This window comes from Fictibacillus barbaricus (genome assembly GCF_031457135.1).
GTDB classification, from domain to species: Bacteria; Bacillota; Bacilli; order Bacillales; family Fictibacillaceae; genus Fictibacillus; species Fictibacillus barbaricus_A.
Genome location: NZ_JAVDWA010000001.1, coordinates 173,015 through 230,685, shown reverse-complemented (window position 1 = coordinate 230,685; position 57,671 = coordinate 173,015). Strand labels below are relative to the sequence as shown.

Genomic DNA, 57,671 nt, shown 5'->3' with positions numbered 1-57,671 from the left:
ATAGAGATTTTTGTAGTTCCTTATTTATTGTGGTACGCGTTTATCTTTTTAATGTTTGTATATTTATGTGTATTTGATCGAGCGATTTATTACCGGACATTGTTGAGTTTCTGTGTTGGCATGCTCATTTGCTACGCAGTATACTTCTTTTTTCAAACGACAGTCCCCCGCCCAGAAGTAAATGGAGATGGATTTATTACAAGCTTGGTTAAATATGTTTATGGTGCAGATCAGCCCTTTAATTGTTTTCCAAGTATCCATGTCCTCACCAGTTATTTAATGATCCTAGCGATTCGCCACAGTAAAACATGGACAATCAAAAGAGATGTAATTGTTTCAACGATTGCTTTCAGTATTATCTTGTCCACTTTATTTCTCAAACAGCATGTTGTATTAGATGCTGTTGCGGGTATATTACTCGGAAGTCTGTTGTTCAAGCTTTTTTATTACTTGGAAGCAGAAATGGTTTTTGCTTTTTTTAAACGCTTGTTTAAATCAAAAGCCAAACTGCCGAGCTCCGAAAAAAGTTAATTGTCATAAAGATGGCTCAAAAGTGAAATTAATCACTTCTGAGTCGTTTTTTTATGCTGTTTATTTATCCTCCCTCCATCTCACTTAGCAAGGTATATCTCTAAAAATGATGAAAAAAATGAACAGTGGGAAGGGGTGATACAAATCAAAAAGAGAGAGATTAATCCAGAAGATTGGAATCGTACAAATAAATCGATTCATCAGCTTTGTAAGCATCACATGTATTACCATGTTATCGCAATTACGGATGATGGTCAGCAAGTCGAAGGAATGATCACGGATCTGGATCATAAGAATGTTTACATACTCGTCCCTCAGTAAATGATGCCCACTGATGAAGAAATGCATGGAGGACAGCAGTTTGTCCCACAAGATCAAAGGCAGTAGTATGGCGGTCCGCGTTATCGCAAGTACTACCGTCAAATATACCCTCTTGCCACACTTACCGCATTATCACTTTACCCATATTATCCTCCTCACCCTTACTATCCTTATCCTTATTAAATGACACGCCTGATTAATTATTTTTTTAATTTGACGATTTTAATTTTATAGAAACGGGAAGAGTAACATTGTCGTCAAATTTAAGGAGGTAGATTATTTTGGCTAATGTTTTAGTTGTATACTACAGTTCTTACGGACACATTCACGAGATGGCTCTGGCTGCTGCTGAAGGAGTTAAGCAAGTAGACGGTACAGAAGTAAAAGTTGTTAAAGTTCCTGAATTTGAAATAACGAAAAAATATATGTCCCAGCAGGATGCTTATGTTAAAGCCCAGGAAGCACAAGAAGACATTCCTGAAGCTACACAGGATGATTTAAAATGGGCAGATGGAATTGTATGGGGTATTCCGACAAGGTTTGGCATGATGCCTGCTCAGATGAAACAATTTCTCGACTCTGCTGGCGGCCTATGGGCGAATGGTGATCTTGAAGGTAAAGCAACAGCGGTCATTACGAGCTCGAATACAATCCACGGCGGACAGGAATCAACTGCGATTACATCTTTTGTTCCTTTCATGCACTTTGGAATGATTTATGTTGGCCTTCCTTACGGTGAGAATCCTGAACAAATGACAGCTGAAGGTATTGGCGGTTCACCTTATGCTGCTTCTACAGTTGCAGGACCTGACGGAAGCAAACAGCCTGCCGATGGTGAAAAACAAATGGCTTCCCGACTAGGGGCTCGCGTTGCGAAAGTCGCAAAAGCATTAAAAGGGAACATTTAACCTTTTTTTAAGCGTGGGACAAGCATCCTTTTCTTTTTATAGATAAGGGTGCTTTTTAATTAAAAGGCTGTTTTCGCAAACTTTGTTGCTTTTGAATGCTATTAATATTTCCTCTGCAGCGGCTCGCTTTTCCACGTGGCGTGCGGTGAGCCCGTAGGAGTCTCGCTCTTCCGTTCCAATGAACTGTTCTATGAAGAGCTTCTTACATAAGAGCCAATTAAAAAAACCTGCGGTGAACAAACCTACTAAGATTCCCCCGCGATTATTTCTACTAAATCTAATACTCATCCTATCTTACAGCACAAAAAAAAGCCGCCGAAGCGACTTTTTTTATTTTCCCATTATATATTATGCTTTTACATCATAGCCTTGCTCTTCAACTGCTTCACGCATTTCAGCATCTGAAACTTTTGACGGATCTACTTCAACATTTACTTTGCCAGTTTCTAGATGAACCACAACGTTCTTCACACCATCAAGTTCAGTCAATGCTTTCGTTACAGCACTCTTACAATGCCCACAAGTCATACCTTCTACATGTAATGTTTTATTTTCCATTATTATTCCTCCTAATATTTGTTGTCAAAATTCATTCGTTTTAATCTCAGTGCATTGGATACTACTGAAACGGAGCTGAATGCCATCGCCGCTCCGGCTACCCACGGTTCTAATAATCCTAATGCCGCGATTGGAATGCCTGCCGAGTTATAAAAAAGAGCCCAGAATAAATTTTGTTTGATGTTTCTCATGGTCTTCCGGCTTAACTCGATTGCTTTTGGAATGTGATTTAAATCCCCGCCGACAAGCGTGATATCTGCCGCTTCAATCGCTACGTCTGTTCCTGTTCCGATAGCCATTCCGATATCAGCTGTGGCAAGTGCAGGTGCATCATTAATTCCATCACCAACCATGGCTACTGTCTTTCCTTGTTTCTGAAGTTCTTTTACTTTAAGCGCTTTTTCTTCAGGAAGAACTTCTGCAAAAATTCCTTGTATACCAACTTTCTTTGCAATGGCATTTGCGGTTCTTGCGTTGTCTCCTGTTACCATATATACATCAATACCCATTTTAAACAAATGTTTAATCGCTTGTTTGGAGGATTCTTTTACCGTGTCGGCAACGGCGATGATCATCACAAGATCACCATCAACTGCTGCTAACATTGCGGTTTTCCCTTCTTTTTCAAGGATCTCCATCAATGATTCGTGCTGATCAATCAACACGCCTTTTCCCCTCATCAGCTTTCGATTTCCTGCTAAAATGGTCTTCCCATTTACAATCGCTTCAATTCCATGACCGGGAATGCTTTGAAATGATGAAGGTTCCTTCCATACTATTTCCTTTAGCTTTCCATACTCCACGATTGCTTCCGCTAGGGGATGTTCTGAATTTTTTTCAGCAGAGATTACTTCTGACAGAAACCCTTCTTTTAATTCAATAAGGTCTGTTACCTCTGGTTTCCCTTTCGTAACAGTCCCTGTTTTATCTAAAAGAACGGCATCGATTTTGTGAGCTTTTTCCAGGTACTCACCGCCTTTAAACAGAATTCCCTGCTCAGCGCCCTTACCTGTTCCAACCATAATCGACGTTGGGGTTGCAAGCCCTAATGCACATGGGCAGGCGATGACTAAAACAGCAATTGATACTTCTAAAGCTTGCGGTAAGTTCCCTGGTGAAACAAGGAAATACCACACTGCGAACGCAATGATTGCGATAGCTACTACGATCGGGACAAAAATACCAGAGATAATGTCAGCCATTCTTTGAATTGGCGCTTTTGATCCTTGTGCTTCTTCAACGATTTTGATAATTCCTGCAAGCGCCGTTTCTTTTCCGACTTTTTCTGCTCGCATTTTAAGCGTACCGTTTTTATTAATCGTCGCTCCAATTACGTGATCGCCTTCCATTTTATCGACGGGAATGGATTCGCCTGTAATCATGCTTTCATCGACTGAGGAATGACCGTAGATTACCTTCCCATCCACCGGAATCTTTTCACCCGGTTTTACAAGGATCCTATCACCTCGTACAACTTGATCGAGAGGCACTTTCATTTCTTTACCGTCACGAATGACTGTCGCTTCCTTGGCTTGCAGGTTAAGCAGTTTTGAAATGGCCTCAGTCGTCCGTCCTTTTGCAAGTGTTTCAAAGTATTTACCTACTAAAATTAACGTAATCAGCACAGCACTCGTTTCAAAATATAGCTGCGGCATATAACCGGGGCTGCCAATTGTTTTAAATACCTCAACCACACTGTAAAAATAAGCTGCTGATGTTCCTAATACAACAAGTACATCCATGTTTGCACTTTTGTTTTTAATGGCGCGAAAAGCACCTATATAAAAAGCCCCGCCAATGTAAAATTGAACGACTGTCGCAAGCAGCATCTGAAACCAAGGGTTCATCATAAGACTTGGCAGCGGCAATCCGAAATCCCATGGCATGTGGCCAATCATCGTATAGAGTAAAGGAAGGGACAGCACAATAGAAAGGATCAATTTTCTTTTTTTAGATGCAATCTCTTCTTCTTTTATACTTTTCTTCTTTTCCCGGTCTTGCCTAACAGAGCCTGTGTAACCAAGTTTATCGATTTTTTTTAGGAGGTCACTAACAGTAAGCACTGCTGGGTCGTACTCTACTGTGCCCGTTTCACCAGTCAAATTTACTGATGCTGATTTGACGCCATCCATGCGGGACAGCCCTTTTTCGATGCGTGTTGAGCATGCTGCACAGGTCATACCCCGTATATCGAGATCTACCTTTTCTTTCGTTAAACCATAGCCTAGCTTTTCAATTTTTTGCTCAATTTCGTTAAGCGGAGCAACTTTAGGATCATATTCTACAGAGGCTTTTTCCATGGCTAAGTTAACATTTGCTTTTACTCCATCCATTTTGTTCAGCACTTTTTCGATGCGTACCGAACAAGCTGAACATGTCATTCCTGTTATACCGAGTATCGTTTCCTTTTTGCTCATGGTTCCCACCACCTATCATGATTTAGAAAATTGCTGGACTACTTTCATTAATTCATCAATGGATGCTTCTCCATCGCCGGATTGGATTGCATCTGTTAAACAATGCTTAGTATGCTGTTCCATCAATTGAAAGCCCACTCTTTTTAATCCTGCGTTAACTGCAGAAATTTGAACAAGAATATCGATACAATAACGATCTTCTTCAATCATTTTTTGCAGTCCGCGAATCTGGCCCTCGATCTTTTTTAAGCGGTTGTTTAAATTTTGTTTATCACTTTCACACCGATGTGTTTTTTGATCCATTTTTATCATCCTCCCCAAATGGAAGCTGGTTATAATTATAATATACTATACCCCCCTATAGTATACAAATCATTTGTTTTATGGTGTCTTCTTTTTTACCATTCCATAGATGGCTATTAGTGCGATAACCCCTAAAATAACCTTTCCTTCTCTATTCCACTCGGTAATGTTATAAACCGTAAAAGCCTCGAGCAGCAGGGCCGGGATTTTCCCAAGAGAACTAGCTGCAGCAAATATTCCTATAGAAACAGAGCCGATCGCCGCTGCAAATGTGACAAGACCTGATGGTACAAACGGGAGCAAGCGTAAAGAAAAAATCAAAGTGAAGGCTTCTTTTCCTGAAGCATCCAGCAAATTAACCACCCGTGGGTACCTCATCAGTTTTTGTCTGGATACGTTCTGAAATCCCTTTCTGTAAAAAACAAATGAAACGACAGCTCCAAAAGATTCTCCTGCAAAAGAAACAGCCGTCCCGTTCCAAAAGCCAAAGAACAGGATATTAGCAGCTGTTAAAAAAACAGATGGGACGACACCCAGCACAGCAATTATGATATTTAATAAAAGGGAAATCCCTATTGCCCACTCACTATATTCTTTGAAAAATACAAGAACTGAATCCGTCATTATGTATCGCCTGCTTTACTATAAACTAATCCTGTTTATGGTACTAAAAAAACCATGTTTCTGCATGGCTTTTGAAGTTATTTTCGCCATATATACGCTGTAAACACTTATATATCCACGAAAACAACCATCATTTCAGGTATTTTGATTTAACCACGAATCGCCATGTTTTGACATAATCGTTCCGCTCATTTTTTCTTTCTCACTAAATAGCTTAAAACGAAATAAATGATTCCCATGCACAAAATGAAGATCTCATTTTTAGAACCAAGAGCCCCTAAAGATACAAAAAAAATAATTACAAAACCGATGCCAAGTAACAAACAGAATCCCGTATAAAACATTTTCCATGCTTTATATTTTAGCTTGTGAGATTCAAAGGCTGTAATAAAACCGCATAGAAGAAGTAAACAAAAAACAATCAAAACAGAACTGTCCATTGAAGAACTATTTTGTGTGCCATTCAATGCTTTTGATAAACTCATTCCGATTAAAGATAGGATTCCAAATCCGATTGCTACAATGATTGTTAACACACCTAATGTAACTCCTATCGTTTTGGTATATCCATATTCTTGCATCTGTCAGCCTCTTTTCCATTTTTTTCATTGCTTTAAAATGCAGTATGTTCGTTAACTCTTTTCAACCGCTGAAATTTACCATAAGTCAATGAACGCCAAACCCACTCAAATGGGCCGAAATAATAATTAGAAAGCCACCATTTCGAAAACAAAACTTGAACACCGAAAATAATAAATGCAAAACATACGCCAACTAACGGACCATACTTTCCGTACAATCCAAAGCCATAGCTATAAAAAAGGGTTGATGCGACTATTGATTGTGTTAAATAATTCGTAAACGCCATCCTGCCTGTAAAACGGAATAAGTTAAACAAACGTTTAAACTTTCCATGTCTATAGAGAAGAACAATCGAACAAATATAAAAGATACTCATCATCGGTCCGCCAAATTCGTAACCCCAGGACATTGCTGTATCATAATGCCAATCTTCGCCTTTATAGCCAAACCATAATATAGGAAGCAGCTTGCTTCCTGCCCCTAAGATCAGCGCAGAAAACCAAAGCTTCCACAATGTTCGGTTTGAAAAAGTGCGCTTTTTAGCGGCATATGCTCCCCAAAGAAACATCGGCAGCAGACCTGCTATAAAAAATGGCAGAAAACTGTTTAGATCCTTCCATTCTCGTATACGTTCTGCTGTCATTTCTCCAAATGTACCTTCACTATAAATTTGAATCGATCTTTTAATTTCTGAAAGGTGATGTGCGTTTGACGCTGCCTGCTCACTTAACGCGGTCCCGCTAGCCCAGTAGAAATAAGTAAGGCTGGTCATAAACAATCCGTATAAAACGAGCAGTACGATTCCCGCATTGAGCAAAAACTTAGGCTGTAATTTATAAAATAAAAGCATGAGCAGTCCGACGATCGAATATGTAATCAGGATATCTCCGTACCAAAAAAAGACGACATGAAGAATTCCAAATACCAGCAAAACGAATTGGCGTCTAATCCAAATAGGAACAAAACTCTTATCGTTTTCTGCCGCTCTTTCGGCCATTAAAATCATCCCAAAGCCAAATAAAAACGAAAACATCGTAATGAAATTTCCTTGAACAAAAAAATCGAGCAAAATATTTGTCCAAACATCATAAGGCTGATCAAAAAATTCATAGCTTAAGCTTCTGATCGGATCATCTGGCCCTGAAAAAGATTTCATGTTAACTAGTAAAATACCAAAAATGGCAATTCCTCTTAAAATATCTAACGACTCAATCCGCTTCTTCTCCTCTACTGGCGCCCACTTCATATATGTAACCACTCATATCTTTGCATTTTTTCACTCCTCTTTGATTTATTTTACCTTAAAAAGGCAAAAAAGTTAGAAAACGATTCATTTTTTGCTATCCTATAAAGAACAGAATAAGGGAATCGGGAAGGATGAAGGATATTTTGAAAAAGTACATACTAACTGCAATTTCTGCTGTTTCGATCCTGGCGACCCTTGTGTGGCTGATTGGATTAGGATGGACAATGCAAGATCAATTCACAGCCAATAAAAAGACACTAAAACCTGCTGAAAAAACAGAAGCTTTCACACAGAAAAAAGGGGATAACGACTTATCTATCTTTGCTTTAGGCGACTCCCTAACACGCGGAACAGGCGATGCTGACAGTAAAGGATATGCTGGTTACCTAACAGACATCATAAAGAAAAAGTCAGATAAAGACGTCACTCTTATCAATACGGCTGTTAAAGGGGAAACTACACGCGGACTCCTTAGACAGCTTCAGCAGCGGGAAATCCAGCGCCAAGTGAAAAATGCAGATGTGATTATTATGACCATCGGCGGCAACGATCTTTTTCAGCAAGGGACTACATTAGAATCGTTAAATTTAGATAAGATCAACGCTCAAAAACAAACCTACTTAAACAACATTTCAAAGATTTATAAACAATTACGGAACTTAAACAATCATGCTGTCATTTATCATGTCGGTCTTTACAATCCATTCAGTAATCTAGCAGAAGCGAAAACAACGTCCTCCATTGTACGAGACTGGAACTTTCAAACTGCAGAGACAGCTGCCGCTTTTCAAAAAATCGTCTATGTTCCAACTTTTGACCTTTTTCAACTCCAGGTCGAAAACTTTTTATATTCGGACCAATTTCATCCTAATACAAAAGGTTACAAGCTTATCGCAGAACGCGTAGCCTCACTGATCGACTTTGAACAGGAGGAAAAAAAGTGATGACAAATACCCCCGCTTTAGAAGTAAACCATCTTACAAAGAAAATAAAGGGCAAACAGATTATTAAAGATGTTTCTTTTACCCTTTATCCAGGCGAAGTGTTTGGATTTCTAGGTCCAAATGGCGCTGGTAAAACAACAACAATCCGGATGATTGTCGGTTTGATCTCGCCTACTTCTGGAACGATAAAAATCGGAGGTAGGAATGTCCGGACGGAATTTACAGCTGCGATGAAACACCTTGGCTGTATTGTAGAAAACCCAGAGCTTTATCCTTATTTAACTGGCTGGGAAAACCTAGATCATTTTGCTAGAATGGATTCTTCCATTCCAAAAGATAGACTGGCAGAAGTGATTACACTCGTTGGCCTATCAAATCGAATTCATGATCGTGTCAGTACATATTCACTTGGAATGAGACAACGCCTTGGAATCGCCCAGGCTCTCCTAGGAAAACCAAAAGTACTTATTTTAGATGAACCGACTAACGGCCTTGATCCTGCAGGTATACGCGAGATGAGAGAATTTATTAGACAGCTCGCAGCAGATGAAAATTTAAGTGTACTCGTCTCTTCTCATCTTCTAAGTGAAATACAGCTCATGTGTGACAGGGTCGCTATTATTTCAAAAGGATCTGTCATTCGGACTGATTCAGTAGATAATTTGCTGGCAGAACAAGAAAGAGTGATCTGGAAAGCAGAGCCTGCTCATCTTGCCAAACAGCTTTTACAAGAAGAAACCGTTGTTACAGAAGGACCTGATAATACGCTAATTACACTATATAATGAACCGTTATTGCCGGAATGGAATAAAAAGCTCGTTATGGCTGGTGTGAAAGTAAAAGAGATGAGAACACAGCTGCCTTCTCTTGAAGACTTGTTCTTGGAAGTGACAGGAGGAGAAACTATTGATTAATCTTGTTCGAAATGAAATGCTGAAGCTCCTTCGAAAGAAAAGGCTTTACGTCATCGTGCTCATTATCGCTTTTCTTGTTCCGCTTTTTACATATGCTCAGTTCAAGCAGATTCAGGAACAACGCGAAAAAATGGGGACACAAGATTGGCGGACTGTACTTCAGCAAGAAATCACAGATACACAAAACAGACTTAGTTCCAGCCGTCTGCAGGATGAGTGGCGCAAATATTTAAAGATAAGATTGTCACAGCAGCAGTATTATCTTGAAAATGATATCGATCCGAACACACCTGGTGCCCCGACGTTTATGCGTGTCTTTGTAGAGAATTCGATTGACTTGTTATTGCCTCTACTCGTCATGGTTATTGTCGCAGACCTCGTATCTTCTGAGGCAAGCGGCGGTACGATAAAACTTCTTTTGACGAGGCCTGTTAAAAGGTGGCGCATTTTATTAAGTAAATATGTTGCGATGCTGCTTTCTGTTTCATTTATAGTTCTCTCGGTTGCTTTCTTATCCTATGCGATATCCGGTTTGGTCTTCGGATACGGCGGCTGGAGCATGCCGCTCCTAACAGGGTTTTCCGTTTCTGGAGATGAGCTTGTTACAGATTTCGTGCATATCATTCCGCAATGGCAGTATATTTTAATGGAGTTCGGACTCGTGTGGTATGTTTGTGTGATCGTCGGAACATTGACCTTTATGCTGTCTGTTTTATTAAGAAGTACAGCTGCCGTTATGGGGATCATGCTCGCTGCTCTTATCGCAGGAGCGATTTTAATTAACATGGTCTCATCATGGGAAAGTGCTAAATATTTCTTTATGGTAAACTTGCAGCTCACAAACTACATAAGCGGAATGGCAACTCCGATCCAAGGAATGACATTAGGATTTTCAATGACTGTCTTAGCCGTATGGGGACTTGCAGGATTTATCATTTCATTCGTAACCTTTTCAAAGCGGGATATTTATTAAAACGTTTCTTTTCTAAAAGATAGTTGCTACAGAGATATTTTTAAAAGTTCTTTATTGAATAGTTAATTGGAGCGAAAGGGCGAGACTCCTGCATACCAGCTACCTGAATATTCATCTAGAAAGGTATGCGACGAAGAAGCTAACTTCGGCAGGATTTTCTTGTAAGACGTAGGAGCAGGATTCATCCATCTTCTAAGGGGGCTCACCACACACCATGCGGAAAGCGAGCATCCTGAAACGGAGATCAACAGCTTTCAAAAAACAACAATGATTAATAAAACAACAAAAAAAGAAACAGAGCACCTGGCTTTGTTTCTTTTTTTCATCCGTTTAGAATATTGGTTAATTAATTTTAAAATACTTAATCATATTCGCTAATGAGTGAGAAGCTTCATTCAATTCTTCAGCTGACTTCGATACCGTTCCAAGCGCACGAACTTGTTCCTCTGTAGATGCACTCACTTGTTCACTTGCCGCAGCTGATTGCTCTGCTACTGCTGCAATGCTTTGAATGGATGCAACTACCTCATCTTTGTAGTTATTTATGACATCTACTTCACTTGTAATCTCATGAATGGATTTAACCATATTATTCATCGTATCAGCGATTTCGTTAAACGCTTGCTCAGTATCAGAAACTGTTTTGTTTTGTTGGATGGCAATCTGTTTTGTTTGTTCCATTTCTGTTACTGCTCGTACAGATTCTGCTCCGATTCCAGCGATCGTTTTTCTAACCTTATCTGCCGCCACAGCCGACTGTTCTGCAAGTTTACGGACCTCATCTGCAACAACCGCGAAACCTCTTCCGCTATCTCCCGCTCGAGCCGCTTCAATACTTGCATTTAAGGCAAGCAAATTCGTTTGTTCAGATATATCAGTAATCGACTGGATGACATTTTCAATTTCTTCTACTTTGCTTGCGAGACCTGATATAACTTCTTCAATATTGTGCAGCACATTGTTGCTCTCGTTCGTTTTTTCACGCAAAACGTTCATTTGAGCAAGACCATTTGTATTCGCAGTTTCCGCAAATGTAGATAAGCGGGTCATTTCTTCAGCATGGCTGTTTACTTTTTCGATTTGTGAAGACAGGTCAAGTGTTCTTCTATTTGTTTCGTCCGCATCTTCTGCCTGTGTTGTAGCTCCTGAAGCAATTTCAGCAACCGCTCTGGATACTTCTTCACTCGCCGCGATCGTTTCTTCAGACACGGCACTTAAATTTGATGTAGATTCATTCACCGTCTCAACAGATTGACTGACTGAAGAGATCAGACCTCTCATGTTTTCTACCATCGCATTAAAATGATGAGTGAGTGTGCCCACTTCATCTTTAGATTTTGTATTGACCGAAACTGTCAGATCCCCCTCTGCTACGAGCTGTACTTGTTTTTGCAGATTTCGGATCGGGTTCGCTATACTTCTAGCTAGGAAATAGGTTAATAAAAGAGCAATCACTACCGCAATAGAAGCGAATAATAATACCGTATTTCTAAGTTGCTGGGCATCTTTTAGCAAATCTGCTTTTTTATAAACTAATCCGAGCTTCCAGCCTGTATCCTTAATTGAATTGTAAAAAAGCTCACGGTCCGTATTTTTGTACGTATAATTGATGTTTCCTTTTTCATTATTAAACATCTGTTTAATAAAGGAATGTTTGCTTAAGTTTTTTCCTTGTTCATTTGGATGTACAAGGGCCATTCCTTTTGCATCCAATAGGATTGGATAACCATTATAGCCAACCTTCGTTTGATTGATCATACTTGATAGACCAGCAAGACTTAAGTCCATTCCTACTACACCAAGTACTTCACTGTTCTCAGGATCCAGTACAGGTTTGGCCACTGTAACCACATATTCTCCAGAACTCGCATCCTTATAGGGGTCTGTCCACATCACTTTTTCTGGTGACTGGATAGCTGTTTGATACCACGGGCGTCCTGTCGGATCGAAACCGTCAGGAAGATCGATCTTAGGAGAGGTTTTGAACTGCTTCGTTGCAGCCCCCACATATAAAATTGCCGCATTTTTGTTCAAATCTAAAAAGTGCTGAAAATCTTGATCGATAATCGGCCACGATTCTTTCATTCCTTTTGTTTCATCTGTTTTTAACGTTTTTAAGTAATTGACCAGCCGGCTATCTTTACTATAGCGATCGATTGTACTTCCATAAGACTTTAAATATAACTCTGTTGAAGATTTCACATCGTTCGCAAGTCCTGTTGCTTGTTCCTGAATGTTTTTTTCCATCTGCTTTTTCGTCTGCAGATACGAAAACAATGAAGAAGAAATAAGCGCAACCGCAACAAGAATACTTACCGACAACATGATTTTCGTTTGTATCTTTCTAAACATCTGTTTAACCCCCTGTTCTTACCTGCTTCATTACCTTCTAAATATCGACAAATACTTACATGAGGTTTATCGCATAGGGCTAAACAGGTACAAAAGATACAGTGTTTTTCAAGGCTGCTCGTTAAATAGTACGTAATACCCACTGGTGTATAAGACGTGTCATTTCTTGTCGACCCGGGGATATATAATCAATTGCCGTTGGATTATGGAAAAAAGTCGTTGGATTATACTTGTTTTTCGTTGGATTACGTTTAAAAGTCGTTGGATTAATAACGTGTGCATCAAAAAAAAGACCCAAAAGGATAGTTTCCTTTTGGATCTGCGCAATATTTATACTTCACTTTTAGAGGGTTCAGTTTCTGCTTCTTTTTCTTCACTCATCTTTTTCTTTTTCAACATTCCCAGCCCTAAAACAACCACGATCATTAAAATTTCAAATCCATATTTAATAAAATCATTTTCAAAATATGGCTTCATGAACTTTTCACCGACGATCATTTTAGAAGCAGTCCACGCGAGCACTCCAGCACCGATCGTAATGATGAATGGATATTTTTCCATTAGTTTTAGGAATAATGTACTTCCCCAAACAACAATCGGAACAGAGATCAATAATCCGATGACAACAAGCAGAAAATCTCCGTGTGCGGCACCTGCTACGGCAAGTACATTATCGAGCCCCATCACAGCGTCCGCAATGATAATCGTTCTGATTGCTGCGAAAATATTATCTTTCGCTTCTACATCGTGATCTTTTTCTTCAACCATTAATTTATAAGCAATGTATAAAAGGATGAGTCCGCCTGCTAATAATAGTCCTGGAATTTTTAGCAGCCACACAACGGCAAGTGTTGCTGCAGCTCTGATTACGATAGCTCCAACAGTACCCCAGAGAATCACTTTCTTTTGATTTTGTTTTGGTAAATTTCTAGCTGCCAATCCGATAACGATCGCATTATCTCCCGCCAGTACTAAATCAATGACAACAATTGCCAGTAATGCGGACCAAAAATCTGCTGCAAATAAGTCCATTCTAAATATCCTCCCTGTTAAACATCTGTTTAATAGTATTGCCTTTAGAAATTGAAAATAACTTCAAAGAATAAAGGCTATTGCAAAGCCAATTAAGCCCTGCCAGGCTTATCCCACTTTTCATATATTGATTGAAAGGGGGTGTTTTTTCTCATGTGCTCATGCGGATGTAGCGTTACGTGCTATTCGTGTGTATTATTTGGTGGCGTGCCGATGTTCTGCAAAAAAGTTTTTCCATGCTGCTGCCCTATTCTTCAGCCACCGACTACTGCCTCTCCTTTTGTTTATCTATGCTGCTGCGACTGCGGCTCTAACCCTGTTAGAAGACCTTGATCCTGCTGTAATAGATTTTAGTTTTTTTATATCACAACACACTACTACGGATAAAAGAACGTTTTGTTTCAAAAAAAGCGTTCTTTTTTTTTATTACGGGAATAATGCATGATAAGATAGTCGCCAGTTTGGAGGATTTATACATATGCGCTGGTTATTAAAACAATGGCTTCACCGCTTTTTTGAAGATAAAGTATTTGATCTGTCAGCACAGTTAGCCTATTACTTTCTCGTTTCTATTTTTCCGTTTGTTTTTTTGATCTTTACCATTTTAGGATATTTACCGATTTCTACTTCTTATGTTTTAACTCTTTTCCAGTCTATTGCTCCTGAAGAAGCATATAAATTACTAGAATATAATCTGATTACCGTGCTGGATGAGCAGCGGGGAGATGTCTTATCGGTTTCGTTCATTGTTATGATTTGGCTTGCTTCCATTGGGATTCATGCAATCATTCGTGTTTTTAATCAAGCCTATCAAGTTGAAGAGAGCAGACCCTTTTTAAAAGAGTTGATACTCGGCATCTTTTTAACGTTTGGACTCGTAAGTGCCAGCATAACCGCTCTTTTATTACCCGTATTCGGAAGAACCATCGGAATGTACGTGTTTGAAAAAAGCGGCTTTTCCAATCCGATCTGGCAGATTTGGGAAACAGCCCGGTACGTAATCGGGTTTTCGGTACTGCTTTCCATTTTTTCAGCACTTTATATGTTTGCACCGAATGTAAACTTATCTTTTAGAAATGTTTGGCCAGGAGCTATTTTTTCAACATTCGGATGGCATGTCATTTCCTATTTATTTTCATCTTATGTTTTGATTTTTGATTATAGTCAAATATACGGAAACCTTGGAGCACTTTTAACGTTAATGGTTTGGTTTTATCTTTCTGCAATGATTCTAATTGCAGGAGGACAGCTTAATGCTATTCTCGCCTTAAAGAAGCAGTTAGGAAAATAAAAAGATTTTAGAAAACTTCACTTCTTACAATTGACTTTTTCACGATGTCGTAACATCATTGTGTAGAGGGAGAATTTTCACCTCATATTCCGGTCATAATGGTTAACAATAAACTGCAAATATACCGGATAATTATACGGGGATAGGAGCCGGATCATGACTGTAAAGAACATCGTTTTACTGCTTATATTGCTTGCTGGAATCATCGTTTTTGTCTTTTACAGTATACCTCTCCTTCTTGCATTAATTACGGCAATCATGCTTGAACCGATCGTAAAAATGTTCATCAAACTGATGAAGGGCAGACGCTTGCTTTCTGTTACGGTTACCTTTTTGTTATTTCTAACAGGAACCGGCCTTCTCACTTATTGGCTTGTTACTACACTCGTTATTCAGGTCATCGAATTTATTACGGTTCTCCCATCCTATTCTGTCCATTTGTTTGAAATAGCAGAAAATACATTTTATGAAATGGAAAATTTCTATGCTAGTCTGCCTCCAGAGGTAGTTGGAACACTCGAAGACAGTTTAAGTGGATTAAGAGAATACGCCGTTCAATCTGCAAAAGGACTGACTACTGGTATATTAGGAATAATTACTTCCATACCAGGATTAATGATCTACTTTATCATTTATCTTGTTGCTTTATTTTTATTTTCATTGGATTTACCTAGATTGTACGCTGAATTTCTTAACTTATTTACAACTTCAGCACGTGAGAAAGTGGAACTTGTATTTAACCAATTATCAAAAGCAACTGTCGGCTTTTTCAGAGCACAGATTATCTTAAGTTTTATTACTTACATTCTAGCTTTTGTAGGTCTTATGATTTTAGATGTACAATATGCTGTAATCATAGCGGTCTTAATCGTTGTCGTTGATATTTTACCGATATTGGGAACGGGTTCCGTACTTGTTCCATGGGCTGCTTATTCATTCTTCGTTAACCATAATGATCACTTGGCAATCGGTCTTCTTATTATGTTCGGTGTTATTACAATCATCAGAAGAATTATTGAACCTAAAATCCTAGGCTCGAGCCTTGGCATATCAGCATTAGCTGCTCTCGTTTCCCTTTATATTGGATTCAAACTGCTCGGATTTATGGGATTGATCATCGGACCTGCCATTGTCATTATCTATGAAGCCCTTCGAAGTGCTGGTTTCTTAAAGATAAAAATTGATTTTTAGAGTTTGAAAACAAAAAACGTGTTTCCTTTTATAAGGGAAATGCGTTTTTTTTACATTTAGAGGTTAGAAAACATATGAAGGTTGGGAATTATAGTAGAAAATAGAGAAATTCATACGAATACTTAATATGGTGAATTTTTATTGGAGGAATTTCTGATGGGTACTGCAACAAGCGAACGCGATTATTATTTTGACAACGCAAAATTTATTTTAATTTTTCTGGTCGTGTTCGGACACTTCATTTCTCCTATAAAAGGGCAAAATGAGTGGCTTTATACGATTTATAACTTTATTTATACTTTTCATATGCCAGCTTTTATCTTAATAGCCGGCTTTTTCACAAAAGGTGTATGGCGTGATGGATACTTAACAAAAATTTTTAAAAAGGTCTTTATTCCTTATTTAATCTTCCAAATTGTATATAGTTTTTATTATTATGACCTATACGGAAAAAGCGAAATGAAACTCAATTTCTTTGATCCGCATTGGACACTTTGGTTCCTGTTAAGCATGTTATTTTGGAATGTGCTATTGAAACTATTTGTAAAAATGAAACACCCGTTAATCTTAGCGATTGGAATAGGAGTAGCAGTCGGCTACATTCATGAAATGGGAACCTTCCTTAGTCTGATGAGAACATTTGTCTTCTTCCCTGTTTTCTTACTGGGGCACTTGCTTGAAAAAAGAGACTTCAAAAAAATATTGAAGCCGTCACGAAAAGCGGCATCTGCAGCATTTTTAATCGTGTTGTTCTTCGTGTATCATTTCTTTTTTCCAAATGGTATGAAAGAATGGTTTCTGGCTTCTTCCTCTTATACCGACATTATCGGGTATAAGACGTGGTATGGCGGATTGATCCGGCTTGCGATGTACGGTGTAATGTTCGTTGCTACTTTTAGTGTTTTAGCCCTGATCCCAAGAAGAAGAATGTTTTTCACTGAGTTTGGCGAAAGAACTTTGTACATCTATCTGCTTCACGGCTTTATATTGAAGTATTTGTTTACAACAGATCTTTTTGCCTCAATAAAAGATAACGGCTTGTACTTTATGCTTCTGTTCTTTACCGTTATCATTACATTATTCTTGGCGAGTAAGCCTGTTATTGCAATTGCACAGCCGTTAATTGAACTTCGCTGGTCTAAACTTAAACAATTGTTTAAACAAAAGCAATCTCCGCCATCTCGGCCTCAAGAAGAATAACAGATATTAAGATAGGCTATTTTCGCATTAATTGATGCTCTTGGTAGTGGTTGAATTCCGTTTCAGGATGCTCGCTTTCCGCGAGGGGTAAGGTGAGCCTACTGGAAGAAACATATGGTACTGCTCCTGCGTCTAAAAGAAATCTTACCGAAGCAAGCTTCCTCGTCGCATGCCTTGCTAGAAGAGTACTCAAGTGGCAGGCACGCTGATCCCGCAGGACAAGGAAGGCTTCGGCAGCTTTACATCGCACGAAGAAAATGTGATTTTCATTTTCGAGGAGTCTCGCACCTTGCACTCCAATCAACTTCAATGAAGCTCTTATCGAAAATAACTTTAAAAGCAACAAGCTGTTAGAAACTAATATTTCAGAAAAAAAAGTCTGCCGAATTCGGCAGACTTTTTTTACACTGTTTTATAGAATTCTTGTTTTGCTTCTGCCAGTACTCTTAACGGAAGTTTGTCTGCTAGTTTGAATGTTTCTTTTTCATTCAGCTCTAACGTGATGACAAGCTTTTCGATTTTTTCTTCAGATGGAATCATCCTGCCTTTTTCGATATCAGCCATATACTGCGGCGTAATATTTAATCTTCTAGCAAGTTCTGATTTGCTTAATCCCTTTTGCTTTCTGGAAGTTTCGATAAAGGTACCAAAATCACTCATTTTTTCCCCTCCCATTCTATTCGCATAGCTGTTAAGATACATCTTTTAGTAAAGCTGTTTTCGCAATCAATATTGTTTTTGAAAGCAGTTGATTTCCGTTTCAGAATACTCGCTTTCCGCGGGGCGTGCGGTGAGCCCACTCGTCGCCTTGCGACATTGAATGGTCTCACCTGTCACCCTGGATCCCGCAGGAGTCTCGCATCTTACACTCCAATCAACCTTCCATTTGAGGCAGTTACCATAATGCGCCTGAAGCAACTATCTCCTAGAAAACAGCCTTCAGAAAACAACCATTCGAAACGAGCCATTCGCATAAAGAATATTTTATTGACTGCCTAACTTGATCCGCCCGCTTTACCTGCACTTAAAATATCGACTTAAACTTGTTGCTTGGCCGATAATCGTGCTTATACGCTATGCTTTCTGTTGGTGTAATTTAAGGTGAACTGCATGATTACATACGCAGCAAGACGGCTTGTCATATTTCTAAAATCCAGTGTTGGATCGATTTCAACAATATCCATCCCCTTTACAGACTCATTCTGTCCCAGCCACTGAATGCCTTCTATTAATGACTCACTGTCCAAACCGCCAGGACCGATCGCAGGACATCCTGGAGCATACGCCTGATCCAGTACATCCATATCCAGTGAAATATATATGTTATCTGTTGTCTGTTTTAACTGTTCAACTGATTTTTTCAGCAAAACGAGCAAACTTTCTCGTTTGATATCACCCATCGTATAAACAGTCACGCCATGGTCTTTTGCATATTCGTGATACAGCTTGCCATTAGCAAAATCACGTATACCCAGCTGGATGAGCTGGTCTCCTGTAATGATTCCTTTTTCAATAAGCTGCCGAAATGGAGTTCCGTTAGATGGACCGCCATCTTCTGTGTTTCTTAGATCAAAATGAGCATCGAACTGAATGATGCCGACTCTTCCTCTCGTTTCCTGAAACGCCTGAATAGCCCCTGCTGAAACAGAATGATCACCGCCAAGTGTAATAACAACAGCTTCACGATGTTCTTCCTGAATTTCTTTTAAAACTGAATGAATGCGGGATTGCGATTCAAAGAGATCTGTCACGTGCATCTCAATATCTCCAAAGTCCGTGATAACGGTGTCCCACATGTCCTTTTCATGCTCAATACTGTACGTTGAAAATGACTGCATCATCGAACGGATCGTCTGTGGTGATAAATGAGCTCCTGAATGAGAAATGGAAGTTTTGGAAAGAGGTGCACCAGCTATGGCTACCCCTCTCACCTTTTCACCGTTCCATTGCTTTAAGAGCTGACCTGCTTTCTTAATACCTCTGTCAGTAAATGGCGCTTCGCCTGTCTTACGAAGAAAGGGTATAATCTGCATGTGAAATCGCCCTTCCAGCCACCACTTTTCCGTTTTTCCATACTTTGTTTACGTGGTTCACTCCATAATGATAAGGAACATATTTGTAGTTCGGCACGTCCCATAAGACGAGATCTGCATTTCTGCCTTCTAACAGACTGCCAGCAACATCCCCTCTGCCAATTGCATATGCAGCATTAACCGTAACGGCATTCCAAATCTCTTCCGGTGACATTTTCAGTTTTAAAGCAGCCAAGTTCATAATGAATTGAAGGTTTTCGGTCGGTGAACTCCCTGGATTGAAATCAGTTGATAATGCAACGGCTGCTCCGCTTGTAATCATTTCTCGCGCAGGTGCAAAGTGATCTTTTCCTAAATAAAATGTCGTTCCCGGCAGAAGTACTGCAATCGTATCTGATTCACCCAGCATACGAACGCCTTCCATACTTGCCCCAACTAAGTGATCAGCTGAAATGGCACCGATTTCGCAAGCCATTTCCGTTCCGCCAAGAGGGTCGATCTCATCAGCATGGATCTTCACACCAAAACCTGCTGTTTTTGCTTTTTGCAGAAAGATGCGCGATTGTTCAACAGAAAATACGCCTGTTTCACAAAAAATATCAACAAACTCAGCTAAGCCTTCTTTCGATATTTCCTTCAGCATCGAGAGCATTTCTTCTAAAAAGGCATCTGGTCTGCCTTTGTATTTTTCCGGAATCGCATGAGCTCCTAAAAACGTTGAAACCAAATCAATTGGGTGGTTTTCATTCAGTTTTTTCGCAACACGCAGCTGCTTCATTTCTGTTTCTTTATCCAATCCATAGCCGCTTTTCGCTTCCATCGTTGTAACACCATAAGTTAAACATCTGTTTAAATGAAACAGACCTTTTTCATAAAGAGCTTCTTCACTCGTTTCATGTGTCGCTTTTACAGTGGAATGAATCCCGCCCCCTTGCGCTAAAATCTCTAAATAAGGAACTCCTTGCTGCTTTAAAGCGAGCTCATGTTCACGAGATCCCCCAAACACAAGATGTGTATGGGGATCCACTAGACCAGGGGATAATATTTTGCCAGTTCCGTCTATCGTTTCTTTTGCCTGCAATTGAGATGCCTCTTCACGAGTTCCGACAAAGGCGATCTTGCCATCTTTTATCCCTACGGCACCGTCATCGATTACTTTAAGCTCGTTCATTTCAATACCGCGAATGGAACGATTCTCACCATTGGGAGCAACAACCTGTGAAGCAAAAATTAGTGTATCCAGCATAAGTAACACTCCTTTATTCATTAATCATCGGTATATTTACGCCTTTTTCTTTCGCAGTTTCGATCGCTAAATCGTATCCTGCATCTGCATGTCTTACGATTCCCATTCCTGGGTCACTTGTCAGAACACGCTCCAATCGGCGAGCGGCTTCTTCTGTACCGTCAGCCACAATAACCATTCCTGCATGAAGAGAGTAGCCCATTCCAACACCACCGCCATGATGAACTGAAACCCAGCTTGCACCGTTGACAGCATTGATCATTGCATTAAGAATTGGCCAGTCCGCAACCGCATCACTTCCGTCTTTCATTGCTTCCGTTTCACGATTTGGAGAAGCAACGGAACCACAATCCAGGTGATCACGGCCGATTACAATCGGTGCTGAAAGTTCGCCATTCGCTACCATTTCATTTATGATTTTTCCAAACTTCGCACGCTCACCGTACCCTAGCCAGCAAATACGGGAAGGAAGCCCTTGGAATTGTACTTTTTCCTGTGCCATTTTGATCCATTTGCAAAGATGCTCGTTATCGCTGAACTCTCTTAAAATCACTTCATCTGTTTTTCGAATATCCTCAGGGTCACCTGATAATGCTACCCATCTAAATGGTCCTTTTCCTTCACAGAAGAGAGGGCGGATAAACGCTGGAACAAAACCAGGGAAATCAAAGGCATCCTTAACACCTTCATCAAACGCAACTTGTCTGATGTTGTTGCCGTAGTCAAACACGACAGCACCTTTCTTTTGCATATCGAGCATAGCTTGAACATGGGTAGCCATCGACTCTTTTGATTTCTCAATATACTGCTGGGGATTGCGTGTGCGCAACTCTGCTCCTTCTTCCATTGTGAAACCGACTGGCAAGTAGCCATGCAGCGGATCATGAGCTGATGTTTGGTCAGTTACCAGGTCAGGGATTTCACCCATTTCAATTAGCTTCGGTAAAACTTCAGCTGCGTTGCCAAGTAAACCGATTGATAGCGGCTCTCCTTTTTCTGCATATTCTTTTGCAAGTTTCAAAGCTTCTTCTAAACTGTCTGTTTTTCTATCTAAGTATTTTGTATCAAGTCTTCTTTGTATTCTAGTTTCATCCACGTCGATCGCAATCACTACACCATCATTCATCGTCACGGCCAGAGGCTGTGCTCCACCCATTCCGCCAAGACCGGCCGTGAGAGTGATTGTTCCTTTTAATGAGCCGTTAAAATGCTTTCTTGCAGCTTCTGCGAAAGTTTCATACGTGCCTTGCAGAATGCCTTGGGTTCCGATATAGATCCAGCTCCCTGCTGTCATTTGTCCATACATCATAAGACCGCGTTTTTCAAGATCTCTAAATGTTTCCCAGTTCGCCCATGCTGGAACGAGATTTGAGTTTGCGAGCAAAACACGCGGTGCATCACTATGAGACTTGAATACCGCAACGGGTTTACCAGACTGTACAAGAAGTGTTTCATCGTTTTCAAGTTTTTGAAGCGTTTCTACGATTTTATGATAAGAGTCCCAGTTGCGCGCGGCTTTCCCGATTCCGCCATAAACAACAAGTTCATCCGGGTTTTCTGCCACTTGGTTATCCAGGTTGTTCATGAGCATGCGCATAGCCGCTTCTTGAACCCATCCTTTTGCTGTCAGCTCTGTTCCTGTTGCTGCTTTAATCGTTTGTTTAACGTTTGTCATCGTAATTGCCCCCTCTTATTAGTGTGGTAGTTTTTCCGTTTTCGTTGCTATTAAAAACTCGTTCCACGATGGATCCAGCATCCAAGAAGCTATTGCTTCCATATCGCGATGGAACATGCGGTCACAGTGGATCACGGGACTAACCTTTCTGCCATGTTCATAGATTTTCTTTGTTTTCGGTGCTAGTTTTTCAGGTCCTCTAAAGTCAGCGGCCTGCATGGCACAGATTAATTCAACCGCAAGGACGCGTCTCGCATTTGCAATGATCTGAGCAGCATGTCTTGAAGCGATTGTCCCCATGCTCACATGATCTTCCTGATTGGCAGAAGACGGGATGGAATCAACACTCGCTGGATGAGCCAATGTTTTGTTTTCCGATACGAGTGATGCCGCAGCATATTGCATGATCATCGCACCTGATTCAAGACCCGGATTCGGACTCAGGAAACCGGGCAGATCACTTAATTGCGGATTCACCATCCGTTCGATGCGGCGTTCTGAAATGTTTGCCCATTCTGCCGCTGCTAGTTTCATGAAATCCATTGCGAATGCGATCGGCTGTCCGTGAAAGTTGCCGCCTGATATAATCTTATTTCCGTTATCAAAAATAAGCGGATTATCTGTAGCTGCGTTCATTTCGATCTCCAGCTTTTCTTTTACATAGCCGAGTACTTGCCATGATGCACCATGTACTTGTGGAATACATCTTAACGAGTACGCATCCTGAACTCTTATCTCGCCTTGTTTTGTCGTTAGCTGACTGCCTTCTAAATAGCTGCGCAGTCTTTCTGCTACTTCAACCTGCTCTTTGTATCCGCGTGCAATGTGTACATCTTCATCAAAAGCATCTGTAATTCCTCTTAACGATTCTGTTGTGAGTGAAGCAATCGCATCTGCCATGAGTCCGATTCGCTCCGCTTCGATATACGCTGCAATTCCCTGCGCTGTCATCGCCTGTGTTCCATTGATCAACGCCAGACCTTCTTTAGCCGTTAATACGACAGGCTCTATTCCTGCTCTCATTAATGCGTCCTGCCCCGGCATGCGTTCACCTTTATACATCGCTTCACCTTCGCCTACTAAAACGAGCGCTAAATGGGATAAAGGCGCCAAGTCACCGCTTGCTCCCAATGAACCTTGCTGCGGAATGACAGGGTGTACCCCATGTTCAACAAGTTCAAGCAGTCTTTCGATCACAACAGGCCGAATGCCAGACAACCCTTTTAAAAGAGCATTTGCCCGTAAAATCAGCATGAGTCTGCTGATTGTTTCAGGAAACGGGTCACCGATTCCGCAAGCATGGCTGCGAATCAAATTTAACTGCAGCGTTTCAACATCATCTCTTGAAATAAAGACATCACTAAATTTTCCAAATCCAGTTGTGATACCGTATACCACTTTCCCTGAACTCACGATTTCTTCTACAGCTTTCCGGCTGTCAGCCACTTTTTTCATGCTTAATGGACACGCTTCGACCGGTTCATTCTCATGCAGAATTCGTTTAATTTCTTCCATGGACAGTGTGTTTCCCGTTAATGTAACCATGATTATCCCTCTTTTTCTCAAAATAAAAGTCTGTTTTCCTCAACTCTGATATTCCTGAAAGCCGTTGATTTCTGTTCCAGGTGCTCGCTTTCCGCGGGGCAGGCGTTTAGCCACATTCGTACGTTTCACTTTTAAGTGTCTCACCTGTCTAGCTGCAGCGGTTAGCCCCTCGAGGTCAAAAGTTTAACGGTCATGAAGGCAAAAAGCGCCTTCTTAGCCCATTCCCCTTTTGCTTGTCGGTGCTGATCAAACCGCATCCGCTTTTCGGACTGCCCTCCAGTCCCGCAGGAGTCTCGCACCTTACACTCCAATCAACTTTTCAGTGATGTAACTGAAAAATAAACTTGAAAGCAACAATCTTTTAGAAAAGAGCCTTTAGAAGAAAACAAAAAGAGCGCACTCGAAAGAAAACTCTTTCGAATACGCCCCCTCATCACTAGTAACTATGGGCAATTATTTAAATATGATTAATGCCAAGTCCTATCGCTTCATGCTCAAGTCCTTTTACAGGAGCACCGATTGTTCCGTATAAAGCAACTGCGATCCAGTCGCCTTCTTCTTTTTTTTCATAAGGGTTTCCCCGCACAACAATAAAGCGCAGACCTACCGTCCTAAGAACTGTTCCAAGCTGCACCTGTCCCCGCGTCACACCATGAAAAGCTTCCATGATTGCATGATACAGCGAATGTGTCTCACGATAGATACCTGTATGAATAACACCTTCATTTTTCGCAGCTGTTTCAATAGCTGCCACTACCTTTTGAGAATCCATCGAACCGGCTTTGCCTGTGCAATACTTCCAGCCCTGTTTCTCAATCTCTGATAAATAACTCTCATCAAGAACACCTAACATGGCCATTTTTCCTAAGAGCCTGTCATTGGATAGTGCCATACTTAATTCACTCTCTCTGCTCGCAGCTAATAACTACCTTTAGTGTATGCGTTTCCAATTTGTCCGTCAATTCCCTTTCAACAACTTATCACGGCATCAGAATAAAGGATAACTCGTACGTATAATCTATCAATCTAGCGGCAACACTGTGATTAAATAAATACAACGGAAATGAGGGCTGCTGGATGCTGCACGTTCAAAAGGAAATTACACTAGCTTCTATGTTGAGAACTCCGCAATTTGAGGAAGATGTGAATAATTTTTTTATCGCTTATGACCAAGGACATAACCCTGTATTGTTGCTTCCCACTACAAAAGGTTTCTTATCAGAAGAACAGCTTTACGGTATTGCTTTTATTAAGGATGAAAACAACTCGTATCAGTTTTCACTTTCTGATAAGATCATGCCTTTCAACCTGAATGAAGCAACATTAATCCATGACCAGCTTGGTTTCTTTTTCGGACCTGAAAACAACATGCTTACATGCTTTTTTAAAAGTGACACGTACGGAGCTTATGTGGTGTGGACAAAAAACATGGTGAAGCAGCTGATTAACGAGACTCTGCAAGAGTGGCATAACACATCTGACCAAGAGCAGCGTGAAAGACACAAAGACCGCCTTACCCAGTTATTGCAGGCTTAAATCAAATACGTTAAGAAGAGGAGGAGCTTTGTTCGCTATTAGCTCCTTTTTTCTTCATCAACTTACGTATAAATGTCGCAATAAAGAGAATCGGGATATAGCTGATCGCCAAATAAAAACCGATTTTATTTGTGTAATTGTTTAACATGTTAATTTTAAATCGAGTATTTAAAAGAATACACGTAAAGAGAGCGATTGCGAGAACAACGATTAACGTGTAATGCTGCCGGACGTTCAGCATCAATTTTGCTACACGGCTTGAACACCAGATCGCTAGCGTAATATTAGGCAAAATAACTAAGCACCACACTGATACGAAAATATAATCAAACCGTTCAACGAATGAAACTTGAACAATTTTAACCATTGAAAGGGTTGCCCAAATATTCCTTGCCAACTGTTCCTGACTAAAGAACGCGAATGAAAACAGCGTGATCAGAAGATAAATCATAAAGGTAAAGATATTTGCATAATGAGCAAATTTTTGTGATTTTTTCGCATTCTTTATAAAGGGATAAAAAACGAGAACCGTTTCAAAGCCAAGATAACTTAACATCATATTTTTAGTGGCAAATAAATAATCTTTCAAACTTTCGTCAAACAACGGCAATAAGTTTGAAAAATGGGTAAAGTGCAATGGGTAAACTAAAAGCGCAATAAGCCCGAGCGGGATAACAACTCCAAAAAAGCAAACCCCTGTAACCGTACGAAATCCGGAAGATACGACATAATACGTTAATATTAAAAATACAACAGCGATCTTCCACGTGTTCAGCGTCGGAAACATCCATACTTGGATAACTTCTATGTAAGTACGCAGAACCGTAATCGACCAAAGCAGAAAATACAAAATAATAGCGATGTTAAATATATTGCCGATAAATCCTCCAAAAAGCGTTTTATGAATGGTAACGATATCTCCCCCGCCATTGTCGAGCACATAATAGATCATCCAAATGAGAATGTGAACAAAAATACCAGCAATAATCACAGAAATCCAAGAATCATATCCCGCGTATTTCGCGATAATTCTTTGATAGCCCAATACGCCGACACCCACTTGTTCCGAGTGTATGAGGAAAAATACAAGAAAGGGAGAAACAAGGAAAACTTCTTTAATTTTCTGCAACACTTCTCATCCTTTCACCAGACCATTTATCTTGTTATAGCTTTCCCAACCCTTTCATAATTAACCCAAAAATACCTAAAAAGACAATCCGACCGCTATGTGGATTGTCTTTTTGAAGAGTTATTGCGCGTTTTCGCATGTCATATTTCTCATAACGCGCGCGTATTTTTCGTATGGCGCGCTTTTTTTCAGCAAAAAAAATCCTAAAAGCTTGTGATCTCGAGGGGCTAGCCGCTTCAGCAAGTTGGTGAGACCACTTAAGGTGCCTAGCGGCAAGGAGACTCTTTTTCCTAGGAAAGTCCTGAAAACAAAATCAACTACCTCCAGGAAAAAGAAAGTTGCAATAACAGCCATATAAAAAAACCTAGCCCAATATGTTGATTGGAGTTAGGTTTTTCTCATTCTCATCATCCTGTTAATACTTCACCATCTGGATAACGAATATTATCTTTTTTTGGAGCTGCTAAGCTGAACAGCAGCGTTAGTGGTCCTAGCTTTCCAAAGATCATCACAGCCATGATCACTATTTTGCTGATCAGCATTAAGTGTGGGCTCAATCCCATACTTAGTCCTACGGTACCGAATGCAGAGACAACTTCAAAAAGTATGACCATAAAAGAATCACCTTTTTGAACATACGTTAAGATGAACAGAGCGATAAAAACAACCATCAAAGAAATCATCGTAATGGCCAGTGCCCGAAAAATAATCGCGTTGCGAATGGTGCGTTTTAACACAACCGTTTCATCTTTTCCTTTTATAAAAGTCAGTACAGTGAAAAGAATCACGACAAAGGTTGTCAGCTTAATTCCACCGCCTGTCGATGCACTTCCTGCTCCTACAAACATAAGCAAGGTCATCAACAATGCTGTATCAGGCTGAATCGCTGTCATATCGATCGAGTTAAAACCTGCTGTTCTTGGAGAAATCCCCTGAAAATAAGCTGCCCACAGTTTTTCCCCTCCTGAGAGCATACCTAATGTTTTCGGATTATTAAACTCGAATAAATACACGAGTAAAATCGCTAAAATATTAATGACAAATGTAGAGATAATCATCACTTTGGAATGAAGTGTTAATTCTTTCCACGTTTTACTTACCCATAAGTCAATCAAAACTGTGAATCCAATACCACCTGTAATAATGAGCCATGTAATGACAAGGTTAACCGTTGGATCACCCACATATCTTATTAATCCATCTGACCAGAGGGAAAAGCCGGCATTATTATATGCTGAAATAACGTGAAAAACGCTATAATATATACCTTTCGATAAACCCATATCTGGTACCCACCGTATAGATAAGACACTGATTGCGATAATCTGTATGCTGATCGAAAAGAGAAACAAATTTCTTACAAGACGTATAACTCCGCCTAGTGAAGGCTGATTCAATGCTTCTTGCATTAGCATTCTTTGTTTAATCGATATTTTTTTTCCAAGCATGATTACGATAAGTGAGGCAAACGACATAACGCCAAGACCACCAACCTGAATTAAAAAAAGGATGACGATCTCACCAAATAAAGTAAAGGTTGTTCCTGGATCAACCGTTACCAGTCCAGTAACAGTTGAAGCAGACGTCGCGATAAAAAAAGCATCAATCCATGATATTGTCTTCTCATGTGCAATCGGCAATTTTAATAAAACGGCTCCAACAATGATTAGAATTAAAAAAAGCAAAGCTAAAATCTGTGGCGGTTTTAATGTAAATGGTTGATACAAAAATTGTCTCGATTTATTAACAAGCAGTGCCAAATTTACACTCCCTCATCTTCAAAACGGTTTATATCCTCATTGCGCCCGATCACTACAAGAACATCTCCGTAATTCAGTTCAACGTCAGCAATAGGTGACACAAGAATGTCATCTCCTCTTTTAATAGCCACAATATTACATCCGAAACGAGCACGAACATCTAAATCCGTTAAAGTTTTACTCACTATTTTATCAGTTACCCCAATCTCAACAATACTGTGTTCATGTGATAACTCGATAAAATCAATGATTTTTTCTGATGAGATAAGCTGTGCTACTCTTAGTGCCATATCCCGTTCCGGATGAATAATCCGGTCTGCTCCTAGTTTTTCCAGTACTTTGTGATGATAGTCATTTTGAGCTTTGACCCATACTTTATTAACGCCTGCTTCTTTTAATAGCAATGTCGTCAGGATACTTGATTGTATATCTTCACCGATCGATACAATGACATGGTTAAAGTTACGAATACCTAATGACTGCATGACTTTTTCATCTGTTGAGTTTGCTTGAACCGCTTGTGTTGCAATTGTTGCATACTCATTTACTTTTTCCATATCCTTATCAATGGCTAGTACATCATAACCCATTTCAGCAAACTCTCTTGTGATGCTGCCTCCGAAACGTCCTAATCCTATTACAGCAAACTGCTTTTTTTTCATAACTTCATTTTCTCCCCTTAAACTGCATTAACGTTTTGCTTTGTTGTTCTCTTGCCTGCTGGTTAAGAGGGTCACAAAGGATTAATAAAACAAAAAAAGACCGCACAAATAAGCGGGTCTGGTTATTTCACCTTTTTTGACCTCTCCAGTGACATGACGCTTACGGGGTTAGCTGTCGGATTAGGGATTGGAGTATCCCTTTTTGCACTCTTGCAAAATTCACCCCAAAAAATTGGTTCCCCCGTTTTACAGTCATCATCCTTTAAAAGACTTAACTGTAAATTCAGCGATCTAAAGCCTGCTAAATTTTGAATTACATATACTGTAATCCTCCATATATTAATTGTCAATCCATTTTTAAAGGTTCACAAATCGTTTACATTTTCCCTGAAATTTGGAGAGCTAAAACGACTAATCCAACTAGCCAAACATAGATAGCAAAGCCTTTTAATGTTCCGGTTTGCAGCAGTTTTATCATCCATTTTACTGCAATGTAGCCGAAAAGAGCTGATGCTACGGTACCGAGGGCCAGCACCTCAAATGAAACAACAGGAGCTGAACCTGTGAAAAGGTCTTTTGATTGAAGAACAACCCCTCCTGCAATCGAAGGAATCGATAATAAAAAGGAAAAATAAGCTGCTGCTTTTTTATCTATTTTACAAAATAGCGCTGCAGCAATCGTTAATCCAGACCTTGATACAGCAGGCAGTATAGCCGCACCCTGAAAAGTACCGATTATGATTGCGTCTCTTATCGAAATTTCATCCACACGTTTATAGCCATTTCTTTTAAACGAATCTGCCCACCAGAGAAGCAAGCCTGTTACTAAGAACTCCCAACCAACTGTAATGCCTGTCTTAGAAATCTCCTCAAAAAAATCCTTGAAAAGAAGTCCGATCGCAGCTGTTGGAATGGTTCCGGCTATGAGCAGAATCCCTGTACGGCCAAAGGGCTTTTTTAATACCTCTAATATTTCCTTTCCATAGACAGTCATCACAGCAAGAAGTGTTCCGATGTGCAGCATGCTGTCCAAAAATAATCCGGCTTCGTCTAAATCAAACAGCTTACGCCCTAATAAAAGGTGCCCTGTAGAACTAACAGGCAAAAACTCAGTCAGCCCTTGAACAATCCCTAAAATAATGGCCTGGAACCAATCCATAATAAAAAGCCCCCTCAAGAATTGATTGTCTCGTACAACCTTATTCTCAAAGGGACTCTTCTATACTTAGTTTTTTGATAAGCGGCGAATCTCGTCGTCATTTTCAATTTCTCGGTGCTCATCTAGATTTACTAAACTCCACTCCTCGAAATCTTCACTTCCTCGACCTTCTTGCTTCTGAAAAAACTGGTTTTTTGATAAGCGGCGAATCTCTTCGTCATTTTCAATTCCTCGGTGCTCATTTAGGTTTACTAAACTCCACTCCTCGAAATCTTCACTTCCTCGACCTTCTTGCTTCTGAAAAAACTGGTTTTTTGATGAGCGGCGAATCTCTTCGTCAGTGACGAGCAAAGCTTGCAAGATAACTACGAGTTGCACTGAGTCATCGTAAATGTATCAATTGCTCCTAAATTTTATTTAAAGGACTCCTGAAAAGAGCCTAGCAAAGGATTCTTTCGTTCTCTCGAAATGACCTCGTTTGTAAAATTCAACAGGCCGCAATTTTACTGAATCTTCCATGTCCCCTTCATACTGTTCCACTAAATCGTTTACAGAATTTGTGTTTAATAAAAAGACGTTCACTTCAAAGTTCAAATGAAAGCTTCTCATATCCATGTTCGCTGTTCCGATCGAAGCGGTATCTCCATCGATAATGATGACCTTTTGATGGAGGAATCCCTTTTGATAGGAATAGATTTCAATTCCAGCACGAAGCAGCTCTGGAAAATAAGATCGTGTTGCATATTGCGTTAAAAATCCATCATTGATTTCAGGAACCATCAGACGCACTTGAATTCCTTTTTGGGCAGCAATCCTTAAAGCTGTCCGTATGGCTATATTAGGTACAAAATACGGAGTAGCGATCCAAATCGATTTTTCCGCACTAGAAATCAATGAGTAATACAGGTCGCTCATGATGCCTAGCTGCGTATCTGGACCACTTGCCACTACATGTACAGTACCATCTCCTTCTGAAGGATAAGCCGTTGTTAAGTGAGGATCTTCAAGCAGGTCTTCACCGCACACATATTCCCAGTCCATAAGGAAAATGGCATGCAGAACTTGTACAGCCTCACCTTCCATAACCATATGTGTATCACGCCAAAAGCCAATATCGGGATTTTCCCCTAGATATTCAATCCCTACATTTAATCCGCCGACAAAGCCGACTTTCCCATCTATAACTACAATTTTTCTATGATTTCGGAAATTGAGCTTTTGATTAAAAAAGCCATAACGTACGGGAAGGAAAGCCTGAACTAACACTCCAGCTTTTTTCATCCGGTCTATATCATGCTGCTGAAGAGATAAACTGCCTACTCCATCGAATAAAAATCGTACTTTTACCCCTTCCTTTGCTTTTTGAATTAAGATGTCCATAATTTCTTTCCCGAGTCGGTCTGAGCGAAAAATATAAAACTGTATATGTATGTACTCTTTCGCTTCTAATAGCCTTCTTTTAATCTCCGGAAAGGTTTCATCGCCATTTTTAAGTATTTTTGTTGCCGTTTTTCTATTCAAACGAGTAAGCGTAATGTGGTTAGCGTGCTTAGCAAAATTGGTTTGATGCCTTTTCAGATCGGTATAATCCGGTTTTTCATCTTGTTTTGAAACACGTATCCATTCATCTCTATCATTTTTTCTTTTCGATTTAAATAAATACCCTTTTAAATAAAGCTGTCCGGAATACAAATAAAACATATAGCCGAAAAAAGGGAAAAAAATGAGAACATAAATCCATAATAGGGTATGCTGAGCCGTACGGTTTTCCAGTATTAATGAGTATATCGTGTAAATAATTACAGATGAATATAGGAGCACGAATACCATTTTTATAACGTATGGTGCTTGCGTAAAGAATACGACATATAGTGAAACAAGCAATAATAAGGTGAGGAAAAACTCCCAAATTCTTCTTTTCATGCAATAGCTCCTTCTTCCCAGTCTATCAATTACTTTGTTATTCCCTACTGCTTAAAAATAAAACAAACCCCTTTCTCTTTTTATACCATTTTTGCTTACTATTTGCAGAATATGATGCTTCATACAAAAAACACCTGAATTTCTCAGGTGTTTTCTAATAACTTACTCGGCTTTTACATTCTTTTTATTCCAATAATACTGAGCAACAGCATCTGCAACAGCATCCGCACTTCTATATAGTTCATCCATATTGTTATCCACACCGCCGAACTCGATCAATAAAGAGTGATCGGATAAATCCTGATTGTACACACCGTTTCCTTTTGTTTTGTTCTTCCCGATAACCCCCCGGCTTAGTCCAGGGAATTTTTTGCTGAGGATTTGGTCGATTTCTTTCGCCATCTCCTGGTTTTTCTCAAAATGAGGATTTGCAGTACCGATTACAAATAAGACACGGGCATAAGACTTCCCATCAATGGTAGCAGTCGTTGTTTTTCTGCGTGATGAATCTCTATGCAAATCAAAAATCAACTGTAAATTGTGGTTACTTGCCATCGCACTTTGTACAAGTGTTCTGGACATTGGATAACTTTTTCGGTAATCCGTATTATTTTTTCTTAAAAGTTCAGTCATATTTGTCATATCTACAGATGTTCCTATGCCATGTGCTTCAAGGTCCTCACCCAGTTTTTTACCGACCATCGTGATGTTAACTTTTGAGTGGATAGCATGGTCTGGGTTAGTTACACCTTTTAAGTGCGGCAGAAAGGATTCCCAGCTATGCGAGTGATAGATATAGGCTACTGTTTTCCCATCGGTCGTTTGGTTTGGCGGGTTGTCCGAATCAGAAGAATCCGGATCTTCAAGCCTCTCAATATCCTGTACTTCAGCATCTTCACCGCTTAAGAGCAGTTCCATCGGCGGCGGTGATTCGTAACCGATGTTTGTGTAATCTGTCCCTTTACCTGCAACAATGATTGTTGAATCGTAAAGAGCAAATCCTGGCAGTTCATTCCCTAGCAAACTTCGGATATCACCTGGTTTAATGCTTGTCGCTAGTTCTAGTAAAACGCTGGATAAAGCTGGAGGCTTACTTTCTTTTGGAAGCTCCTGAGTAAAATACCGGTTCTCCCAGCCTATGAAATAAACGAGAGCTTCGCCCGAAAAATCGGTCAGCCACTTATGCATCATTGAAGAGCTTAACCTGTACTTATGCTCAAAAGAGGTGATAAAACTCGTGGCTATAACAATAAATAGCATGGCTCCTGCAACTAAAATAGGTAGACGTTTCATATTAATCTGCGGGGTAAACATTCGTCCTCCTCCACTTCTTAAGTCGTTTCTATCACATCTTATGCAGCAGAAAAATTAAATAGAATCTATTCTATGAAAAAATAATAGAGATTGGGGTCTGACCCCGAACAATTTATTGCTTTTGCTATTTTCGAGATTTGCTTATGGGAGTTTACTCAATAGTTGTATATCAATAGCACTGTTATTGAATTTCAATCATTTTCGACATATCATTTTACGGATATTTCCCGAATTTTGAGATTCTGTATGGTTGATCCGTTTCACTCCTGAAAAACAAAAAAACTCAAAAGGCTCCTAATTGAGCCTTTTGAGTCTATTCCTAATTATATTTATTTATCTTCCCTGCTTTTTATTTTTAACTTGTCTTTGATGAAAGAACCAAATCTTCCGTTTGACTTCCATTTGCAAGTTTTTCGTATATATCTATAAATGTACCAAGTTCATCAGGTGACAGATGGGTTAGGTAGCTGCTGATAGAAGTAAGTCTCTCATTTTCAGCTTCTTTTAGAATTTGCTGTCCTTCTTCTGTAATTTCCAAGTACACAATCCTTCTGTCCAAATCACTTCTATAGCGACGCACAAAACCTCGTTTGTATAGCCGGTCTGCACCGACCGTAATTGCACTTGGTTTTACACCCATATATTCCGCTAATTTTGAAACCGTCCATTTATTTCTTACATACAGTGTTTTTAATAAAACAAATTGTGTTTTAGTCAGATCTCTCTCAATAGCAATCTCTGGATGCAGCCTCTTTGAAACAATATAATGTACACGTTCGAGTCTTTCCACATACGATTTCAAATCCTTATTCCCCATACTAAGAACCCCCAAGCCTAGTTGATTAGCGAATATAATACTACGATTATACATAAATTTTCACAACATTTGAACTATTTTTTACAAATAATGTGTAATTATGTTGACATTTTACATAAAATTACAGTATGATACGTTCAAATAAATCTGAACGTTTTAGGAGACCAAAACATGCAAGAAGTTTATTTCATACGTGAAGTCGAACAATTAAAAGTAATTAGTGACCCGCTGCGCATCAAAATTTTATGGGAGATTATGGACGAAGCAAAAACAGGCAAAATTTTAGCCGACATATTAGAAGCTCCAGCACCTAAAATTCACTACCACCTTAAAGAGCTAGAACGAGTTGGACTGATACATGTTGAAAGAACAGAGGAAAAAAACGGAATCGTTCAAAAATTTTACAGACCTATTGCACAATCCTTTTCTATCGAAGAAATTCTACCCGATCAAAGGACAGCAGTAAAAGATGAATTATCAGATGCACTCAAAGAAAATATCCTTGTTTCGCTAGACAAAACAAAGTCAATGATCCGGAAGCTTGATCCAGACGTTTTTATGTATTCAAACTCCCCGCTCAAATTCGGATATAGACACGTAAAATTATTCCCGGACCAAGTGAAATTGCTTCAAGAAAAAACAAAAGAAATTTCAGAACTCATTTCAGAATTTAAAAAATCGGAAAACGAAGAGGGAGATATGTATCACTACTTTATGCTTTCGTTTCCTCTAAAAGATACACCATACCCTGAAGAGGAGCTTGATTAATATGTCTGAGCCAGCCGCTGTAAAAGAGCAGCCAAAAATAATTTCCATTTTCAAAACACGATCTTTTTTATTTTATTGGGCCATCGTTCTTTGTTCGTCCTTTTCAATTGCGATCATTCAATTTTCACAAAGCTGGTATGTTGTAAAGACACTTGATAAAGAAGCTTCCTTAGGTATTGTCTATATTGCTGCCAATGTTCCGCGTATATTATTTATGGCAATTGGCGGTGTTCTCGCTGATCGCATTAGCCGGACAAAAATTTTATATGTTTCGAATACACTCAGAACCGTTTTGTTATGCAGTTTGCTTCTGCTGCTCGCCACGGATCATCTATCACTTCTGTCTTTCATTATCTTCGGTCTATTTTTTGGAGTACTAGATGCATTTGTATGGCCAGCAAATGGCTCATTAATCGCTGCAATTGTTGACAATGATCAATTAACAAGAGCGAACTCATAATCCAGACAACGCAGCAAAGCTCGATGATTCTTGGTCCTATGATTGGCGGCTTGCTTGTTGCCAGCAGCGGAGGCTATCTGTTCTCCTTTGGTGTTCCCGCTGTCATGCTGTTCATTTCAGCTATACTTGCCTTTCTTCTGAACACTCCGGCAACAGAAAGCACTGGCCAAAAAAAGCCAGGCATGTGGCAGTCGATCAAGGAAGGATTCGATATTGTAAAACAATCCTCTTTTTTGAAAGCGCTTTTTATTAGTACGGTCTTTTTAAATGTTTTTGTTACAGGTCCCTTAATGATGGGACTGCCGATCTTTGTAAAAAGCGTATTGAACGGAAGTGCTCTGGATTTTAGTTATGTGGAAGGGTCGATGGCAGTTGGCATGTTATTAAGTTCGATTATCATTGGTATTTTCAACACGAAAAAAAGACGCGGATTAATGGTGACCTTGTCGCTTCTTTCGATGAATCTCTTCTTTCTTTGGTTCAGCCAAAGTACATCTTTGCACGTTTGTATGATTGCGATCTTTTTTATCGGAATAACTTTCCCTGCAACCAATATCCCGATTATTTCCGCTGTACAATCAGCCGTTGACAAAAAAATGCTTGGACGGTTAATGGGACTATTAACGATGGCGAGTATGGGTCTTGCACCTCTTTCTCTCGCACCTACGTCTATGCTGATTTCTTATGGTCTTACAATCGACAAGATTATGGCCGGTGGGGCAATAAGCTTAATTGTTGTGAACTTGTTGATCATGTGGAAACTTCCAGCTTTAAGAAAAATGGAATAAATTTTTGGGGACTGACCCCTAACAATTTATTTCCTTCAACAAAACCGAGTAAATGCTCATGGGCATTACTCGGTTTTATATTTGAGATTTTATTCGTTTCCATTTCGCGCATCCTAAAAACTAGATTATTTCCCGTTTCTTTCCCAGCTTGCATTGGTATCCACAATGAAGATTAGTTCAGCTTGGAAACATCATTTAAAAAAGACTCAAGAGGCTGCAATCTTGCTCCCTTTTGAGTCTTTCACTTCAATATTCTTCTTCACTGAAACTGATTCACTATATTTCTAAAAATAATGATTTTCATTCATTACATGATTTAGACCGGTAGAATAAAAATTACATATTTGCCCATGGCACTTGTCCATACCAATTGAAGCAACATAACATATAGTAGGATTGTGAGAGATAATCTCTCCTGTTGGCATCAGCCAGCAGAGCAATTCCCTACCCCCCATTTCTTCATCATGCGTTCGGTTTTTTTTCCATAACCCTTCCGTAAAGGGTTATGGCTTTTTTATTTTCATAATAGAACGGTCATTAAACTGTACATACTTTTTTAAATGGTCTGGAAGTTCACCTTTTTGAAAAACGTACTGAATGTCATTCAATGGGATCTCCATTCGAGTTAATTCAGGGTATAATGGCAAAATTTCTTTCGGAGTATACGATGGCTGATAACTGTTAACAAGATCACTCGTTTCCTTTTCAACAGATAACCTGTATCCATGAATTTCTTGAATCTGCTGAACCATCATTAAATATTCTGCTTTTAAACGTTCAATTTGATCTATTTTTTTCTCCATGCTTTTTTGAGCAGCATCAAGTTCACGGTCTCGTGACTTATAGACCGTTTTTAAATATTCAGAGAGCCTGTCATCTCTGCTCTCTTTCAGCTGGTCCAGCTCTTCCATTGCCTCTCGTTCTTTTTCGAGAGCCTTTAAATATTTGTTTTTTACTTCTGTTAAGTTTTCCATTGTGACTCTAGAATTTCTTACCCCATACGCATTCAGAAGCTCTTCATATTCATTTGATGCCCATTCTTTTTGTTTATGTAATAAAGTCCATCTTTCAGTGACTCGTGCTAGATCATCATCATATTCTTTTTTCATTTGCTTAAAATGATTTAATTCAGGATACATCCTAATCCCCCTTTATATATAACCAATTATAGTTTTCGGGAAGGAAACACATTTAACGTCTCGAATGAAAAAAGAAGCACAACACACTGAAAAGAGGACACTTATGAAAATCATTGTAGTCAGACATTGCAAAGCAGAGGGACAAGGAAGGAATGCGGCTTTAACAGCCGAAGGGAAAAATCAAGCGATCCATTTAGTTTCATTTTTAGAAAAATATCAATTTGACGCTGTCTTTTCGAGTCCTTTTTTAAGAACGATTGAAACGATCAAACCATTTGCAGACGATAAAAATTACAACATCCAGCTGGATGAACGATTAACTGAAAGAATCTTATCAAACAAAGATGATCCAAATTGGATGACAAATTTAAAACGTACATATATAGAAGAACATTTAAAATTCCCTGGCGGCGAATCTACATTTGAAGCAAAAGAACGGATCCGGTCATTTTTAAATGATTTAGAATCACAATCATACCGCAATGTTTTAATCGTGACTCATGGAAACTTAATGAGTTTGATGATTAGCTTGTTTGAAACATCGTTTGGATTTAATGAGTGGAAGCTCTTATCCAATCCGGATGTTTATCTCATTGAGCCTTCAAAAAGCATCGTGTCCAAGTTGTGGGTGCCTTAAACTGGTAGTTGCTTCCAGACCCCCACCCCTCCTACTAAAGTCCCGAAACATGTACACGTAGGATAAATTATTAGGAGGGAAACACAATATGAAAAAAATAGTAATTGCATCAGTATTAGGCGCTTCCCTTTTCGGCGCAAACGCAGGAATTTCAGAGGCAGCATCATGCCCATTAAATAATAATCAAGCACAACCACAACAACAGCCACAGCTACAACAAGGTCAAATTGATCCGGCTCAACTTATTAAAAATTTACCGCCGGAATTACAGCAACAAATTCAAAAGGGACTAGCTCAGATGCCACAGCTACAGCAACAAGCTCCGGCACCTAAGCAGCAACAAGCTGCTCCAGCTCCGGCTCCAAAGCAGCAACAAGCGGCGCCTGCTCCAGCACCTAAGCAGCCAACTCAAGCAGCTCCTGCTCCAAAAACTGAGCAGCCGCAATCTCAAGCAAGTGCAGATCTTACAGCACAAGAGAAGCAAATGCTTGACAAAGTGAACCAAGAGCGTCAAAAAGCTGGTGTTCCAGCATTAACAGCTGACCCAGAATTAACAAAAATGGCTCGTGTAAAAGCGAAAGACATGATTGACAACAACTATTTCGATCACAATTCACCAAAATATGGTTCACCATTTGATATGATGAAGACATTTGGAATTGAGTACAATACAGCTGGCGAAAACCTTGCAGGCAACCAAACGGTAGACGCAGCTCACACAGCATTAATGAACTCTCAAGGTCACCGTGAAAACATCTTAAAATCTGATTACACTAAAGTTGGAATCGGTATTGTAGATGGCGGCCCTTATGGTAAAATGTTCGTTCAAGAATTTAAAGGGTAATACTATTACTAAGAAAGCTGACTCAGATGAGTCAGCTTTTTTGTTTCGGTAGTTTTTATTTTGTGAAACAACAGCACTGTATTCAAACCGTACTATTTTCTGTATGAATCGGTATAGTAATCATGAAATTTGTTCCTTTTCCTTTTTCGCTCTGTACATCTAGTCTGCCGTTGTGATGCTTAATGATATTGCTGCTAACCATCAGACCAAGACCGGTTCCGTCCTCTTTTGTTGTATAAAATGGTTTGCCAATATTCCTAAAAACCTCCTCATCCATACCGCAACCATTGTCGCGTATTTGAATCTGTATAGATTCTTTATTTTTTTTCTTCATCACTATTTTGACGCATCCACCGACGCCAGAGGCTTCAATACCATTTTTGACAAAATTGATAAACACCTGTTTTAATTGCATTGGATCACAATAAATCAACGGTAAATCCTCTTCATATTCTGTCAGTATCTCTATATTTCTCATGATTGCCTGCGTGTTTAACAATTGAACCGTATCCTGGATAATCTCTCCTACATTAGCCAGCTCAAAGTTTTGTGAATTGCTTTTGGACAGAACTAAAAATTCTTTTATAATATGCTCTATTCTGTCCACTTCAGATAAAATAATCGATAAATACTGATCATAATCACCTGTTTGATTTTGGATAAGCTGTACAAATCCTTTTAATGATGTGAGCGGATTCCTGATTTCATGGGCTACTCCCGCTGCTAGCTCGCCAACAACATTTAATGTTTCTGCCTTAAGGAGCTTTTGTTCCGTTATCTTCCTCTCTGTTATGTCTTTTAAAATAATGACATAAAAATTTTCCACAATTTCTTTTTCACAAGTGTATTCAATTTCTTTAAAAATACCGTCAGCTGTTTTAAAACGAAATTCACCAGAAACTTTCTGGCTATTCATCAAATGTTCGCGTTTTTTAGCCATGATTTTACCGTTCTTCATAAAAAAATCTGCTGCATTTTTATTAATCAGGTCATGTCTTTCCATCCGCAATAACTCACATGCTTTAGCATTTAATTCGGCAATTCTAAAATCATGATGACATAAAATTATCGCATCCATCACATGATTAAACAGTTGTTTAAACCTTTGCAAACTTTGAATTTCCCCATCCTTTTGCATTTCTTGCTTTGGAAGCATATATGAAGTTCCCACCACTTCGGCTACGATCTTATTTTTGTCCTTTACCGGATAAAGCACGGTTTTAATCATTTGGTTTGGCAGGTCTGTATCAACGAACTCCACCTTACCTACAAATGACTTTTCGATTTGAGGAATCCACTGTGACATCCACTCTTCAGAATAAAGCTGGTGAAGCTTGCCACCAGGTAAAGGGGTGGATATCCCCAGTTTATCGAACATAGATCCTGCGGAATATGTATAGGTATAATTTCCCTTCGAATCTTTTCGCAATCCAAAAAGATGGATAGGGCAGTTTGACAATGTATGGGTATGAAAATCTGCAATACGCCATAATTCTGCTTCTTCATATTGCTTGTTCATTAAGTAATCCCCTTTTATAAACAAATTCGGATACGTCTATAAAATTCTTATAAGCGTTTGTTTAAACCCATCTACACCAATTCGACAAATTCAAGTATTCCCCTATTGGTCAACTTTCCCATTTTTTCAATAAATTGATGTAGGTATTTTGAATTAGTTTCAACTGTATAAATATTCAAGTTTTTAATAATAGCCATTTAAAAAAACCTATGTATTTAAAATACAAAGGTTTTTCAAACATTTACAGCTACATATCTTTTATTTCTCTTTTCATGAAATCATAATCCATTGGACCTACATGCCGATTTGTTATGATTCCTTTCTCATCAATAAAATAACTGGTTGGAATAGAAACTGCACGAAACTGCTTATTGATCGTATTTTTTTCATCTAAAGGTATAGGGAATGTCATACCATAATCCCTCACAAAATCCTTTATTTTCTGTGGCTTTGTTTCCGTAAAAGCAAGATTTACAGCCAAAATTTCGACATTTTTTTCATGATTCTCTTTATAAAAACGCTGCATTTCAGGGATTTCACCCTTGCAAGGTGGACACCAAGTCGCCCAGAAATTCAAAATCACTTTTTTTCCTCTGTAGTCTTTTAGTGAAATCTGCTTTCCTTCTAACGTTTTCAGTGTAAAATCAGGTGCTTTGCTGCCTTGTTTTAATCCGCTATTTTTTTCGGGGGTTTCCGTATTTTCTGTTTGTTTCGTATCGATTTGTGCTGTATAGACAGCACCGCCAATTAGGAAAGCAAATATAAGAATGATGATAATCGGCTTAAACTTCATTGCAAAATTCCTCTTTTCCTATTCAATCTGTTACTAGTATAGAGGAAATGCGTTCTATTTCGCAAAATTTCATGAATTTACAAGCTCCGTATAAACAACTAGCCTTTTCTCATGTGTTCCAACATCTCTGTTAAAGTTCCCTGTACACGTAATCAAGTTAAGCTTTTTACGATAGCTAAAACCAAACACTTTATCCAGGGGTGCACTTTTTCGTGGATAGGCTTCTATACGTACGACTTCAAATGTTAATTGCTTATCATCCTCGTCAGTGATCATGATTCTATCGCCTTTTTTTAAATCCTCGAGTTTATAAAAAACCGCAGGACCTGTCTTGCTGTCTACATGTCCGGCCATAACGGCACTGCCTCTTTCTCCTGGCATAGAACCGTCCTTATACCAGCCAACTGCATTAAAATCTTCAGGCACACCCATCTGCCCATTTTTCAAAGTTCCTACTTGCTCGATCGGTGCTTTAACGTGTATAGCTGGGATTTCTATCGTCTTCGGTATGATTGAAGTATTATTATCTTTAATGATTTCTCCATCATATCTTTTAGCAGATGCTTTTGTACTTGAGTTTTTTATCGCTTCTTTACTTCTTTCAATTTGAGAAACGTCGTTATTCTCAGCCGCTTTTCCTGTATCTTTTGATGAACAGCCTGATAAGAGTACGAAAAACAAACAAAGGCAGACCAGCCACCATCTATTCAAGATCATCACATCCTTTTATTAAAAAAGAGAGAAGGAATATCCTCCTCTCCTTTACTATTTTTTCAATACTTGTTATTTGTTTTCTGCCATTTTTCTGCGAGCCATGTACATAACAAGTGCCGCTGCTGGAAGCAATCCTAAAAGCATCCATTGTTCAGCCATTCCATTCTCATGACTCATTCCGCCCATTCCAGTTTTGGGCATATCAGATGGCATGTTTTCTTGGAACTTGTCCGGAAATTGATCAACAAATGCTCCGGATAAACCTTTTGCAGGCATCAGCATGTGTGCATATGCTTCACGTGCTTTTTCATAAGCCGTGTCATAATCCTTTGCAGCATAAGCATCAAATGAAGCAGTTAGCTGATTAACATGTTCTTGAAGTCCTTGCGAAAGTCCATCTGCCTTTACGCGTCCTTCCGTTGCCGTTTCAATAAATTTTGAAAATTCGGCTCGGTAAGAATCAAGGGCTTTTTGTGCTTCCTCTTTCTTCGTTTCGTCTTTTGCTCCCGTCGCCTTCACGTAGTCTACAAAGTTACCGATATGTGCAGACCACATTTCCTTAAATTGCGCACCCGCTTCTTCTCCATATATACTCCCGATTGCTTTAGAAAGTGCTTCTGTATTTTCGTTTAATGAAGCTGCTGACGCTTCAAAATCTGGAGATCCATCGATACCATTCTGCATCGCTAAAACAGCTAATGAAGCATGTTCAGTCATCAATTGATTCAGATTGGAGCGAAGATCTGCTGCCGGTGTTACAGCTTTTGAGTTTTCGAACTTGTCTTTGAACTGATCAGAAATCGCACTGGATAGTCCTTTACTTACCATGTACATATGCGAAGTAGCTTCATGTTCATATTCGTATGCTTTTGCATAATCCCCTGCAACATAAGCATCGAATGCTCCTATCAGCTGATTAACGTGCATCTGCAAACCTTCAGCAAGTGCCCCTGCTTCAAGTCTTTCTCCTGTTGCTGTTTCAAGAAACTTGGAGAAGTCTGCTCGATAATTATTAAGCTTGTCTAATGCAGCTTTCTTCCCTGCTTCATCTTTTTTAGCAGTTGCCTGGAAATACTCTACAAAAAATCCGATGTGGTCTCCCCACATTTTTTTAAATTGAGCACCAGCTTCGTCACCGTAAACTGAACCGATTGCTGCTGACAAATCTTCTGTGTTTTTATTCAATGCTCCTGCGGCTGCGTCAAAGTCAGCTTTTCCATCTACACCTTTACGCATCGCAACAACAGCAAGATAAGCATGTTCCGATAATAATTGATCCAATGTTGAACGCAATTCGACAGCTGGTGTATCCACCATCGGTTTAGCTGTGTGATGTTCATTTCCATGTGCACTGACACCTGCTGCTGATGAAATTGCTAGTGATAATCCAAGCGGTACCGATACCATCCATTTTTTCCAACTTGTTTGCGAATTTTGTAACCCTATCATCAAAACCACTCCTTTAAATTGTATTTTCAATAAGCTAACGGACTGGATTTCAATTTGGATCACTTTTTATTAAATTTTTTTGATTTTTCTACAAAAAATCAGAACTGACGACATGGTAAGTCTGTTATTAATAAACTGATTAAGTCTAATGCTGAAAAATTAAGTCTAAATGTATCGGCATTATTTAAAGCTCTATCAAAAAAACAACAGCTCATGTTTTGAGTTGTTGTTTTCTGGAAATTTATAAATTGGAAGCCATCACGATTGTTCCTTTTGGCTGCTTGCTATTTGGTGTGGGCTCGTGTGAGATTGCTACAGCATCCCACTTATGTTCACCTGGAAATGTTACAGGATAAACAACAGCACCATTTCCATTTTTATCTGGTGTAAATGATCCTGCTCTGTACTTTTTATCTCCTTCTATCAGCCACACTTGGTAAGTTTCAGTACCTTTTAAAGCTGTCATATTGTGAGTTTGGATCACAAGCTTCATCGTTTTATCTTCTTGAATCATTGACGCAACTCCTGCAGAATCACTTTGATCAGACGACATTTGTACCGTTTTAAACGTTCTGCTCATCTGTTCTTCAATCACTTGCTCATTTTTATCATTTTCTATAAATAAATAAGCATTTGTTCCAAGTGAAAGGAGAAGTCCTGCTGCTAAAAGTCCGGTCATCCATGCTCTTGGTTTTTTTGATTGAATAGGAGCAGCGGCGGCACCGATTGGTTTCTCATTTACCACTTGTTGTGCATCTTCTGCGGTCACATTCGTTAATATACGTTTCTTCATTCCAAGAGGAGGCTCTGTCTCTTCTGATAAATAGGGCAGATCAGACGTCAGCTCGTGCCACTCAGCCAACTCTTCTTGACATGCCGAACATTCCTTTAAATGGGCTTCAAACTCTGCTTTTTCTTCACCTTCTAAAATCCCATTATAATAATCCAGCAATTTATCGCATTCTTTCTGCTCCATATTTATCCCCCCTCTCTGAATAAATTTTTCTTAGGTGTTTGAGTGCCAATCGTATTCTTCCTTTAACGGTACCGAGCGGCAGTTGTTTTTTTTCCGCAATATCCGACTGAGAATAACCTTTAAAATAAAACATATCTACAATATCCTGCTGTTCTTCATTTAGAGTGGAAACAGCCTCTTTCAGTCCTTCTCTCTCTTCGTTCCAGGTAACGGTTTCTTCCACACTTTCAGTTCGCTCATAATCGATATCCTTTTCCAGTATTTCGACCTCATTTTTATTTTGTTTCCGTATTAGATCGATACAGGCATTTCTGGTCACCGTTAACAGCCAGGAAGAGAACTTCCCTTTTTCTTCTGTATAAATTCCTTTTTTTCGCCATAATTTCATAAAAACATCTTGAACTGCTTCTTCAGCAAGATCTTGTTGTTTCAGCATTTTATATGAAAAAGAAAACAATAGCTTTTCATAGCGGTCATATAACCGTTCAAGGGCTTCTTTATTTTCTTGTTGAACTTGGATGTAAAGTTCTAAATCAGAAAGTCTACCCATCTTTGTCTCCTTTACTGCTCATTATAATAGTTACATCATACCAAAATGAGGCAGTATTTGTCTTTTATACGGATAGATGTATAAAGATAACGTTGAAATGATTGCTTTGGATCACTATTTTTCCATCTTTTATGATTAAGTTTCCTTATTTCTAGCCGATATAAAGTAATATCAACCACATTAGAAGCAAATTAGAAATAATAGATAAAGTGAGGAACATCATTATGGATCGCACAAGTTTAATCGGCATCATTTTAGGGGTAATCGCAATAGGCGTTGGAATGGTACTAAAAGGGGTCAGTCCTATTTCATTGCTGAACCCGGCTGCACTTCTCATCATTTTTGCTGGTACGGCAGCAGCTATATTAATTGCTTTCCCAATGAATGAGATAAAAAATATACCTTCGTTATTCAAAGTCCTTTTCAAGGAACAAAAGCTGATCAGCATGAAAGATCTTGTAACAACCTTTATTGAATGGGCAACGATTGCTAGAAAAGAAGGACTGCTTGCTCTTGAACCAAAGGCTGAAGAAGTCGATGATCCTTTCTTGCAGCAAGGCATTAAAATGATCGTTGATGGACAGCCTCCAGAATTTATTAAGGATGTTCTCATGAAGGATTTAGAAACGATGGAGGAGCGCCATCAAAGCAACGCTACGATATTCACGCAGGCAGGTACATATGCTCCAACCCTTGGCGTATTAGGTGCTGTTGTTGGTCTTGTCGCTGCACTGAGCAACATGAATGACATCGAAGCACTTGGACATGCAATCTCTGCTGCCTTCATCGCAACGCTGTTTGGAATTTTTTCTGGATATGTCCTGTGGCATCCATTCGCTAACAAATTAAAACGCAAGTCGAAAAAAGAAATCATGATTAAAGAAATTATGATTGAAGGCTTGTTATCTATACAAGATGGAACTTCTCCAAAAATATTGGAAGAAAAACTGTTAACGTATATTCCTACCAGCGAACGTGATCAATATAAAGCAGGTGGTCCGGTTGGCTAAAAAGAAGAAACACCATGAAGATCATGTAGATGAAACTTGGCTCATCCCCTATGCAGATATGCTGACATTACTTCTAGCCCTGTTCATCGTTCTGTTTGCCATGAGTGAAGTCGATGCTCAAAAATTCAAACAAATGGCAAGTGCATTCAGAAACGAATTTACGAGCGGTACCGGTGTTATGGAGGAGCAGGCTACGATTCCTACTCCTGATACAAATCCGATACCAAAAGATACAGAATCTATTGCGTTATCAAAAGAAGAGCAAAAACAGCTGGAAGAGGCGAAAAAAGAGCTAGAGGCTTTAGAAGAACTTCAAAAGAAGATTAACTCTTATATTCAATCGAATAAATTAACATCAAGCTTGCAGACCCAGCTTACTGAAAATGGGCTGCTAATCACGATACTCGACAATGCACTATTTGATTCAGGAAGTGCTATCGTGAAGCCTGGTTCAAGAGAAATCGGCAAGAAACTCTCAGAGCTCCTTGTTACCACTCCTCCACGTAACATCGTCATTGCGGGACATACGGATAATGTTCCGATCAACAAACCGGATATCCAGTCGAACTGGGAACTAAGCGCTTTTCGTGGAATTAATTTTATGCGGGTTTTACTTGAGAATCCCGGATTAAAACCTAATCAAGTAAGTGCGAGTGGCTATGGTGAATACAGACCAAAAGCAGATAATAAAACAGCAGAAGGACGAGCAAAGAACCGGCGTGTTGAGGTTTTGGTTTTACCGAACGCGAATTTGAAATCTGTAAAATAAAAAGGGTGTTCGCATTCATTGTTGCTCTTAGAAGTGGTTGATTTCCGCTTCAGGTGCTCGCTTTCCGCGGGGCGTGCGGTGAGCCTCCCTGCCGCTTTGCGCCTGTAGGGTCTCACCTGTCACACTGATCCCGCAGGAGTCTCGCACCTTGCTCTCCAATCAACTTGCCAATGAGAAATGATACAGGCTAAATCTAACAATCCTTTAGAAAACAGTGAATAAAAAAAAGAACTTGAGGACTTCTCCTCAAGTTCTTTTTTTACTGCTTCTTTTTCGTTTCTTTCGTTTTGATTGCTTCAAAGCTATCTAAAAAGTGAAGTCTCTCGAGCATTGTTGGATGTCCGTACAAAAACCATTTTACGATTTTTGGAGGATTTACCTCACTCAATGAAACAGTTGCAAGTTCTTGGAATGCTCCCACCGCCGCTTTTGGATTTTTCGTCATTTCAATCGCATACAGATCAGCATCTCTCTCCGCTTTTCTGGATACAGCATTTTCTACTGGAGAAACGGCAAAGCTTAATAACGAGAAAATCAGCAGCAGCACCGGCAAGGCAGCGAGATCACCTACACCTTTTATCCCCCAGCTCTTCCCGTACTTCTCAATCCATTTCCGGTACAGCATATTTCCGAGCCAAAGGCCGAGGAACGAGAGAATGACAGAAGAAATCAGATTCCAGTAAAGATGATTCATCACGTAATGCCCCATCTCATGAGCCATTACGAAGAGCACCTGATTATCAGTCAATTTGTTTAATGTTGTATCCCAAAGAACGATTCTAAGGTTGGAGCCGATACCGTTCACGTAAGCATTTAAAGCATTTGTCTTTTGTGACATGTTCACTTCATACACGTTTTCTGCCGGTATATCCGCTTTATCAGCAATCTTCAGTATTTTTTCTTTCAGTACCTGATCTTTTAAAGGGTAAAAATCGTTATACAATGGATCGATGACAACCGGCTGAATGAAATACATAAAGATCGTGAATGGAATCGAAAGCATCCATGCGTAAAGCCACCATTTTTTTTCATTTTTTCGGATAAGCCAGTACATCACAGCTACCATAACAGTTGTCAATAACCAGCTGATCCAAAAGTCCACTAAACTATCTCTCATCCAGCTATGGAAGCTCTGCACAGAAATGTGATAACTTTTAGAAACTGTGAAACTGTAGTACTTAAGAGGAAACGTCAAAACCCAGCTTGCAAAAGATAGAAGCAAAACATAGACACCTGTATGAACAATCGAAAACTTCGTTAACCCGCTAGAAGCTTTTCGAAACCAGCGTGAAAGACCGAAACCTAAAACGAACAAATAGATCAGCCACTCAAGCGGAACAGAGATAAAATACAAAAAATCTTTGATCCTGGAAAAATCAGTGCTTAACTCCAGTTCACGATCTGTCATAAACATGGCCGGGTCTGCCGCGGATCCTTTAAGGTCAACAGGCAACGCCGAATTTGCACCGTGGAAAAGATAATACCACATCAATACCCCATATATAGCGAAGCCCGCCAAAAACAAAATGGATTTTCTCAAAATGGATGCCTCCTTTTTATGCCCTACTAGTAAATGTAGGTCAATTTGTCCAAATTAGAACAAGCATCATGAAAAAATCCATCTTTTATTTTTTTAAAGCGCATTAGACAGTGTTGGTACAACATGCAGATTTTCATGTTTTGCTTCTATTCTGTTTGGCTGGATATAGATCGCCTTCAACCCCATCAGCAATGCGGGAGCAATCTCGTTAATAAAATTATCACCAATAGAAACCGCTTCATGCGGCTGAACTTGAAACTCTTCTAAAATGCTGTGTAATTTATCTTTTGTTAACAACGGTTTCTGGCTTTCCGTGTGCAAGGTGTGAAAGATTCCTTCTAACTCAAGCTCGTTCAGAAGTCGTTTCACATCTTCTCTCTCACTATTCGTCATCAATACCAGCTTTTTAGTTTCACGGAGCTTTAAAAGCCCTTCTTTTAATCCTGGTGTTTTTGATAATGTAAACTCATCAGTTACCATGTATTCTTTTGTCGCGTTATAGCACTCCCACGTATCACTCTGCTTTAGTCCAAAATGCATTGCTGTTGCATATGGCAGCCACCAGCCGTCACCGATTGCGATCAAGCGCTCAAAGTCATAGACCAATTCGCCTTCATATTCCTTTTTAAGCTGTTCTTCTGACCATTCAATCCCTTCAAAGGAAGTAACTTTTGTAACTTGAAGTGTCATCGGATCTACTGTTACACTTGTATCATTTTTTATATCGTATACTTTTCCGATTCCTACTGAGTGAGTTCCATTTTTCATGCTTTCGTATGTATCCCAAAAAGCCTGCTTCTTATCATCTGACACACGTTTCTGAAGCAGTCTGCCATAATAATCAAAGTGATCCGTATCCTCGTAAAGTGTTCCGTCTAAATCAAAAATGAGCAATTTTGCGTTATTCATTATTGTTTTCAAAATGCTATCCCTCCTCCCATTATTTTAAATATCCATGTAGGTAAAAGCAAAAATGAACATTGACAGTTTTTTACCATTCCTGTATTGTTGTGTGTGTACTATACATAGTAATACACATATAGTATATAAAGGTGGGATAATATGTTACTTAATTTAGATCCCCGAAGCAATACACCCATTTGGGAACAAGTTGTCCATCAAATAAAAGAGCTTATTTTGAAGGAAGTCCTGTTGCCAGAAGATAAATTGCCTTCGGTCAGAGAATTGTCAGCATCGATATTAATTAATCCAAATACAGTAAGCAAAGCTTATCAGGAGCTGGAGCGCCAAGGAATCATTGAAACGTTAAGAGGTAAAGGCACTTTCGTTTCACCAAACATTACTCCGAGGGCTGATGAACAAAAAATAGAAACGCTGAGACTGCAGCTTAAACAGCTCCTTATTGATGCGTCTTATCTTGGAATTGATCAGAAAACGCTAAAAAAATGGATAGATAAATATGCTGAGGGGCTTGGGGGGATGAGCAATCATGCTGAAAGTGAGTAATGTCAGTAAAACGATTGATGGAAAACTCGTTTTAGAAAAGATTAATCTTGAGTTAACACCAGGTTCAATCGCAGGAATCGTTGGAAGAAACGGTGTAGGGAAATCTACTCTTTTGCGTACAATGGCTGGAATTTTAGATCCTGATGCGGGCGAGATCTATTTTAACGAGAAGAATATCCACGAACAGCCAGAAGTTAAACAAAAACTATCATATGTTCCGGACTCTACCGAATTATTAAAAACATACAATGTAAAAGAGATTGTAAAGCTTTACGATGCGATCTATGAAAATTTTGACATCATTTATTTCTACTCTTTAATGGACCGTTTCAAGCTTCCAAAGAATAAGAAACTCAGATCCTACTCTAAAGGAATGAAGGCTTTATTCTTAATGATACTTTCTTTTTCCACAAAAGCAGAATTTATCATTTTAGATGAACCGACAAACGGACTGGATCCAATCGTTAAACGCAACATTTTACAATTCATCATAGAGGAAGTAAGCGAACGTCAGCTTTGTGTTTTGATTTCAACTCACCACTTAGAAGAAGTTGAAAAAATGGCAGACGTACTTATTATGATGAAAGAAGGAAAACTCGAATCCGTCACATCCATAGAAGATGCAAAATCAGAGTATAGAAAAGTTCAAGTTGTGTACAAAAACGCATTGCCTGAATCTATTTTGCAATTAAATAACATTTCCATTCTGTCCCAAATAGGCAGAGTTTCTACATTATTGATAAAAGGAAATATTGAAGTGACAATGAATCATCTTCATAATGAGAACCCTCTATTAGTAGAAGAACTTCCGATGACATTAGAAGATATATTCATTTCTTCACTAGGAGGGGAATCATATGTTTCATAAAGCATTATGGATGCGTAACTATAAACTGGCCGCTTCTGCAGTGTGGGCACTTTATATTGTCCTTTTCTTTTTAATGCCTTTTTCGTTTTATGGAAAAGCAGCAAGTTTAAAAAAAGATTTGGATCAGTTTCAGAATCATCCAGGAGATATGACTTTATATTTTCACTTTCAAGGGGCAGAAATTGCTGTAATCTTAACACTTCTATTAGTTGGTGTGGCCGCTCTCTTAATCGGACAGGAACGAACGACACATTCTACAGATCTTACATTCGCTCTGCCTTTCAGCAGAAAAGATATCTTTCTATCAAAATGGATTTTTGGAGCAGCACATATTATTACGAGTCTATTAGTCAACCTCTTATTGTGTGTTCTGATCCTTAAATTCTCTATACTTTCGGATGTAACAGATGCCAAATTCCTATTAAAGTTTACAAGCTTTGTTGTTCCGACATCACTTGCGATTTTCTCGTTCTGTATGTTTATCGGGACCATTGCAGGGACTATGGTTTCACAATTCATTCTTAGTTTGATTTTTTTATTCTTTCCAATCGGATTTTTAACATTGCTTGGATCATTCTTTACCTATAACGGCTTTTTGAATGATCCGATGCACAAGCTGGACGGCTCGTTAAATCTACTAGGAAAAATTTCAGAATTAATCACATTGCCCATTCCTCTTCTGCAGTTTATGTACTTTGCTGATGAACAATCAAAAGGAGTGATAGATCATCAATTGAACACTCCCTCAATGAACGCTATCATCGTCGCTTGTGTGTACTTAATAATTACGGTACTTGCAGGAATATGGCTCTTCAGCAGAACAAAAAACGAAAACAACGGCAAGCTGCTCGTGTTTGAAAAAGGAAAAAGATTTTTCATGTGTGGTGTCGTCCTTTGTTTTGCCTTGCTGGGCGGCATGTTCGGCGGAGAAATCTTTGGTTCTTACGGTGAACCTTCCTATTTTGCTTACTATTTCTCTGCTGTAATAGGAGGAATAATAAGCTACTTTATCTTAAGAAAATTCATCAATGTTCAACTTCGATTATCTCGTTAGTACGAGCGATAGGATGCCTCAAAAGGTGCAGTTTCTGCAACCTTCTGAGGCATCCTTTTTGATTTACTGCTAGTCTGCGATTGGGCAATAAAACCATGCGCATCATAAAGATATTAAAAAGAAAAATGAAACAAAGAGTAAACCACTAAAGAAATTAAGCAAACCTCTAGTGCATATCCTCAAAACGTGTAAAGGGAATAAATTGTTTGGGGTCAGTCCCCCTTGGACATCCTGTTTAGTATCTATTTTCTAAACGAGGGATGACTGTGGAAGGAATACTCATTACAATTTACCGAACAGTATTAGGGTTTTTGTTTTTATTGTTCCTGATGAGAATCTTAGGAAAAAAACAGCTCGGTGAACTGACGTTTTTTAACTATGCTACCGGAATCGCAATGGGAAATATCATCGGTGACATGGTTATTCATAAAGAGATCACGGTTTGGGAAAGTTTAGCCGCCTTAAGTTTTTGGGCATTATCTGTGTTTGCTGTAGAATTTATCAATCACCATTCAAAACTATCTACGAAGCTCACAAAAGGAGAGCCCACTATTCTCATCAAAAAAGGACAGCTCATACAGAAGGAACTTAAGAAACATCAGATGTCCATGGATGATCTGTTAATGCTTCTGCGCATCAATTCTGTTTTTGATACACAGGAAGTCGAATACGCTATTATGGAACCTAATGGACAGTTGAGCGTTTTAAAGAAATCATTAAAAGACTCCGTTGTAAAAGAAGATTTAAATATCCAGCCTAAGTCTGGCCCTTACCTGCCTACTGCACTCGTCTCGAACGGTACCAAAATCGATAATGCCTTCAAAGAATACAACCTTACAGATGAATGGTTTGGTGAAGAACTAAAAAAAGGGGGATTTCAAAACTTACAAGACGTCTATTTTGCTCAATTAACTGAAGATGGCGATGTCTTTTTTGTTCGAAAAGAAAAAAGCAGCTGAAATCCGCTTCAGCTGCTTTTTGTATCTTATAACTATTTACCTTTTTTCACTTCATTTAAGAGATCTGGATAGTTTGTAAACATACCCGTCACACCCCAATCAATCAATTTCTGCATTTCTGCTTTTTCGTTTACGGTATAAGGATGAATCTGCAGTCCATTTTGTACAGCTTTTTGTACATAAGCTTTATCAATCATGTTACTGTTTGGTCCGATTCCTATTGCATATTTCTTTATGTCCTGTACTTCTGCATCGCTTAGGACAGCCGGTGTCTTATAACTTAAAAGCTGTACTAATTTCAGGCTCGGATCGATTCCTTGCATCTTTTTTAAACTTGCTGAGCTGAATGACTGCACAAGCAGTTTGTCTTTATTGATGTGATACTCATTGACCATATCTTCAAGTTTTTGTTCCATACCAGGATATACTTCAGGTGATTTAGTTTCGATGTAATAGTTCGCATTCTTGCCAAATGTTTGGAATATTTCTTCTAATGTCGGCACTTGCAACCCCTTATAATCGGGATTTGCTTTTTCAGGATATTTCTCGTTAAACCAGCTGCCAGCATCTAATGTTTTTATTTCTGCAAGTGTATGGTCCTTTACTTGTCCTGTTCCGTTTGTTGTGCGGTCGAGTGTTTCATCATGCATGGCGATGAGCTTTCCGTCCTTTGTCATCTGAAGATCAATCTCGATATAATCTCCATGCAGCTTCTCACCCATTTTGTATGAAGTTATTGTATGTTCAGGAGCATACCCCGAAGCTCCGCGGTGAGCAACATTTAAAATATCATCCTGCTTTTTTTCGGAAGCGTGAGCTCCAGCAAGACCTGTCCCCATAATCGATAAACTTAGTGCAAGAGCACCCATCGTTTTAAAACTCTTCTTCATGTTGTTCCACTCTCCTCGTCTTATGTAACCTACTCAGTTACTTTAACAAGGGAGTTTGAACAATCGATTACAAGAAGGTAAATGCGGTGTAAAGAGTTCGTTAAGGAGGAATCGACGGGAAAAATTAAGGAGGGATGATAAATTGGTGTCGAATGATGGAGGGTTATGGTTATCCAATAATTAACGTGGATATATGGTCGTTTAACGTCGATATATTGAGGTTTACCTTGGATATATGGTTTGTAGACGCTTATTACAAATAAAAAAGTCCCTATTTACAAGGTCTTGAAGATGAAATGGTCCGTCTTATTCCGTATTAGTCGTATTTCCGGTAATTTTTGATACGAACATTTAACGAACAACTTCCTAACAAAAAAAGCTAGTTCAAATTATAGAACTAACCTTTTGTGAAACAGTTATTTATTTTTCTTCTAAAAACTTCTGAATGGCATATGCCACTCCGCTTTGATCATTATCTTTCGTCACAAATGCTGCCATTTCTTTTATTTCCTCTACCGCATTTCCCATTGCCACTGGGAATCCAGCAATCTCCAGCATTGAAACATCGTTGTAGTTATCCCCTACAGCCATCGTATTTTCTAAAGGGATTTCTTGTAGTTCGGCATATCTTTTTAGTGCAATCCCCTTTTGCGCTTCAAAATTCGTGATTTCCAGGTTATTATCTGCAGATGAACTAACTGCCAGTTCATCCAGCCCTTTCAGTCGTTTAAACGCACGCTGCAGTTTTGCGGTTTCACTCGAAAAAGCTAGGAACTTATAAACTTCCATACCTTCTTGTTCTAATAACTTTGTGAAATCTCCTACAACACTTACAAGACCTAACCGAAATCTTCTTAGTGCCGCTTTTTCAACATCGTCATCCGTTGCTTCAGGGTTTGAGGTCAAAACGATATCTTTCATTACCTCATACGCTTTTTCCCTGTTATCGGTAAATGTTCCTCTGCTCGTATAAAGCTCATAATAAATGTCTTCTCCATCCAGGATGCTTTTAACCTCGTCATATTGGGAAGACTTCAGCGGAACGGAAGATAGAATCTCCCAATTCTCTGCCCGAATTTCAGCACCATTTACACAAATAAGCGGCAAATGAAGATCAGCATCTTCAAGTGAATGCCTTGCTTCATCATAAGAACGCCCTGTAGCAATGACAACATGATGTCCTTCTTTTACAGCTTGAGTAATAACTCTGCTGTTTTCTTTTGTTACTTTAAGTTGTTTATTTACAAGTGTTCCATCCATATCAATCGCGATCAATTTTTTCATATAATCATCCTTTATTGCATTATCCATTAGTAAGTTTAACCTTAACACAGATACATTTAATCATGAAAAAAAGAGCTATAATAAGTAGCTCCTCAAAAAAATTTTAAATTAAAAATCTTTAGAAATAAACGATTGGACTATATCTGTTACGGCATGGAAGATCTCAACCGCTTGAAACGATAACACAGACAAGGCAGAAACGGAAAACAGGCCTATAAAAATAAAACGTATTAATTGAGGCACTTTTACATCTCCTCCTTTTAAAGGTGATTATACGCCTATAAACGTCCAAATTCAATTCATAAGGTTAAATATTTTATTGCAAATTATGACAATGGCTTAAAAAAATGTATATCCATACAACACTAATATGGATGAAAGGACTACCAGAATGACATTTAAATTCAGCCATGCTGCAATGAAAGCAGCAGCGGCTCCAATGATTCCATACAGATATGAATCCGGGTTAATATTTAATACGCCAGGAAAAATTAAAGCCCCTAAAATCGCAAATGGCACATTCTTTAAAATCCCTTGAATTCTTGGATGGAGGTTGTTCGTATGCAGCAACACAAGCGGCAGCATTCTCGGAATATAGGTGACAATCCCCATCACGACGATTACCCAAATAAGATCAGGATTCACGTGTACCATCCCCTCTCATAAAGAACTCAATCGTTACAGCAGAAATTGACGTTGATAATATAATACCCCATCCTCCATTTAAGGATGGAACAAACGAAAACAATGAATTCAAAATTGCAGCGGTACCTGCTAAAACAATGACTTTACGGCTTTTCTTGGCTGCTGGAACAAGCAGAGCAATAAACATCGCATACAGTGCAATTCCCATACTTGCCTGTAATGCAGCCGGCAATCCTGCTCCCATCAGAAAACCGATTCCTGAGAAAACTACCCAGCTGCTGTAGGCTATTAGACCAAGACCTAGTAAATACCCGCCGTTAATCTTTTTTCCTGATGTCGCTGCTACAGAAAACGTTTCATCTGTAATAAAAAATGCGTAAATCCCTTTCAGCCATTTTGGATCATCCTCCGCTCTTTCGTTCAGCGAAGCACTCATTAACAGATGCCGTATATTCATAATAAAAGTAGTTAATATTAGTTCAACAGCACCACTGGCAGCGGCTATCATAGAAAGCGCGATGTATTGGGAAGCGCCAGCAAATACAATCATACTCATTCCCACTGTTTCAAATAAAGTCAAACCGGCAGATTTTGCGAGCAATCCAAAAGTAAACGCTATTGGCATATAACCTATTGCGATTGGCAGCCCAGCTTGTATGCCTTTCTTCCATGGCATTTGGGTTTGATTTCTGAAAAGGGCCGTACTTGGCAGCATGTTTTTCTCATCTCCGTGTATTTTTGATAAAGGGGTCTGTCCCCGGGACAGACCCCCTTTCTTCTTTTATTTTCCACCAGTGATGGTTCTTAAAATAACGTCTACACTGTCTGATGCTTTATAGTTTTCCATGTTTTGCTTCATGTTTATTTCATCAGCTTTTAGTTCTTTTAATGAACGCAGCAAAGATTCTTTCGTAAGATCTTCCTCATGTAATACATGACAGAATCCTTGTTTTTCAAAAGACTCGGCATTCAAAATCTGATCTCCTCGGCTCGCTGCTTTTGATAATGGGATGAGCAGCATTGGAATCTTTAAAGTCAGCCACTCAAATATACTATTGGAACCTGCACGAGAAATAACAAAATCCGTTGCAGCAACAACGTCTGGCAATTCACGTTGAATGTATTCAAACTGCTTATACCCTTCTGTGTTTTGCAGACTGTCGTCTAAGTTCCCTTTACCGCAAATATGGACGATTTGATAAGAACGTGTCAATTCAGGCAGTGCACTTCTTACCGCTTCATTAATTTTACGTGCACCCAAGCTTCCTCCCATAATCGTCAGGACAGGAAGATGGCTTCGAAAACCTAAAAAGGAAAGTCCGTTCTCTTTAGAACCTTGCAAAAGTTCGTCACGGATCGGTGAGCCCGTCACAATTGCCTGACCTGCCGCAAAATGTTTTTTCGCTTCATCAAAAGTAACGAAAATCTTCGATGCAAACTTAGAGGATATTTTATTGGCAAGACCAGGTGTAATATCTGATTCATGGATATAAACCGGGATGTTTCTGAGCTTTGCAGCAATAACAACTGGAACCGATACAAAGCCGCCTTTCGAAAATACAGCGTCAGGCTTGATTTTGCCAAGTTTAAAATAAGCTTGCGCTACCCCAGCAGACACTTTAAATGGATCTTTAATATTTTTCAAATCAAAATAACGGCGCAGTTTTCCGCTCGATATCCCGTAATAAGGGACATTTGTGCCTTCTTCAATCAAACTTTTTTCTATACCATCAACTGAACCGATGTAATGCAGGTCCCATCCCATTTTTTCTAATTTCGGTATTAAGGCAAGATGCGGTGTTACGTGACCCGCAGAACCCCCGCCTGTTAAAACTAACTTTTTCAAACTGCATTCCTCACTTCTTTGTATATCCGGCTTTCTCAACGGATTTTATCTTACCGCCATTTTAATATATGTTGCTAAAAAAAGAAAATGGCAGCTGGTTGTTATTAGAGTGTTTAAACAACTGTTTAACATAATTCGTCACAACATCATCTTTTTTTGATTCATGTAAAAACGTCAAATTTGAGTGGAACCCTAAAACAGAAGTAAAAACCTCCTAAAAATAAAAGGCTGTTTTCTTAAACTTTGTTGCTTTAGAAAGTAGTTGATTTCGTTTCAGGCTGCTCGCTTTCCGCGGGGCAGGCGGTGAGCCACATTCGTACGATTCACGTATAAGTGTCTCACCCGCCAGCCTGTCCCGCAGGAGTCTCACACCTTGCACTCCAATCAACTGTCAAAGAAGGCAATAAAAGAAGTTAAAAAACAGCAATCTTTTAGAAAAAGTCCAAACAAAAAAACGCTGACTCCTATTAAGTGTATATCACACTTTAGAGCCAGCTTCTTTATCAAACTGAACTT

The 57,671-nt window shown here is 39.2% G+C and carries 59 protein-coding genes and 1 riboswitch (2 of these 60 running past the window's edge); of the genes, 21 read left to right on the top strand and 38 right to left on the bottom strand.

The genetic code is table 11. The features are described from left to right. The 3 genes from J2X07_RS01185 to wrbA all read left to right on the top strand — a co-directional run. On the top strand, positions 1–531 hold the 3' portion of the coding sequence (locus J2X07_RS01185; RefSeq protein WP_310255747.1) for a phosphatase PAP2 family protein. 141 nt of this gene lie to the left of the window's left edge; 531 of the gene's 672 nt are visible here — the last part of the coding sequence; its start codon lies beyond the left edge, outside the window; its stop codon occupies positions 529–531. A 135-nt stretch (positions 532–666) separates the two neighbouring features. Beyond that, positions 667–852, top strand: a complete 186-nt coding sequence (locus J2X07_RS01180) for a hypothetical protein (RefSeq protein WP_310255745.1) — start codon at positions 667–669, stop codon at positions 850–852. 281 nt (positions 853–1,133) lie between these two features. Continuing rightward, positions 1,134–1,760 carry an NAD(P)H:quinone oxidoreductase gene (wrbA, locus tag J2X07_RS01175; protein ID WP_310255743.1) on the top strand — a complete coding sequence of 209 codons (627 nt, stop codon included), beginning with the start codon at positions 1,134–1,136 and terminating at the stop codon, positions 1,758–1,760. Between the two features lie 348 nt (positions 1,761–2,108). Here the strand turns inward: wrbA and copZ are convergent, their stop codons facing one another. The 6 genes from copZ to J2X07_RS01145 form a co-directional block, all read right to left on the bottom strand. Next, positions 2,109–2,318: a copper chaperone CopZ gene (gene copZ / locus J2X07_RS01170; RefSeq protein ID WP_310255741.1), complete on the bottom strand. Its 210-nt coding sequence runs from the start codon at positions 2,316–2,318 to the stop codon at positions 2,109–2,111. 11 nt (positions 2,319–2,329) lie between these two features. Next, positions 2,330–4,735: a heavy metal translocating P-type ATPase gene (locus tag J2X07_RS01165; RefSeq protein ID WP_310255740.1), complete on the bottom strand. Its 2,406-nt coding sequence runs from the start codon at positions 4,733–4,735 to the stop codon at positions 2,330–2,332. A gap of 15 nt (positions 4,736–4,750) precedes the next feature. After that, entirely contained in the window at positions 4,751–5,038 is a 288-nt protein-coding gene (locus J2X07_RS01160) for a metal-sensing transcriptional repressor (RefSeq protein ID WP_310255739.1), read from the bottom strand. Between the two features lie 78 nt (positions 5,039–5,116). Beyond that, entirely contained in the window at positions 5,117–5,662 is a 546-nt protein-coding gene (locus J2X07_RS01155) for a TVP38/TMEM64 family protein (RefSeq protein ID WP_310255737.1), read from the bottom strand. 188 nt (positions 5,663–5,850) lie between these two features. Continuing rightward, positions 5,851–6,243 carry a hypothetical protein gene (locus J2X07_RS01150; protein WP_310255735.1) on the bottom strand — a complete coding sequence of 131 codons (393 nt, stop codon included), beginning with the start codon at positions 6,241–6,243 and terminating at the stop codon, positions 5,851–5,853. Positions 6,244–6,275: 32 nt separating this feature from the next. Continuing rightward, positions 6,276–7,490, bottom strand: a complete 1,215-nt coding sequence (locus tag J2X07_RS01145) for a DUF418 domain-containing protein (protein WP_310255733.1) — start codon at positions 7,488–7,490, stop codon at positions 6,276–6,278. 143 nt (positions 7,491–7,633) lie between these two features. Here J2X07_RS01145 and J2X07_RS01140 point away from each other — a divergent pair, with 143 nt between their 5' ends. The 3 genes from J2X07_RS01140 to J2X07_RS01130 are packed head-to-tail and all read left to right on the top strand — an operon-like array spanning position 7,634 to position 10,321. Beyond that, positions 7,634–8,434, top strand: coding sequence for a GDSL-type esterase/lipase family protein (locus J2X07_RS01140; protein ID WP_310255731.1), 801 nt, complete (start codon positions 7,634–7,636; stop codon positions 8,432–8,434). Beyond that, on the top strand, positions 8,434–9,348 hold the full coding sequence (locus J2X07_RS01135; RefSeq protein ID WP_310257352.1) for an ABC transporter ATP-binding protein: 915 nt from the start codon (positions 8,434–8,436) through the stop codon (positions 9,346–9,348). Before J2X07_RS01140 ends, J2X07_RS01135 begins: the two co-directional genes overlap by 1 nt. Next, entirely contained in the window at positions 9,341–10,321 is a 981-nt protein-coding gene (locus J2X07_RS01130) for an ABC transporter permease (RefSeq protein WP_310255729.1), read from the top strand. Before J2X07_RS01135 ends, J2X07_RS01130 begins: the two co-directional genes overlap by 8 nt. A gap of 342 nt (positions 10,322–10,663) precedes the next feature. Here the strand turns inward: J2X07_RS01130 and J2X07_RS01125 are convergent, their stop codons facing one another. Then, positions 10,664–12,673 (bottom strand): methyl-accepting chemotaxis protein, encoded by a 2,010-nt coding sequence (locus tag J2X07_RS01125; protein ID WP_310255727.1) that lies wholly within the window; start codon positions 12,671–12,673, stop codon positions 10,664–10,666. A gap of 330 nt (positions 12,674–13,003) precedes the next feature. After that, positions 13,004–13,705 carry a TerC family protein gene (locus J2X07_RS01120; RefSeq protein ID WP_310255726.1) on the bottom strand — a complete coding sequence of 234 codons (702 nt, stop codon included), beginning with the start codon at positions 13,703–13,705 and terminating at the stop codon, positions 13,004–13,006. A 478-nt stretch (positions 13,706–14,183) separates the two neighbouring features. Between J2X07_RS01120 and J2X07_RS01115 the strand changes: the two genes are divergently transcribed. The 3 genes from J2X07_RS01115 to J2X07_RS01105 all read left to right on the top strand — a co-directional run bounded on the left by J2X07_RS01115 (position 14,184) and on the right by J2X07_RS01105 (position 17,387). Beyond that, positions 14,184–14,996: a YihY/virulence factor BrkB family protein gene (locus J2X07_RS01115; protein WP_310255724.1), complete on the top strand. Its 813-nt coding sequence runs from the start codon at positions 14,184–14,186 to the stop codon at positions 14,994–14,996. A gap of 156 nt (positions 14,997–15,152) precedes the next feature. Next, positions 15,153–16,187 (top strand): sporulation integral membrane protein YtvI, encoded by a 1,035-nt coding sequence (ytvI, locus tag J2X07_RS01110; RefSeq protein WP_310255722.1) that lies wholly within the window; start codon positions 15,153–15,155, stop codon positions 16,185–16,187. A gap of 156 nt (positions 16,188–16,343) precedes the next feature. Continuing rightward, the gene (locus J2X07_RS01105; RefSeq protein ID WP_310255720.1) at positions 16,344–17,387 is read left to right on the top strand and encodes an acyltransferase family protein; all 1,044 of its coding nucleotides are present in this window, start codon (positions 16,344–16,346) and stop codon (positions 17,385–17,387) included. Between the two features lie 402 nt (positions 17,388–17,789). Here J2X07_RS01105 and J2X07_RS01100 read toward each other — a convergent pair whose 3' ends face one another. From J2X07_RS01100 to hutP, 6 genes are all read right to left on the bottom strand, one after another. Beyond that, the gene (locus J2X07_RS01100; protein ID WP_310255719.1) at positions 17,790–18,047 is read right to left on the bottom strand and encodes a helix-turn-helix domain-containing protein; all 258 of its coding nucleotides are present in this window, start codon (positions 18,045–18,047) and stop codon (positions 17,790–17,792) included. 407 nt (positions 18,048–18,454) lie between these two features. Next, positions 18,455–19,420 carry a formimidoylglutamase gene (hutG, locus tag J2X07_RS01095; RefSeq protein ID WP_310255718.1) on the bottom strand — a complete coding sequence of 322 codons (966 nt, stop codon included), beginning with the start codon at positions 19,418–19,420 and terminating at the stop codon, positions 18,455–18,457. After that, positions 19,395–20,666: an imidazolonepropionase gene (gene hutI / locus J2X07_RS01090; RefSeq protein ID WP_310255717.1), complete on the bottom strand. Its 1,272-nt coding sequence runs from the start codon at positions 20,664–20,666 to the stop codon at positions 19,395–19,397. Before hutI ends, hutG begins: the two co-directional genes overlap by 26 nt. Before the next feature lie 13 nt (positions 20,667–20,679). After that, positions 20,680–22,341, bottom strand: a complete 1,662-nt coding sequence (gene hutU, locus J2X07_RS01085; RefSeq protein ID WP_310255715.1) for a urocanate hydratase — start codon at positions 22,339–22,341, stop codon at positions 20,680–20,682. An 18-nt stretch (positions 22,342–22,359) separates the two neighbouring features. After that, positions 22,360–23,886 carry a histidine ammonia-lyase gene (gene hutH, locus J2X07_RS01080; protein ID WP_310255713.1) on the bottom strand — a complete coding sequence of 509 codons (1,527 nt, stop codon included), beginning with the start codon at positions 23,884–23,886 and terminating at the stop codon, positions 22,360–22,362. 457 nt (positions 23,887–24,343) lie between these two features. Continuing rightward, positions 24,344–24,778 (bottom strand): hut operon transcriptional regulator HutP, encoded by a 435-nt coding sequence (hutP, locus tag J2X07_RS01075; protein WP_310255711.1) that lies wholly within the window; start codon positions 24,776–24,778, stop codon positions 24,344–24,346. Between the two features lie 185 nt (positions 24,779–24,963). On the opposite strand from hutP, the gene J2X07_RS01070 reads away from it, so the two are divergent. Next, positions 24,964–25,422: a hypothetical protein gene (locus J2X07_RS01070; protein ID WP_310255709.1), complete on the top strand. Its 459-nt coding sequence runs from the start codon at positions 24,964–24,966 to the stop codon at positions 25,420–25,422. Positions 25,423–25,432: 10 nt separating this feature from the next. On the opposite strand, the gene J2X07_RS01065 is transcribed toward J2X07_RS01070, so the two are convergent. The 8 genes from J2X07_RS01065 to J2X07_RS01030 all read right to left on the bottom strand — a co-directional run bounded on the left by J2X07_RS01065 (position 25,433) and on the right by J2X07_RS01030 (position 34,186). Continuing rightward, positions 25,433–26,551, bottom strand: coding sequence for a GerAB/ArcD/ProY family transporter (locus tag J2X07_RS01065; protein WP_310255707.1), 1,119 nt, complete (start codon positions 26,549–26,551; stop codon positions 25,433–25,435). A 407-nt stretch (positions 26,552–26,958) separates the two neighbouring features. Further along, on the bottom strand, positions 26,959–28,305 hold the full coding sequence (locus J2X07_RS01060; RefSeq protein WP_310257351.1) for a TrkH family potassium uptake protein: 1,347 nt from the start codon (positions 28,303–28,305) through the stop codon (positions 26,959–26,961). A gap of 8 nt (positions 28,306–28,313) precedes the next feature. After that, entirely contained in the window at positions 28,314–28,973 is a 660-nt protein-coding gene (locus J2X07_RS01055; protein WP_310255705.1) for a potassium channel family protein, read from the bottom strand. A 141-nt stretch (positions 28,974–29,114) separates the two neighbouring features. Beyond that, positions 29,115–29,272, bottom strand: a riboswitch (cyclic di-AMP (ydaO/yuaA leader). A gap of 77 nt (positions 29,273–29,349) precedes the next feature. Further along, on the bottom strand, positions 29,350–30,132 hold the full coding sequence (locus tag J2X07_RS01050) for an undecaprenyl-diphosphate phosphatase (protein WP_310255703.1): 783 nt from the start codon (positions 30,130–30,132) through the stop codon (positions 29,350–29,352). A 66-nt stretch (positions 30,133–30,198) separates the two neighbouring features. Beyond that, positions 30,199–30,510, bottom strand: coding sequence for a hypothetical protein (locus J2X07_RS01045; protein WP_310255701.1), 312 nt, complete (start codon positions 30,508–30,510; stop codon positions 30,199–30,201). A gap of 39 nt (positions 30,511–30,549) precedes the next feature. Then, positions 30,550–32,055: a cardiolipin synthase gene (cls, locus tag J2X07_RS01040; protein WP_310255699.1), complete on the bottom strand. Its 1,506-nt coding sequence runs from the start codon at positions 32,053–32,055 to the stop codon at positions 30,550–30,552. 162 nt (positions 32,056–32,217) lie between these two features. Continuing rightward, a complete protein-coding gene (gene spoIIP, locus J2X07_RS01035) occupies positions 32,218–33,369 on the bottom strand; it encodes a stage II sporulation protein P (protein ID WP_310255697.1) in 1,152 nt (383 codons plus the stop codon). A 355-nt stretch (positions 33,370–33,724) separates the two neighbouring features. Further along, complete coding sequence (locus J2X07_RS01030; RefSeq protein ID WP_310255695.1) at positions 33,725–34,186, bottom strand: MarR family winged helix-turn-helix transcriptional regulator; 462 nt, start codon at positions 34,184–34,186, stop codon at positions 33,725–33,727. A gap of 171 nt (positions 34,187–34,357) precedes the next feature. On the opposite strand from J2X07_RS01030, the gene J2X07_RS01025 reads away from it, so the two are divergent. From J2X07_RS01025 to J2X07_RS01020, 3 genes are read left to right on the top strand one after another with little or no spacing between them, the layout of a single operon-like run. Further along, complete coding sequence (locus tag J2X07_RS01025; protein WP_310255693.1) at positions 34,358–34,954, top strand: ArsR/SmtB family transcription factor; 597 nt, start codon at positions 34,358–34,360, stop codon at positions 34,952–34,954. Position 34,955: 1 nt separating this feature from the next. Then, positions 34,956–35,414, top strand: a complete 459-nt coding sequence (locus tag J2X07_RS19935; protein ID WP_396193553.1) for an MFS transporter — start codon at positions 34,956–34,958, stop codon at positions 35,412–35,414. Then, positions 35,393–36,202, top strand: a complete 810-nt coding sequence (locus tag J2X07_RS01020; protein ID WP_396193571.1) for an MFS transporter — start codon at positions 35,393–35,395, stop codon at positions 36,200–36,202. Before J2X07_RS19935 ends, J2X07_RS01020 begins: the two co-directional genes overlap by 22 nt. 503 nt (positions 36,203–36,705) lie before the next feature. Here J2X07_RS01020 and J2X07_RS01015 read toward each other — a convergent pair. Next, positions 36,706–37,341 carry a hypothetical protein gene (locus J2X07_RS01015; protein WP_310255691.1) on the bottom strand — a complete coding sequence of 212 codons (636 nt, stop codon included), beginning with the start codon at positions 37,339–37,341 and terminating at the stop codon, positions 36,706–36,708. Between the two features lie 103 nt (positions 37,342–37,444). Here J2X07_RS01015 and J2X07_RS01010 point away from each other — a divergent pair, with 103 nt between their 5' ends. Together J2X07_RS01010 and J2X07_RS01005 are read left to right on the top strand one after the other, a co-directional pair. After that, positions 37,445–37,978, top strand: a complete 534-nt coding sequence (locus J2X07_RS01010; RefSeq protein ID WP_310255689.1) for a histidine phosphatase family protein — start codon at positions 37,445–37,447, stop codon at positions 37,976–37,978. A gap of 88 nt (positions 37,979–38,066) precedes the next feature. Further along, complete coding sequence (locus J2X07_RS01005; protein ID WP_310255686.1) at positions 38,067–38,822, top strand: CAP domain-containing protein; 756 nt, start codon at positions 38,067–38,069, stop codon at positions 38,820–38,822. A gap of 82 nt (positions 38,823–38,904) precedes the next feature. Here J2X07_RS01005 and J2X07_RS01000 read toward each other — a convergent pair whose 3' ends face one another. From J2X07_RS01000 to J2X07_RS00975, 6 genes are all read right to left on the bottom strand, one after another. Further along, on the bottom strand, positions 38,905–40,341 hold the full coding sequence (locus tag J2X07_RS01000) for an ATP-binding protein (protein ID WP_310255684.1): 1,437 nt from the start codon (positions 40,339–40,341) through the stop codon (positions 38,905–38,907). 247 nt (positions 40,342–40,588) lie between these two features. Further along, entirely contained in the window at positions 40,589–41,134 is a 546-nt protein-coding gene (locus tag J2X07_RS00995; protein ID WP_310255682.1) for a TlpA disulfide reductase family protein, read from the bottom strand. 69 nt (positions 41,135–41,203) lie between these two features. After that, positions 41,204–41,845, bottom strand: coding sequence for a class F sortase (locus tag J2X07_RS00990; protein WP_310255679.1), 642 nt, complete (start codon positions 41,843–41,845; stop codon positions 41,204–41,206). A gap of 72 nt (positions 41,846–41,917) precedes the next feature. Then, entirely contained in the window at positions 41,918–43,297 is a 1,380-nt protein-coding gene (locus J2X07_RS00985; RefSeq protein WP_310255677.1) for a copper amine oxidase, read from the bottom strand. 241 nt (positions 43,298–43,538) lie between these two features. Beyond that, positions 43,539–44,273: an anti-sigma factor gene (locus J2X07_RS00980; RefSeq protein ID WP_310255676.1), complete on the bottom strand. Its 735-nt coding sequence runs from the start codon at positions 44,271–44,273 to the stop codon at positions 43,539–43,541. Next, positions 44,251–44,823 (bottom strand): RNA polymerase sigma factor, encoded by a 573-nt coding sequence (locus J2X07_RS00975; RefSeq protein WP_310255674.1) that lies wholly within the window; start codon positions 44,821–44,823, stop codon positions 44,251–44,253. Before J2X07_RS00975 ends, J2X07_RS00980 begins: the two co-directional genes overlap by 23 nt. 224 nt (positions 44,824–45,047) lie before the next feature. On the opposite strand from J2X07_RS00975, the gene motA reads away from it, so the two are divergent. Beyond that, entirely contained in the window at positions 45,048–45,833 is a 786-nt protein-coding gene (gene motA / locus J2X07_RS00970) for a flagellar motor stator protein MotA (RefSeq protein ID WP_310255672.1), read from the top strand. Then, the gene (gene motB, locus J2X07_RS00965) at positions 45,817–46,602 is read left to right on the top strand and encodes a flagellar motor protein MotB (RefSeq protein ID WP_396193570.1); all 786 of its coding nucleotides are present in this window, start codon (positions 45,817–45,819) and stop codon (positions 46,600–46,602) included. Before motA ends, motB begins: the two co-directional genes overlap by 17 nt. A gap of 259 nt (positions 46,603–46,861) precedes the next feature. Here the strand turns inward: motB and J2X07_RS00960 are convergent, their stop codons facing one another. Together J2X07_RS00960 and J2X07_RS00955 are read right to left on the bottom strand one after the other, a co-directional pair. After that, entirely contained in the window at positions 46,862–48,142 is a 1,281-nt protein-coding gene (locus J2X07_RS00960) for a M48 family metallopeptidase (protein ID WP_310255667.1), read from the bottom strand. 93 nt (positions 48,143–48,235) lie between these two features. Continuing rightward, positions 48,236–49,063, bottom strand: coding sequence for an HAD family hydrolase (locus J2X07_RS00955; protein WP_310255665.1), 828 nt, complete (start codon positions 49,061–49,063; stop codon positions 48,236–48,238). Between the two features lie 141 nt (positions 49,064–49,204). Here J2X07_RS00955 and J2X07_RS00950 point away from each other — a divergent pair, with 141 nt between their 5' ends. From J2X07_RS00950 to J2X07_RS00935, 4 genes are all read left to right on the top strand, one after another. Further along, positions 49,205–49,609, top strand: a complete 405-nt coding sequence (locus J2X07_RS00950; RefSeq protein ID WP_310255663.1) for a GntR family transcriptional regulator — start codon at positions 49,205–49,207, stop codon at positions 49,607–49,609. Further along, entirely contained in the window at positions 49,593–50,477 is an 885-nt protein-coding gene (locus J2X07_RS00945; protein ID WP_310255661.1) for an ABC transporter ATP-binding protein, read from the top strand. The genes J2X07_RS00950 and J2X07_RS00945 overlap by 17 nt, the downstream gene beginning before the upstream one ends. Continuing rightward, the gene (locus tag J2X07_RS00940; RefSeq protein ID WP_310255658.1) at positions 50,467–51,531 is read left to right on the top strand and encodes an ABC transporter permease subunit; all 1,065 of its coding nucleotides are present in this window, start codon (positions 50,467–50,469) and stop codon (positions 51,529–51,531) included. The genes J2X07_RS00945 and J2X07_RS00940 overlap by 11 nt, the downstream gene beginning before the upstream one ends. Before the next feature lie 266 nt (positions 51,532–51,797). Next, positions 51,798–52,490, top strand: a complete 693-nt coding sequence (locus J2X07_RS00935) for a DUF421 domain-containing protein (protein WP_310255656.1) — start codon at positions 51,798–51,800, stop codon at positions 52,488–52,490. 32 nt (positions 52,491–52,522) lie between these two features. On the opposite strand, the gene J2X07_RS00930 is transcribed toward J2X07_RS00935, so the two are convergent. From J2X07_RS00930 to lpdA, 7 genes are all read right to left on the bottom strand, one after another. Next, positions 52,523–53,380, bottom strand: a complete 858-nt coding sequence (locus tag J2X07_RS00930) for a glycerophosphodiester phosphodiesterase (RefSeq protein WP_396193552.1) — start codon at positions 53,378–53,380, stop codon at positions 52,523–52,525. A gap of 420 nt (positions 53,381–53,800) precedes the next feature. Next, positions 53,801–54,664, bottom strand: a complete 864-nt coding sequence (locus J2X07_RS00925) for a Cof-type HAD-IIB family hydrolase (RefSeq protein ID WP_310255655.1) — start codon at positions 54,662–54,664, stop codon at positions 53,801–53,803. A 108-nt stretch (positions 54,665–54,772) separates the two neighbouring features. Further along, positions 54,773–54,907 carry a hypothetical protein gene (locus J2X07_RS00920; RefSeq protein ID WP_310255653.1) on the bottom strand — a complete coding sequence of 45 codons (135 nt, stop codon included), beginning with the start codon at positions 54,905–54,907 and terminating at the stop codon, positions 54,773–54,775. A gap of 96 nt (positions 54,908–55,003) precedes the next feature. Next, positions 55,004–55,309 carry an AzlD domain-containing protein gene (locus J2X07_RS00915; protein ID WP_310255651.1) on the bottom strand — a complete coding sequence of 102 codons (306 nt, stop codon included), beginning with the start codon at positions 55,307–55,309 and terminating at the stop codon, positions 55,004–55,006. Further along, a complete protein-coding gene (locus tag J2X07_RS00910) occupies positions 55,299–56,024 on the bottom strand; it encodes an AzlC family ABC transporter permease (RefSeq protein ID WP_310255649.1) in 726 nt (241 codons plus the stop codon). The genes J2X07_RS00915 and J2X07_RS00910 overlap by 11 nt, the downstream gene beginning before the upstream one ends. A 66-nt stretch (positions 56,025–56,090) precedes the next feature. After that, a complete protein-coding gene (locus J2X07_RS00905; RefSeq protein ID WP_310255646.1) occupies positions 56,091–57,155 on the bottom strand; it encodes an undecaprenyldiphospho-muramoylpentapeptide beta-N-acetylglucosaminyltransferase in 1,065 nt (354 codons plus the stop codon). Positions 57,156–57,658: 503 nt separating this feature from the next. Beyond that, positions 57,659–57,671 carry the 3' end of a dihydrolipoyl dehydrogenase gene (gene lpdA / locus J2X07_RS00900; protein WP_310255644.1) on the bottom strand. It continues 1,421 nt past the right edge of the window, so only the last 13 of its 1,434 coding nucleotides appear in the window; its start codon lies beyond the right edge, outside the window — the gene reads right to left on this strand; the stop codon is at positions 57,659–57,661.

Coding starts and splice junctions, on each gene's coding strand:
- copZ (WP_310255741.1), bottom strand. CDS start 2,318: ATGGAAAATAAAACATTACATGTAGAAGGTATGACTTGTGGGCATTGT.
- J2X07_RS01125 (WP_310255727.1), bottom strand. CDS start 12,673: ATGTTTAGAAAGATACAAACGAAAATCATGTTGTCGGTAAGTATTCTT.
- J2X07_RS01070 (WP_310255709.1), top strand. CDS start 24,964: ATGCTGCACGTTCAAAAGGAAATTACACTAGCTTCTATGTTGAGAACT.
- J2X07_RS01050 (WP_310255703.1), bottom strand. CDS start 30,132: ATGGATTGGTTCCAGGCCATTATTTTAGGGATTGTTCAAGGGCTGACT.
- J2X07_RS01165 (WP_310255740.1), bottom strand. CDS start 4,735: ATGAGCAAAAAGGAAACGATACTCGGTATAACAGGAATGACATGTTCA.
- hutP (WP_310255711.1), bottom strand. CDS start 24,778: ATGGCACTATCCAATGACAGGCTCTTAGGAAAAATGGCCATGTTAGGT.
- cls (WP_310255699.1), bottom strand. CDS start 32,055: ATGAAAAGAAGAATTTGGGAGTTTTTCCTCACCTTATTATTGCTTGTT.
- J2X07_RS19935 (WP_396193553.1), top strand. CDS start 34,956: ATGTCTGAGCCAGCCGCTGTAAAAGAGCAGCCAAAAATAATTTCCATT.
- ytvI (WP_310255722.1), top strand. CDS start 15,153: ATGACTGTAAAGAACATCGTTTTACTGCTTATATTGCTTGCTGGAATC.
- J2X07_RS01100 (WP_310255719.1), bottom strand. CDS start 18,047: ATGAGTGATTTTGGTACCTTTATCGAAACTTCCAGAAAGCAAAAGGGA.
- J2X07_RS01005 (WP_310255686.1), top strand. CDS start 38,067: ATGAAAAAAATAGTAATTGCATCAGTATTAGGCGCTTCCCTTTTCGGC.
- J2X07_RS01145 (WP_310255733.1), bottom strand. CDS start 7,490: ATGAAGTGGGCGCCAGTAGAGGAGAAGAAGCGGATTGAGTCGTTAGAT.
- J2X07_RS01150 (WP_310255735.1), bottom strand. CDS start 6,243: ATGCAAGAATATGGATATACCAAAACGATAGGAGTTACATTAGGTGTG.
- J2X07_RS01115 (WP_310255724.1), top strand. CDS start 14,184: ATGCGCTGGTTATTAAAACAATGGCTTCACCGCTTTTTTGAAGATAAA.
- J2X07_RS01015 (WP_310255691.1), bottom strand. CDS start 37,341: ATGTATCCTGAATTAAATCATTTTAAGCAAATGAAAAAAGAATATGAT.
- J2X07_RS01120 (WP_310255726.1), bottom strand. CDS start 13,705: ATGGACTTATTTGCAGCAGATTTTTGGTCCGCATTACTGGCAATTGTT.
- J2X07_RS00925 (WP_310255655.1), bottom strand. CDS start 54,664: ATGAAAAAATTGATCGCGATTGATATGGATGGAACACTTGTAAATAAA.
- J2X07_RS01025 (WP_310255693.1), top strand. CDS start 34,358: ATGCAAGAAGTTTATTTCATACGTGAAGTCGAACAATTAAAAGTAATT.
- J2X07_RS00910 (WP_310255649.1), bottom strand. CDS start 56,024: ATGCTGCCAAGTACGGCCCTTTTCAGAAATCAAACCCAAATGCCATGG.
- J2X07_RS01055 (WP_310255705.1), bottom strand. CDS start 28,973: ATGAAAAAAAAGCAGTTTGCTGTAATAGGATTAGGACGTTTCGGAGGC.
- J2X07_RS00975 (WP_310255674.1), bottom strand. CDS start 44,823: ATGGGTAGACTTTCTGATTTAGAACTTTACATCCAAGTTCAACAAGAA.
- hutU (WP_310255715.1), bottom strand. CDS start 22,341: ATGACAAACGTTAAACAAACGATTAAAGCAGCAACAGGAACAGAGCTG.
- J2X07_RS00950 (WP_310255663.1), top strand. CDS start 49,205: ATGTTACTTAATTTAGATCCCCGAAGCAATACACCCATTTGGGAACAA.
- J2X07_RS01000 (WP_310255684.1), bottom strand. CDS start 40,341: ATGAACAAGCAATATGAAGAAGCAGAATTATGGCGTATTGCAGATTTT.
- J2X07_RS01030 (WP_310255695.1), bottom strand. CDS start 34,186: ATGGGGAATAAGGATTTGAAATCGTATGTGGAAAGACTCGAACGTGTA.
- spoIIP (WP_310255697.1), bottom strand. CDS start 33,369: ATGTTTACCCCGCAGATTAATATGAAACGTCTACCTATTTTAGTTGCA.
- J2X07_RS01135 (WP_310257352.1), top strand. CDS start 8,434: ATGACAAATACCCCCGCTTTAGAAGTAAACCATCTTACAAAGAAAATA.
- hutI (WP_310255717.1), bottom strand. CDS start 20,666: ATGCTGGATACACTAATTTTTGCTTCACAGGTTGTTGCTCCCAATGGT.
- hutG (WP_310255718.1), bottom strand. CDS start 19,420: ATGCAGATTATACCCTTTCTTCGTAAGACAGGCGAAGCGCCATTTACT.
- J2X07_RS00985 (WP_310255677.1), bottom strand. CDS start 43,297: ATGATAGGGTTACAAAATTCGCAAACAAGTTGGAAAAAATGGATGGTA.
- J2X07_RS00980 (WP_310255676.1), bottom strand. CDS start 44,273: ATGGAGCAGAAAGAATGCGATAAATTGCTGGATTATTATAATGGGATT.
- J2X07_RS01155 (WP_310255737.1), bottom strand. CDS start 5,662: ATGACGGATTCAGTTCTTGTATTTTTCAAAGAATATAGTGAGTGGGCA.
- J2X07_RS01105 (WP_310255720.1), top strand. CDS start 16,344: ATGGGTACTGCAACAAGCGAACGCGATTATTATTTTGACAACGCAAAA.
- J2X07_RS00930 (WP_396193552.1), bottom strand. CDS start 53,380: ATGAAGAAGAGTTTTAAAACGATGGGTGCTCTTGCACTAAGTTTATCG.
- motA (WP_310255672.1), top strand. CDS start 45,048: ATGGATCGCACAAGTTTAATCGGCATCATTTTAGGGGTAATCGCAATA.
- hutH (WP_310255713.1), bottom strand. CDS start 23,886: ATGGTTACATTAACGGGAAACACACTGTCCATGGAAGAAATTAAACGA.
- J2X07_RS00940 (WP_310255658.1), top strand. CDS start 50,467: ATGTTTCATAAAGCATTATGGATGCGTAACTATAAACTGGCCGCTTCT.
- J2X07_RS01160 (WP_310255739.1), bottom strand. CDS start 5,038: ATGGATCAAAAAACACATCGGTGTGAAAGTGATAAACAAAATTTAAAC.
- J2X07_RS01010 (WP_310255689.1), top strand. CDS start 37,445: ATGAAAATCATTGTAGTCAGACATTGCAAAGCAGAGGGACAAGGAAGG.
- J2X07_RS00945 (WP_310255661.1), top strand. CDS start 49,593: ATGCTGAAAGTGAGTAATGTCAGTAAAACGATTGATGGAAAACTCGTT.
- J2X07_RS00995 (WP_310255682.1), bottom strand. CDS start 41,134: ATGAAGTTTAAGCCGATTATCATCATTCTTATATTTGCTTTCCTAATT.